At 68.4% G+C, this 56,806-nt stretch carries 53 protein-coding genes and 3 tRNA genes (1 of these 56 running past the window's edge); 40 read left to right on the top strand and 16 right to left on the bottom strand.

The window, feature by feature from the left end; all coding sequences use genetic code 11:
• Positions 1-95: 95 nt before the first annotated feature.
• From AC1DB1_RS07835 to AC1DB1_RS07820, 4 genes are all read left to right on the top strand, one after another.
• Complete coding sequence (locus tag AC1DB1_RS07835) at positions 96-2,633, top strand: GH25 family lysozyme (protein WP_477200343.1); 2,538 nt, start codon at positions 96-98, stop codon at positions 2,631-2,633.
• Positions 2,634-2,704: 71 nt separating this feature from the next.
• Positions 2,705-2,917, top strand: coding sequence for an Rv0909 family putative TA system antitoxin (locus AC1DB1_RS07830; protein ID WP_271178493.1), 213 nt, complete (start codon positions 2,705-2,707; stop codon positions 2,915-2,917).
• 265 nt (positions 2,918-3,182) lie between these two features.
• A complete protein-coding gene (locus AC1DB1_RS07825) occupies positions 3,183-5,900 on the top strand; it encodes an FG-GAP-like repeat-containing protein (protein WP_477200342.1) in 2,718 nt (905 codons plus the stop codon).
• Positions 5,901-6,005: 105 nt separating this feature from the next.
• Positions 6,006-6,317, top strand: coding sequence for a hypothetical protein (locus tag AC1DB1_RS07820; protein WP_271178495.1), 312 nt, complete (start codon positions 6,006-6,008; stop codon positions 6,315-6,317).
• 40 nt (positions 6,318-6,357) lie between these two features.
• Here the strand turns inward: AC1DB1_RS07820 and AC1DB1_RS07815 are convergent.
• A tRNA-Gly gene (locus tag AC1DB1_RS07815) sits at positions 6,358-6,428 on the bottom strand.
• A gap of 170 nt (positions 6,429-6,598) precedes the next feature.
• Here AC1DB1_RS07815 and AC1DB1_RS07810 point away from each other — a divergent pair.
• From AC1DB1_RS07810 to clpX, 7 genes are all read left to right on the top strand, one after another.
• Positions 6,599-6,676 (top strand) — tRNA-Pro (locus tag AC1DB1_RS07810).
• Between the two features lie 54 nt (positions 6,677-6,730).
• Positions 6,731-8,140, top strand: a complete 1,410-nt coding sequence (tig, locus tag AC1DB1_RS07805) for a trigger factor (protein ID WP_477200341.1) — start codon at positions 6,731-6,733, stop codon at positions 8,138-8,140.
• Positions 8,141-8,251: 111 nt separating this feature from the next.
• Positions 8,252-8,734: a tetratricopeptide repeat protein gene (locus AC1DB1_RS07800; protein WP_477200340.1), complete on the top strand. Its 483-nt coding sequence runs from the start codon at positions 8,252-8,254 to the stop codon at positions 8,732-8,734.
• A gap of 100 nt (positions 8,735-8,834) precedes the next feature.
• A complete protein-coding gene (locus tag AC1DB1_RS07795; RefSeq protein WP_271178498.1) occupies positions 8,835-9,431 on the top strand; it encodes an ATP-dependent Clp protease proteolytic subunit in 597 nt (198 codons plus the stop codon).
• A 24-nt stretch (positions 9,432-9,455) separates the two neighbouring features.
• Positions 9,456-10,124, top strand: a complete 669-nt coding sequence (locus AC1DB1_RS07790; protein ID WP_271178499.1) for an ATP-dependent Clp protease proteolytic subunit — start codon at positions 9,456-9,458, stop codon at positions 10,122-10,124.
• Positions 10,125-10,134: 10 nt separating this feature from the next.
• On the top strand, positions 10,135-10,881 hold the full coding sequence (locus tag AC1DB1_RS07785; protein ID WP_477200339.1) for an AAA family ATPase: 747 nt from the start codon (positions 10,135-10,137) through the stop codon (positions 10,879-10,881).
• Positions 10,882-11,015: 134 nt separating this feature from the next.
• Positions 11,016-12,290, top strand: a complete 1,275-nt coding sequence (clpX, locus tag AC1DB1_RS07780) for an ATP-dependent Clp protease ATP-binding subunit ClpX (protein ID WP_271178501.1) — start codon at positions 11,016-11,018, stop codon at positions 12,288-12,290.
• Between the two features lie 35 nt (positions 12,291-12,325).
• Here clpX and AC1DB1_RS07775 read toward each other — a convergent pair whose 3' ends face one another.
• The gene (locus AC1DB1_RS07775) at positions 12,326-13,657 is read right to left on the bottom strand and encodes an ion channel protein (protein WP_271178502.1); all 1,332 of its coding nucleotides are present in this window, start codon (positions 13,655-13,657) and stop codon (positions 12,326-12,328) included.
• Positions 13,658-13,718: 61 nt separating this feature from the next.
• Positions 13,719-15,758, bottom strand: a complete 2,040-nt coding sequence (locus AC1DB1_RS07770; protein ID WP_477200338.1) for a M3 family metallopeptidase — start codon at positions 15,756-15,758, stop codon at positions 13,719-13,721.
• 111 nt (positions 15,759-15,869) lie between these two features.
• Here AC1DB1_RS07770 and AC1DB1_RS07765 point away from each other — a divergent pair, with 111 nt between their 5' ends.
• Genes AC1DB1_RS07765 through AC1DB1_RS07755 form a run of 3 tightly spaced genes read left to right on the top strand, consistent with a single transcriptional unit; the run spans position 15,870 to position 18,018 of the window.
• Complete coding sequence (locus tag AC1DB1_RS07765; protein WP_271178504.1) at positions 15,870-16,553, top strand: helix-turn-helix domain-containing protein; 684 nt, start codon at positions 15,870-15,872, stop codon at positions 16,551-16,553.
• The gene (locus AC1DB1_RS07760; RefSeq protein WP_271178505.1) at positions 16,550-17,830 is read left to right on the top strand and encodes an MFS transporter; all 1,281 of its coding nucleotides are present in this window, start codon (positions 16,550-16,552) and stop codon (positions 17,828-17,830) included. The genes AC1DB1_RS07765 and AC1DB1_RS07760 overlap by 4 nt, the downstream gene beginning before the upstream one ends.
• On the top strand, positions 17,827-18,018 hold the full coding sequence (locus AC1DB1_RS07755) for a hypothetical protein (RefSeq protein WP_271178506.1): 192 nt from the start codon (positions 17,827-17,829) through the stop codon (positions 18,016-18,018). The genes AC1DB1_RS07760 and AC1DB1_RS07755 overlap by 4 nt, the downstream gene beginning before the upstream one ends.
• Before the next feature lie 36 nt (positions 18,019-18,054).
• On the opposite strand, the gene AC1DB1_RS07750 is transcribed toward AC1DB1_RS07755, so the two are convergent.
• From AC1DB1_RS07750 to AC1DB1_RS07730, 5 genes are all read right to left on the bottom strand, one after another.
• On the bottom strand, positions 18,055-18,324 hold the full coding sequence (locus AC1DB1_RS07750; RefSeq protein WP_271178507.1) for a hypothetical protein: 270 nt from the start codon (positions 18,322-18,324) through the stop codon (positions 18,055-18,057).
• Positions 18,324-18,782, bottom strand: coding sequence for a GNAT family N-acetyltransferase (locus tag AC1DB1_RS07745; RefSeq protein ID WP_271178508.1), 459 nt, complete (start codon positions 18,780-18,782; stop codon positions 18,324-18,326). The genes AC1DB1_RS07750 and AC1DB1_RS07745 overlap by 1 nt, the downstream gene beginning before the upstream one ends.
• A 112-nt stretch (positions 18,783-18,894) precedes the next feature.
• Positions 18,895-19,341 (bottom strand): GNAT family N-acetyltransferase, encoded by a 447-nt coding sequence (locus AC1DB1_RS07740; RefSeq protein ID WP_271178509.1) that lies wholly within the window; start codon positions 19,339-19,341, stop codon positions 18,895-18,897.
• Positions 19,338-21,947: a valine--tRNA ligase gene (gene valS, locus AC1DB1_RS07735; protein ID WP_477200337.1), complete on the bottom strand. Its 2,610-nt coding sequence runs from the start codon at positions 21,945-21,947 to the stop codon at positions 19,338-19,340. The genes AC1DB1_RS07740 and valS overlap by 4 nt, the downstream gene beginning before the upstream one ends.
• Before the next feature lie 79 nt (positions 21,948-22,026).
• On the bottom strand, positions 22,027-23,361 hold the full coding sequence (locus AC1DB1_RS07730; RefSeq protein ID WP_477200336.1) for an MFS transporter: 1,335 nt from the start codon (positions 23,359-23,361) through the stop codon (positions 22,027-22,029).
• A 77-nt stretch (positions 23,362-23,438) separates the two neighbouring features.
• On the opposite strand from AC1DB1_RS07730, the gene AC1DB1_RS07725 reads away from it, so the two are divergent.
• From AC1DB1_RS07725 to ndk, 5 genes are all read left to right on the top strand, one after another.
• Positions 23,439-24,071 (top strand): TetR/AcrR family transcriptional regulator, encoded by a 633-nt coding sequence (locus AC1DB1_RS07725; protein ID WP_477200335.1) that lies wholly within the window; start codon positions 23,439-23,441, stop codon positions 24,069-24,071.
• Positions 24,072-24,287: 216 nt separating this feature from the next.
• Positions 24,288-27,647 carry an isoleucine--tRNA ligase gene (ileS, locus tag AC1DB1_RS07720; RefSeq protein WP_477200334.1) on the top strand — a complete coding sequence of 1,120 codons (3,360 nt, stop codon included), beginning with the start codon at positions 24,288-24,290 and terminating at the stop codon, positions 27,645-27,647.
• Complete coding sequence (locus AC1DB1_RS07715) at positions 27,644-29,005, top strand: bifunctional folylpolyglutamate synthase/dihydrofolate synthase (RefSeq protein WP_477200333.1); 1,362 nt, start codon at positions 27,644-27,646, stop codon at positions 29,003-29,005. The genes ileS and AC1DB1_RS07715 overlap by 4 nt, the downstream gene beginning before the upstream one ends.
• Positions 29,002-29,445 carry a DUF4233 domain-containing protein gene (locus tag AC1DB1_RS07710; RefSeq protein ID WP_271178515.1) on the top strand — a complete coding sequence of 148 codons (444 nt, stop codon included), beginning with the start codon at positions 29,002-29,004 and terminating at the stop codon, positions 29,443-29,445. Before AC1DB1_RS07715 ends, AC1DB1_RS07710 begins: the two co-directional genes overlap by 4 nt.
• The gene (gene ndk / locus AC1DB1_RS07705; RefSeq protein ID WP_271178516.1) at positions 29,442-29,861 is read left to right on the top strand and encodes a nucleoside-diphosphate kinase; all 420 of its coding nucleotides are present in this window, start codon (positions 29,442-29,444) and stop codon (positions 29,859-29,861) included. Before AC1DB1_RS07710 ends, ndk begins: the two co-directional genes overlap by 4 nt.
• Positions 29,862-29,953: 92 nt before the next feature.
• On the opposite strand, the gene AC1DB1_RS07700 is transcribed toward ndk, so the two are convergent.
• A complete protein-coding gene (locus tag AC1DB1_RS07700; protein ID WP_271178517.1) occupies positions 29,954-30,559 on the bottom strand; it encodes a vitamin K epoxide reductase family protein in 606 nt (201 codons plus the stop codon).
• A 312-nt stretch (positions 30,560-30,871) separates the two neighbouring features.
• On the opposite strand from AC1DB1_RS07700, the gene AC1DB1_RS07695 reads away from it, so the two are divergent.
• The gene (locus AC1DB1_RS07695) at positions 30,872-33,550 is read left to right on the top strand and encodes an Rne/Rng family ribonuclease (protein ID WP_477200332.1); all 2,679 of its coding nucleotides are present in this window, start codon (positions 30,872-30,874) and stop codon (positions 33,548-33,550) included.
• A 33-nt stretch (positions 33,551-33,583) separates the two neighbouring features.
• On the opposite strand, the gene AC1DB1_RS07690 is transcribed toward AC1DB1_RS07695, so the two are convergent.
• Positions 33,584-33,859: a DUF4031 domain-containing protein gene (locus tag AC1DB1_RS07690; RefSeq protein ID WP_271178519.1), complete on the bottom strand. Its 276-nt coding sequence runs from the start codon at positions 33,857-33,859 to the stop codon at positions 33,584-33,586.
• Between the two features lie 281 nt (positions 33,860-34,140).
• Here AC1DB1_RS07690 and rplU point away from each other — a divergent pair, with 281 nt between their 5' ends.
• The 11 genes from rplU to AC1DB1_RS07635 all read left to right on the top strand — a co-directional run bounded on the left by rplU (position 34,141) and on the right by AC1DB1_RS07635 (position 41,795).
• Positions 34,141-34,449: a 50S ribosomal protein L21 gene (gene rplU, locus AC1DB1_RS07685; protein ID WP_271178520.1), complete on the top strand. Its 309-nt coding sequence runs from the start codon at positions 34,141-34,143 to the stop codon at positions 34,447-34,449.
• 31 nt (positions 34,450-34,480) lie between these two features.
• On the top strand, positions 34,481-34,738 hold the full coding sequence (gene rpmA / locus AC1DB1_RS07680; protein WP_271178521.1) for a 50S ribosomal protein L27: 258 nt from the start codon (positions 34,481-34,483) through the stop codon (positions 34,736-34,738).
• Between the two features lie 77 nt (positions 34,739-34,815).
• Positions 34,816-36,351 carry a GTPase ObgE gene (gene obgE / locus AC1DB1_RS07675; protein ID WP_477200331.1) on the top strand — a complete coding sequence of 512 codons (1,536 nt, stop codon included), beginning with the start codon at positions 34,816-34,818 and terminating at the stop codon, positions 36,349-36,351.
• Positions 36,348-37,148 (top strand): glutamate 5-kinase, encoded by an 801-nt coding sequence (gene proB, locus AC1DB1_RS07670; RefSeq protein WP_271178523.1) that lies wholly within the window; start codon positions 36,348-36,350, stop codon positions 37,146-37,148. The genes obgE and proB overlap by 4 nt, the downstream gene beginning before the upstream one ends.
• Before the next feature lie 9 nt (positions 37,149-37,157).
• On the top strand, positions 37,158-38,426 hold the full coding sequence (locus AC1DB1_RS07665) for a glutamate-5-semialdehyde dehydrogenase (protein WP_271178524.1): 1,269 nt from the start codon (positions 37,158-37,160) through the stop codon (positions 38,424-38,426).
• Between the two features lie 54 nt (positions 38,427-38,480).
• Positions 38,481-38,717, top strand: coding sequence for a hypothetical protein (locus tag AC1DB1_RS07660; protein WP_271178525.1), 237 nt, complete (start codon positions 38,481-38,483; stop codon positions 38,715-38,717).
• A gap of 13 nt (positions 38,718-38,730) precedes the next feature.
• A complete protein-coding gene (gene nadD, locus AC1DB1_RS07655) occupies positions 38,731-39,333 on the top strand; it encodes a nicotinate-nucleotide adenylyltransferase (protein ID WP_271178526.1) in 603 nt (200 codons plus the stop codon).
• A gap of 137 nt (positions 39,334-39,470) precedes the next feature.
• Positions 39,471-40,754, top strand: coding sequence for a hypothetical protein (locus AC1DB1_RS07650; RefSeq protein WP_477200330.1), 1,284 nt, complete (start codon positions 39,471-39,473; stop codon positions 40,752-40,754).
• A gap of 52 nt (positions 40,755-40,806) precedes the next feature.
• Complete coding sequence (rsfS, locus tag AC1DB1_RS07645; protein ID WP_271178528.1) at positions 40,807-41,178, top strand: ribosome silencing factor; 372 nt, start codon at positions 40,807-40,809, stop codon at positions 41,176-41,178.
• 149 nt (positions 41,179-41,327) lie between these two features.
• Positions 41,328-41,621: a TFIIB-type zinc ribbon-containing protein gene (locus AC1DB1_RS07640; protein ID WP_477200329.1), complete on the top strand. Its 294-nt coding sequence runs from the start codon at positions 41,328-41,330 to the stop codon at positions 41,619-41,621.
• Between the two features lie 98 nt (positions 41,622-41,719).
• Positions 41,720-41,795, top strand: a tRNA-Ala gene (locus AC1DB1_RS07635).
• Between the two features lie 48 nt (positions 41,796-41,843).
• On the opposite strand, the gene AC1DB1_RS07630 is transcribed toward AC1DB1_RS07635, so the two are convergent.
• Positions 41,844-42,071 (bottom strand): RNA-binding S4 domain-containing protein, encoded by a 228-nt coding sequence (locus AC1DB1_RS07630; RefSeq protein ID WP_477200328.1) that lies wholly within the window; start codon positions 42,069-42,071, stop codon positions 41,844-41,846.
• A 160-nt stretch (positions 42,072-42,231) separates the two neighbouring features.
• On the opposite strand from AC1DB1_RS07630, the gene AC1DB1_RS07625 reads away from it, so the two are divergent.
• Positions 42,232-43,551: an LCP family protein gene (locus tag AC1DB1_RS07625; protein WP_477200327.1), complete on the top strand. Its 1,320-nt coding sequence runs from the start codon at positions 42,232-42,234 to the stop codon at positions 43,549-43,551.
• A gap of 28 nt (positions 43,552-43,579) precedes the next feature.
• Here the strand turns inward: AC1DB1_RS07625 and AC1DB1_RS07620 are convergent, their stop codons facing one another.
• Positions 43,580-43,786, bottom strand: a complete 207-nt coding sequence (locus AC1DB1_RS07620; protein ID WP_477200326.1) for a DUF6186 family protein — start codon at positions 43,784-43,786, stop codon at positions 43,580-43,582.
• On the bottom strand, positions 43,783-44,442 hold the full coding sequence (locus AC1DB1_RS07615) for a hypothetical protein (protein ID WP_477200325.1): 660 nt from the start codon (positions 44,440-44,442) through the stop codon (positions 43,783-43,785). The genes AC1DB1_RS07620 and AC1DB1_RS07615 overlap by 4 nt, the downstream gene beginning before the upstream one ends.
• A gap of 81 nt (positions 44,443-44,523) precedes the next feature.
• On the opposite strand from AC1DB1_RS07615, the gene AC1DB1_RS07610 reads away from it, so the two are divergent.
• Complete coding sequence (locus AC1DB1_RS07610; RefSeq protein ID WP_477200324.1) at positions 44,524-45,912, top strand: MFS transporter; 1,389 nt, start codon at positions 44,524-44,526, stop codon at positions 45,910-45,912.
• On the opposite strand, the gene AC1DB1_RS07605 is transcribed toward AC1DB1_RS07610, so the two are convergent.
• Positions 45,894-46,727, bottom strand: coding sequence for a UbiA family prenyltransferase (locus AC1DB1_RS07605; RefSeq protein ID WP_477200323.1), 834 nt, complete (start codon positions 46,725-46,727; stop codon positions 45,894-45,896). The genes AC1DB1_RS07610 and AC1DB1_RS07605 overlap by 19 nt on opposite strands.
• Before the next feature lie 115 nt (positions 46,728-46,842).
• Here AC1DB1_RS07605 and AC1DB1_RS07600 point away from each other — a divergent pair, with 115 nt between their 5' ends.
• From AC1DB1_RS07600 to AC1DB1_RS07570, 7 genes are all read left to right on the top strand, one after another.
• Positions 46,843-47,853 (top strand): LacI family DNA-binding transcriptional regulator, encoded by a 1,011-nt coding sequence (locus tag AC1DB1_RS07600; RefSeq protein WP_271178536.1) that lies wholly within the window; start codon positions 46,843-46,845, stop codon positions 47,851-47,853.
• A 333-nt stretch (positions 47,854-48,186) separates the two neighbouring features.
• A complete protein-coding gene (locus AC1DB1_RS07595) occupies positions 48,187-49,803 on the top strand; it encodes a glycoside hydrolase family 13 protein (protein ID WP_477200554.1) in 1,617 nt (538 codons plus the stop codon).
• A 78-nt stretch (positions 49,804-49,881) separates the two neighbouring features.
• Positions 49,882-51,261, top strand: a complete 1,380-nt coding sequence (locus AC1DB1_RS07590; RefSeq protein WP_271178537.1) for an extracellular solute-binding protein — start codon at positions 49,882-49,884, stop codon at positions 51,259-51,261.
• 126 nt (positions 51,262-51,387) lie between these two features.
• Positions 51,388-52,329: a carbohydrate ABC transporter permease gene (locus AC1DB1_RS07585; protein WP_477200322.1), complete on the top strand. Its 942-nt coding sequence runs from the start codon at positions 51,388-51,390 to the stop codon at positions 52,327-52,329.
• Positions 52,326-53,339 carry a carbohydrate ABC transporter permease gene (locus tag AC1DB1_RS07580; protein ID WP_477200321.1) on the top strand — a complete coding sequence of 338 codons (1,014 nt, stop codon included), beginning with the start codon at positions 52,326-52,328 and terminating at the stop codon, positions 53,337-53,339. The genes AC1DB1_RS07585 and AC1DB1_RS07580 overlap by 4 nt, the downstream gene beginning before the upstream one ends.
• Before the next feature lie 44 nt (positions 53,340-53,383).
• Entirely contained in the window at positions 53,384-54,592 is a 1,209-nt protein-coding gene (locus tag AC1DB1_RS07575; protein WP_477200320.1) for a glycoside hydrolase family 3 N-terminal domain-containing protein, read from the top strand.
• 118 nt (positions 54,593-54,710) lie between these two features.
• Entirely contained in the window at positions 54,711-55,268 is a 558-nt protein-coding gene (locus AC1DB1_RS07570; RefSeq protein ID WP_271178540.1) for a YceI family protein, read from the top strand.
• Positions 55,269-55,369: 101 nt separating this feature from the next.
• Here the strand turns inward: AC1DB1_RS07570 and AC1DB1_RS07565 are convergent, their stop codons facing one another.
• Positions 55,370-56,413: an FUSC family protein gene (locus AC1DB1_RS07565; RefSeq protein WP_477200553.1), complete on the bottom strand. Its 1,044-nt coding sequence runs from the start codon at positions 56,411-56,413 to the stop codon at positions 55,370-55,372.
• Between the two features lie 15 nt (positions 56,414-56,428).
• Positions 56,429-56,806: the 3' end of a winged helix DNA-binding domain-containing protein gene (locus AC1DB1_RS07560; protein ID WP_477200319.1), read on the bottom strand. It continues 759 nt past the right edge of the window; 378 of the gene's 1,137 nt are visible here — the last part of the coding sequence; its start codon lies beyond the right edge, outside the window — the gene reads right to left on this strand; it ends in the stop codon at positions 56,429-56,431.

Below are 56,806 nucleotides of genomic sequence, written 5' to 3'. Positions count from 1 at the left end.
GTTCGGGGCACGCGAGCGCAAGGGCAGACATCTCGCCGGTTCGGGGTTAGGCTGCGGGCACCGCCCACCGACCACCGACCCGCGAAGGGGCGCCCATGTCTGTTCTGCTGCGCACGCTCACGACGATGACCGTCACTGCCGCGCTTGTCGCGACCGGCGCACTGGCCGCGACGGCCGATACTCCGACCGTCCCCGCCGGCACCGACGCGCAACCGACTCTGGCGCAGATGAACGCTGCTGGGGATCACACGATGGGTTCGACCGTGCCGGGGGACGACCCGGCGTCGACCGCCCCGCGAGCCTTCTCCGGCGCGGCCGTGCAGCCGCTCGCGGCCACGCAGCCGCCCGGGGTCCAGGGGCTCGACGTGAGCGGGTGGCAGAAGCTCGCGATGGCCGACTGGACGCGGGTCTGGGCCAACGGCGGCCGCTTCGCGTACGTGAAGGCCACGGAGAGCACGGACTTCACGAGCAGCCAGTTCACCGAGCAGTACAACGACTCGTATCGCGCGGGCCTGGTGCGGGGCGCGTACCACTTCGCGACGCCGAACACGTCGTCCGGCGCCGCGCAGGCGAACTTCTTCGTCGCCCACGGCGGCGGCTGGGTCAACGACGGCCGCACGCTGCCGCCGCTGCTCGACATCGAGTACAACCCGTACGGTGCGACGTGCTACGGCAAGACCGCCGCTCAGATGGTCGCGTGGATCCGGGACTTCTCGAACACGGTCCGAGCCCGCACCGGCCGGCTCCCCGCGATCTACTCGACCACCGACTGGTGGACGCGATGCACGGGCAACAACGGCGGCTTCGGCGGAAACCCGCTCGTCATCGCCCGCTATCCGAACAACATCGCATCCGGTGCGGGCACACTGCCCGCCGGCTGGAGCCGCTACACCATGTGGCAGTACGCCAACCACGGAGTCTTCCCGGGAGACCAGGACGTCTTCAACGGGACCGTCGCGCAGCTGCTCGCCCTTACCAGGAGCGGTTCGACCGCGATCGCTCTGGACTCCCCGATCGTCGGCGTCGGCGACTTCAACGGCGATCGCAAGCCCGACCTCATCGCGCGCCGCGGTGATGGGAGCCTCTGGTTCTACGCGGGGACGGGCACGGTCACGTCGACGAGTGGCGGCTACGCTCCCGGGCGCCAGATCGGCACGGGATGGAACGTCTACGACGCCATCATCGGTGCCGGGGACTACAACGGCGACCGACGGGCCGATCTGCTCGGCCGGCGTCCGGACGGTTCGCTCTGGTTCTACCCGGGCACGGGCACAGTCGGATCGGGTTCCCCCGGCTACGGGGCGGGCGTGCGCATCGATGCGGGCTGGGGCGCGTTCACGCAGATCACCGCACCCGGCGACTTCAACGCCGACGGACGGGCCGACCTGCTCGCCCGCAAGTCCGACGGCACCCTGTGGTTCTTCGCCGGTACCGGGATCGCCGACACCTCCCACTCCGGACATGCCGCCCCGGTGCAGATCGGCACCGGCTGGCAGGTCTACTCCCAGCTGCTGGGCATCGGCGACCAGAACAGGGACGGGAAGCCGGATCTTGCGGGCTTCCGCAGCGACGGCTCGCTGTACCTGTACGCGGGGGGACGCGGCGGCGCGGGTACCCCGTGGTACGGGACGGCCCAGAAGATGCCGGTATCCGGACTCAGCCGTTCGGACACGCTCAGCGCGCCTGGCGACTTCAACGGCGACGGGATCACCGATCTGCTGGCCCGCGGATTCGACGGGGCCCTGCGCCTCATCCCCGGATACCCCGTCGGCGCGAGCGGATACCAGGCGGCGGTCGCGGCCGGCACGGGATGGACGACCGACAGCGTGGCACTGGACGCGGGTGACTTCAATCTCGACGGCTGGAGCGATATCGTGACGAAGCGCACAGACGGGTCCCTCGTGCTGCATCCGGGCTCGGGGCCGGCGCGCTACGGCACCGCGCTCCGGATCGGCACCGGCTGGAACGTCTACTCCACGCTCATCGCTCCGGGCGACCTCAACCACGACGGCAAGGTCGACCTGCTCGGAGTGCGCTCATCGGGCACGCTCTGGTATTACGCGGGAACCGCGTCGTTCGGCGGGGGAGCGACCGGATACCGTCCGGCCGTGCAGCTGGGGCCGGGCTGGAACGCCTACACCCGGATCGTCGCCGGGGACTTCAACGGAGACGGCCGACCCGATCTGGTCGGCGTCAGGTCGAACGGCACGCTCTGGTTCCACGCCGGTACCGCTCAGGCCGCGTCGGCCGCCCCGGTGTTCCGGGCCGGTGTGCAGGTGGGGACGGGATGGGCCGCGTTCAACACGCTCGTCAGCACAGGCGACCTCGACAGGGACGGCAAGCCGGATCTGGTCGGGCGGCGCGCGGACGGATCGCTCTGGTTCTATCACGGCACCGGCAGGATGGGCTCGTCCAGCGGATACTCCGCCGCCGTTCGGATCGGCACCGGATGGAACGTCTACCGCTCGATCCTCGGCGCCCACGACGCCAACCGCGACGGCCGCACCGACCTGCTCGGCGTGCGTTCCAACGGCACCGTCTGGTTCTACGCGGGCACGGGAGGCACGGGCGTTCCGCGGTTCGGGTACGGCTCGTCCGTGCGCATCGGAGCCTCGTGGAACGTGTACCAGTGACCCTTGCCACTCGCGCGGGTGCGCGGGCAGACTGAGGAAACCACGCTCGCTGACGGAAAGCAGGTGCTCAGATGGCCGGACTGGACGACATCACCAACAAGGCGAAGGAATTCCTCGACAGTGGTGCGGTGAAAGACGCGCTCTCGAGCGAACAGGCCGAAGGCGTGAGCGACAAGCTCCTCGACGGCGTCGCCGACGCGGCGAAGAAGGTCAGCGGCGGCAAGTTCGACGAGCAGATCGAGGGCGCCCGCGACGCCGCCGACAAGAAAGTCGGCAACGAATAGCGGGCTTACACGTAATCCCGAACGGCCGGTTTCCTCGTGGGACCGGCCGTTTTTCTCTGCCTCGATGTGGGACCCCCCGAACGGGTAGGGTTCCTTGCTGAACGAATCCCGTTAAACTTCCACCGAAGCCTTAAGCTTCGAACCATCGCTCCGACCGACCCCGAAGCGGTGGACCCGACCGACCATACTGCAATCCCGCTCGTCGACGGTGGACTCCGTTGCGTTCTTTCCCGAGGGATCCGTCCACAGCTGAGGAGCGCCTCCGATGCCCACCGTTTCCCAATTCGCCACGACGGCAGCCGTTGCTGCGGCGCTGGTCGCGAGCTGCGTGCTCGCGTCGCCGGCGAACGCCACGACGGCGACGCCTGTGCCGTCTCCCTCCGTGACGGCGAGCCGGCCGGATGCCGCGTCGCCGACGGCGAGCCCGGCGCCCACCGCCGCCCCCGCGCCCACGTCGACTCCGTCGCCGTCGGTCCCCGCGTCCCCGGCGCCGACAGCCACTCCGGCTCCCGCGGTCGGAGACGACCCGTCGCTGGCCACGATGAATGCCGCCCGCAACCATGCGATGGGGTCGACGATCCCGGTCGAGGCGTCCGAAGGGTCCGGCTCGAAGTTCCGTTCCCTCGCAGCCGCTCGCCCCGCCGGTGTGCAGGGTCTTGACGTGAGCGGCTGGCAGGTGCTGAACCTCGCCAATTGGCGCACGATCTACGCGAACGGCGGACGCTTCGCCTACGTGAAGGCCACCGAGAGCACCGACTACCGGAGCAGCCAGTTCGCTGAGCAGTACAGCGACTCGTACACAGCCGGTCTCGCCCACGGCGCCTACCACTTCGCGACGCCGAACACGTCGTCGGGAGCCACCCAGGCGAACTTCTTCGTCAACAACGGCGGCGGCTGGACCAACGACGGTCGCACACTGCCGCCGCTGCTGGACATCGAGTACAACCCGTACGGCGCGACCTGTTACGGCCTGAGCGCGGCGCAGATGGTGTCGTGGATCCGGGACTTCTCGAACACGATCCTCGCCCGCACCGGCCGCCTCCCCGCGATCTACTCGACAACCGACTGGTGGACACGGTGCACCGGCAACACCTCGTCGTTCGGTGCCAACCCGCTCTTCATCGCGCGGTACCCGAGCAACATCGCGTCCGGCGCGGGCACACTGCCCGCAGGGTGGAGCCGGTACACCATGTGGCAGTACGCCGATGCAGGCGTGTTCCCGGGTGACCAGGACGTCTTCAACGGCACCGAGGCCCAGCTCGCGGCGTTCGCCAGGGGAACGAGCACGGGTGGAGGCGGAGCGACACCGATTCCGCCCGCACCGACACCGCTCACGGCTCCCGTGATCGGGACCGGGGATCTCAACGGCGACGGGAAACCGGACTTCATCGCGCGGCGTCCCGATGGCACCCTCTGGTTCTACGCCGGCACCGGCACGGTGAGCTCGACGGACAGCGGGTACGCCGCGGCCGTCCAGATCGGTGTCGGCTGGAACGCCTTCGACACCATCCTGGGCGTCGGCGACTTCACCGGCGACGGCAAGCCCGACCTGGTCGCCCGCAAGACCGACGGCACCCTCTGGCTGTACGCCTCGAACAACGCCGCGAAGAGCAAGCCCACTTTCGCATCCGGCCGACAGATCGGAACCGGCTGGAGCGTCTACACCGAGATCTCGGCCGCCGGCGACTTCGACGGCGACGGCAAGGCCGACCTGCTCGCCCGGCGTCCGGATGGCACGCTGTGGTTCTACGCAGGCACGGGTGTCGTCGGAGGGAACGCGCAGGGCTACGCTGCCGGCAAGAAGATCGGCACCGGCTGGAACGTGTTCAAGCAGGTGTTGGGCGTCGGCGACCTCAACCGCGACGGAAAAGCGGACCTGATCGGCCTGATGCCGAACGGGAGCGCCTACTACTACGCGGGAACGCGCCGCACCTCGGGCACGAACGCCTGGTACCTGCCTGCCCGCCCGGTGACGCTGTCCGGCGTGACGGGCACCTCGACGCTGGTGGCCCCCGGCGACCTCAACCGTGACGGTACGCCCGACCTGCTGGCTCGTTCCGCTGCCGGTGCGCTGACCTACCTCCCCGGGAGCGTGGTGAAGGATGAGGGCTATTCCGCCGCGAAGACGTCTGCGGGCGGTTGGAACGTGAACACGAACGAACTCGGCGTCGGCGACTTCACCGGCGATGGCAAGGCGGATGTGCTGGCCACCCGGGCCGACGGCAGCCTGTGGCTCTACCCCGGGCTGGGCTCGATGACCTCGACCGGCGCCCTCTACGTGACCCCGAGCAGGATCGGCACCAGCTGGCAGGTCTACTCCAAGCTGGTCGCGCCCGGCGACTTCAACGGCGACGGCAAGCCCGACCTGCTGGGGATCCGTGCCGACGGCACCTTCTGGTTCTACGCCGGAACCGGCAAGGTCGCGGGCGCAGACACCGGCTACAAGCCCGGCGTGAAGGTCGGGCACGGGTGGGGTGTCTACGACACGGTGGTGGGCGTCGGCGACTTCAACGCTGACGGTCGTTCCGACCTGATCGCGCGGCGACCGGATGGCTCGCTGTGGTTCTACGCGGGCACCGCTGTCGTCGACAGTACGCACGAGGGTTACAAGCCCGCGGTCAAGCTGGCCACGAACTGGCAGATCTTCGACACGATCCTGGGCGTCGGCGACGTCAACAGCGACGGGCGCCCCGACATCGTGGCGCGCCGCACCGACGGCACCCTGTCGTTCTTCGCCGGGACAGGCAAACCCAGCGCGACCAACTCCGGTTTCGCGCCCGAGGTGCAGATCGGCCACGGCTGGAACACGTTCCAGACCCTCGTGGGCGGGCAGGACGCCAACGGCGACCGCATCAACGACATCATCGGCATCCGGGCCGACGGCTCCGCCCTGTTCTACGCAGGGACGGGCACGGCCGGAAGTACCACCGGTTCGTTCTCCTCGACGATGGCGATCGGCACCGGCTGGCAGATCTACGGATGATCCCGAGCTGAGAAGAGGAAGAGCCGGCAGACCAACGCCCGCCGGCTCTTCCTTTTCCATGTTCGGATGCTGGACGTAGCGCGACAGCGGCGCTACGGTGACACCGTGTCCGCCGAATCAGGCAAGCCCCAGAGCGCCCACCTCGGCGACGTCGTCGTGACGGTGCTGCTCATCGTCGGCTCGATCGGGCTGGCCATCGGACTCTTCTTCGGCGTCTTCCTCTGGGACACGGACGGCGCCACGCACGCACTCGGCTTCTTCCTGGGCGTGTTCCTGCCGCCGGTGCTCACGCTCGCCGGCGTGATCGGGGGGATCGTCGCCCTCACGCGGCGCCGCCTGGCGTTCTTCTACCCGCTCGCCGGCATCGTGCTCAGCCTGCTCTCCTGGTGGATCGCGCAGGCACTCGCCACGTCATAGCGGCTCGAGTCCCGGTCGACGCGTACAGCGCCGGTTACAGAGGGGATGACGGGAATCGAACCCGCGTAATCAGTTTGGAAGACTGAGGCTCTACCATTGAGCTACATCCCCGGAGTCACGCGTGAGCGAGGCACCCAGGACATCGTAGTACAGGTTTCGTACGTGCCCCGACCGGCGCACCGTCGTCGTCACGGGTGCAGTAGACTTGCGCGTGGTCTTTCGCCCCCGACGGGTTCGTTCGCGTCGCGGTACGGACCGGGCGGGTTTGAGGTCGCTGAACCCGGGGCGTAGCTCAGCTTGGCTAGAGCGCCCGCTTTGGGAGCGGGAGGTCGCAGGTTCGAATCCTGTCGCCCCGACCAGACCTCGAGCCACACGACGAAGACCACCGTTCAACTACAGGAGAACCCAACAACGTGAAGACCACGGTCGAAAAGCTGAGCCCCACTCGCGCCAAGCTCACCATCTCGGTGACGCCGGAGGAGCTGAAGCCGTCCATCAAGCACGCGTACGAGCACATCGCCGAGCAGGTCAGCATCCCCGGCTTCCGCAAGGGCAAGGTGCCGCCGGCGATCATCGACCAGCGCGTCGGCAAGGCCGCCGTCCTCGAGCACGCGGTCAACGAGGGGCTCGACGGGTTCTACCGTCAGGCCGTCGACGAGAGCGACGTGCGTCCGCTCGGCCGTCCGGAAGCCGACATCACCGAGTGGCCGAACGAGAAGGACTTCTCGGGCGACCTGCTGCTCACCATCGAGGTGGATGTGCGCCCCGAGATCGAGCTGCCCACGTACGACGACGTGAAGATCACGGTCGACGCGGCCGAGGTCACCGACGCCGACATCGAGTCGGAGCTCGACACCCTGCGCAGCCGCTTCGGCACGCTGGTCACCGTCGACCGCCCGGCCAAGACCGGCGACTTCGCTCAGATCGACCTGGTCGCGACCATCGGCGACGACGAGGTCGACACGGCCAACAGCATCTCCTACGAGATCGGCTCCGGCGAGCTGATCGAGGGCATCGACGAGGCGCTCGAAACGCTGACCGCCGGCGAGACCACCACGTTCGAGGCGCCCCTCATGGGCGGCGACCACGAGGGTGAGAGCGCCCAGATCACCGTGACCCTCCTGGCGGTCAAGGAGCGCGAGCTCCCCGACGCCGACGACGACTTCGCGCAGATCGCGAGCGAGTTCGACACGATCGACGAGCTCAAGGACAGCCTGCGCGGCCAGGTCGAGCGTGCCAAGACCTTCGGTCAGGGCACCAGCGCCCGCGACCAGCTCGTCGAGAAGCTCCTCGAGCTCGTCGAGATCCCGGTTCCGGCCGCGCTCGTCGAAGACGAGGTGCACCGCCACCTGGAGCAGGAGAACCGCCTCGAAGACGACGTGCACCGCGCAGAGGTCACCGAGTCGAGCGAGAAGACCTTCCGCACGCAGATCCTGCTCGACGAGGTCGCCCAGGCCGAAGACGTCAAGGTCAGCCAGGACGAGCTCACCCAGTACCTGGTGCAGGGCGCAGCCCAGTACGGCATGGACCCGAACGAGTTCGTGAAGATCCTCAGCGAGAACGGCCAGATCCCGTCGATGGTCGGCGAGGTCGCCCGTAACAAGGCGCTCGCGATCGTGCTCGGCAAGGCGACCGTCACCGACTCGAACGGCAATGCCGTCGACCTGTCCGAGTTCACGGCACTGCCCGAGGACGAGGAAGACGGCGCCGACGTCGTCGACGAGGTCGTCGAGACCGCGGAGGCCGAAGAGGCGGCGGAGGCCGCCGAGGCTCCGGCCGAAGAGGAGAAGCCCAAGAAGAAGGCCGCTTCCAAGAAGAAGTAGTCGACACGCCTGAAGGCCGGGAGCACATCGCTCCCGGCCTTCTGCGTATCCGGGCGACCAGCGCGCCCGGCGCGACGACACGACGAGCGACGAAACGACGAGGGGATGCACATGGACTGGGACGCACGGGTCGCCGCGGTGTGGACGGCGGCGGGCACCATGAGCGACGACGCGGTCGTGCAGGCGATCGACGCCCTCATGGCCGAACGCCAGGAGGACGACCCCCGTGCGCTGTTCGAAGCCGCCGGCGCCCGTGACTACGCGGGCCTCGAGGCCGAGGCCGAGCCGCTCTACCGCCGGGCCCTGCAGGGCGGCCTGGCCGAGCCGGAGCGCGCTCAGGCCGTCATCCAGCTGGCGAGCACCCTCCGCAACCTCGGCCGGGCGGGGGAGAGCGCCGCGCTGCTGCGAGGCGAACTGGCCGAGCATCCTGGCCATCCGCTGGCGGATGCCGCACGCGCGTTCCTGGCGCTCGCCCTGCACGACGCTGGCGAACCCTCGGCGGCCGTCCAGGTGTCGCTCAGCGCACTCGCACCGCACCTTCCGCAGTACGGCCGGGCCGTCGCGGCCTACGGGGACGACCTCGTCGGGCGCTGAGCCGGAGCGCCGCGCCGATCTGCCCAGGGCGAACAGGCCGGAAATGCTGTTGCGGCTCCGATAGATTCGTTCACGAAGCGACAAGGAAATGGAGCGACACATGGCCGACATGGGCATGCAACCCAGTGTTTTTGACCGACTGCTGAAGGACCGCATCATCTGGCTCGGCTCCGAGGTGCGGGATGACAACGCGAACGAGATCGCCGCGAAGCTGTTGCTCCTCGCCGCGGAGGACGCCAAGCGCGACATCTACCTCTACATCAACTCACCCGGTGGCTCGATCACCGCGGGTATGGCCATCTACGACACGATGCAGTTCGTCCCGAACGACATCGTCACCGTGGGAATCGGCATGGCGGCCTCGATGGGCCAGCTCCTGCTGACCGCGGGCACGAAGGGCAAGCGGTACATCACCCCCAACGCCCGCGTGCTGCTGCACCAGCCGCACGGCGGCTTCGGCGGAACGGCCAGCGACATCCAGACGCAGGCGCAGCTCATCCTCGACATGAAGAAGCGCCTCGCGGAGATCACGGCGGCGCAGACCGGCAAGTCGGTCGAGCAGATCAACGCCGACGGTGACCGCGACCGCTGGTTCACCGCCCAGGAGGCCCTCGAGTACGGCTTCGTCGACCACATCCGCGAGACGGCCTCCGACGTCGTCGGCGGTGGCGGCACCGACGCGGACGCCGTCAAGTAGAGACCACGGAAGGAATACGACGAAATGAACATCCCCAACTTCGGTGGTCAGGCGTTCAACGGGGTCCAGGCCCCGGGTGCGCGCTACATCCTGCCGAGCTTCGAAGAGCGCACGGCCTACGGCTACAAGCGCCAGGACCCGTACGCGAAGCTCTTCGAGGACCGCATCATCTTCCTCGGCGTGCAGGTCGACGACGCTTCGGCCGATGACATCATGGCCCAGCTCCTCGTGCTCGAGAGCCAGGACCCCGACCGCGACATCGTCATGTACATCAACTCGCCCGGTGGCTCGTTCACCGCGATGACGGCGATCTACGACACGATGCAGTACATCCGCCCGCAGATCCAGACGGTCGTGCTCGGTCAGGCCGCCTCGGCCGCAGCCGTGCTCACCGCCGCCGGCACGCCCGGCAAGCGTCTCGCGCTGCCGAACGCCCGCATCCTGATCCACCAGCCCGCAGTCGGCGAGGCCGGTCAGGGCCAGGCGTCCGACATCGAGATCCAGGCCAACGAGATCATGCGCATGCGCACCTGGCTCGAGGAGACGCTCGCGCACCACTCGAACCGCTCGCAGGAGCAGGTCAACAAGGACATCGACCGCGACAAGATCCTCTCGGCCGCTGAGGCGCTCGAGTACGGTCTCATCGACCAGGTGCTCACCAGCCGCAAGGCGCTTCCGGCACTCGTCAAGTAGAGTCCTCGGCATGACCGAACGGGGCGATCGTCTTCACGACGATCGCCCCGTTCGGCGTGTCAGGGTCTTCAACGACGCGATGTACGACCCGGACGTGTGGCCGGCGAACATCCCGGCCGTCGCGCAGGTACTGCGCGAGGGCCTCGAGCTGCCTGCCGGAGTGACGTTCCTGGTCGGCGAGAACGGCAGCGGCAAGTCGACCCTGGTCGAGGGGATCGCCACGGCGTACGGGCTTCCCCCGGAGGGTGGGAGCAACCAGGGCTGGCACGAGACCCGGCCGTCGGAGTCGCCGCTCGGCGAATGGCTGCTCGCCGAGCGCAGCCCCTCGGCCCCGCGCTGGGGGTTCTTTCTGCGCGCCGAGACGATGCACGGCTACTACACGTACCTCGAGAGCCTGGGCGGACCGGATGCCGTGCTCCATGCCCTGAGCCACGGCGAGTCGTTCAACGAGCTCCTCGAGACCAAGCTCAACCATCCGCAGTTCGTCGCGGGGCTGGTAGTGCTCGACGAGCCCGAAGCCGCGCTGTCGTTCGGGTCGAGCCTGCGCTGGCTCGCCAACCTGAATGAGATGGCGAAGCGCGGCACCCAGGTGATCTGCGCGACGCATTCGCCGATCCTCGCGTCGCTGCCCGGAGCGCATCTGCTCGAGACAGGGGAGTGGGGCATCCGGGAGAGCACCTGGGAGGACCTGGAGATCGTGGGCCACTGGCGCTCCTATCTCGACGACCCCGAGCGGTACCTGCGGCATCTGCTGTGACGAACCGTGACCGCCGTTTGCGGCGCAATCGCTGAGGGCGAACGCGCCGGAGATCATTTGCGGGCGGGGTGCGCACCTTTGTCGCCCGCACAGGTTAGGCTCGTCAGAAGATACCCGAAGGAGGAGGGTGACGGATGGCTCGTATCGGGGAAAGCGCCGATCTGCTCAAGTGTTCCTTCTGTGGCAAAAGCCAGAAGCAGGTTCAGCAACTCATCGCCGGTCCGGGCGTGTACATCTGCGACGAATGCGTCGAGCTGTGCAATGAGATCATCGAGGAGCGCCTCGCGGAAGCGGGCGAGGAGACGTCGAGCGAGTTCGACCTCCCCAAGCCGAAAGAGATCTTCGGCTTCCTCGAGGAGTACGTCATCGGACAGGAAGCGGCGAAGCGCGCACTCGCGGTCGCCGTCTACAACCACTACAAGCGGGTTCGCGCCCGTTCGACGATCACCGCGGCCGACGCGATGGACGACGTCGAGATCGCCAAGAGCAACATCCTGCTGATCGGCCCGACGGGCTGTGGCAAGACGTACCTGGCGCAGACGCTCGCCAAGCGGCTGAACGTTCCGTTCGCGGTCGCGGACGCCACGGCGCTCACCGAGGCCGGCTATGTCGGCGAAGACGTCGAGAACATCCTGCTCAAGCTCATCCAGGCCGCTGACTACGACGTGAAGCGGGCCGAGACGGGCATCATCTACATCGACGAGGTCGACAAGATCGCCCGCAAGGCCGAGAACCCGTCGATCACCCGCGATGTCTCGGGCGAGGGCGTGCAGCAGGCCCTGCTCAAGATCCTCGAGGGCACGGTCGCCTCCGTTCCGCCGCAGGGCGGTCGCAAGCACCCGCATCAGGAGTTCATCCAGATCGACACGACGAACGTGCTGTTCATCGTCGCCGGCGCCTTCGCCGGGCTCGAAGACATCATCTCCCAGCGTGCGGGCAAGAAGGGCATCGGCTTCGGCGCCCCGCTGCACAGCAAGGGCGACGACGTGAACCTCTTCAGCGAGGTGCTGCCGGAAGACCTGCACAAGTTCGGTCTGATCCCCGAGTTCATCGGTCGCCTCCCGGTCGTGACGACCGTGACGCAGCTCGACCAGGAAGCGCTCATGCAGATCCTGACCGAGCCGAAGAACGCACTCGTGCGTCAGTACCAGCGCATGTTCGAACTCGACGGCGTGCAGCTCGACTTCGAGCCGCCGGCGCTCGAGGCGATCGCCGATCTCGCGGTTCTCCGCAAGACCGGCGCCCGCGGGCTGCGCGCGATCATGGAAGAGGTCCTCGGGCCGATCATGTTCGAGGTGCCGTCGAGCTCCGAGGTCGCCCGCGTGGTCGTGACCCGCGAGGCGGTGCTCGAGAACGCCGCTCCGACGATCGTCCCTCACCGTCCGCGACGCGAAGAGAAGTCGGCTTAACCGCCGAACAGGTGTGCAGACGGCGCCCGCAGCGATCAGCTGCCGGGCGCCGTCTGCTGCGTGGGGGAGTCGGGCGGCCCCGTCGGCCCGGCCGGTGCGGGAGCGACCGTCACGGGCGGCTTGATGAGCATCTCCGGCGCCCGTGACACCATCAGCCACGTCGGCAGGATCACCAGGCAGAGCAGCGGAAGCATGGCGGGTGAGTTGGTCACCGCCGCGGCGATGAACAGCGCGATCCAGCCGTCGCGCGCGATCGCGAGTGTCAGCCCCAGTACACCGCACCCGACGGCGACGGGCAGCGGAACGGCGGGGACGAGCGCGTTCGCGAGCACACCGACGGCGGCGCCGATGAAGACGGCGGGGAAGATCCGGCCGCCGCGGAAGCCGGCTGCGGCGGCGATCACGAGGGCGACGACCTTGACGCCCACGATGCCAGCGAGCTGCCAGGTCGTGTAGTCGCCGCGGGTCTGGACGAGCTCGTTCATCTGGGTGAGGCCCTTGAAGAGCGTGATCGGACCGCCGAGCGCGCCCAGGCCGCCGAGCACGAGACCGCCGAGGGTGATGTAGATGAGCGGATGCCCGATGCGGTGGAACGTGCGGTGCACGAGCGGGAAGACGTAGACGATCACCAGCCCGAGAAGCGTCGCGACGATGCCGATCACGATTCCACCCGCGAGATCGACGATCTTCGGCGCATCGTAGGTCGGCATCGCGATGGCGAACGACGGATGCGCCAGCAGGGTCATCGTGATCGACCCGGCAGTCGCGGAGGCGAGCGGCAGGAAGAGGCGGTCCCAGAGCGCCCCGCCCGTCTTCAAGGCGGCGACGACGCCGGTGAACACCAGCGCGGCCGCCACCGGCGTGCCGAACAGGGCGCCGATCGTGCCCGCTGCCGTGATCAGGACGACGAGCTGCGGAGGGATAGCGGGCCACAGCCGGGCGATCACGGCGACGAGAAGGCCCGTGTTGATCGCGATGATGGGGTTCTCGGGGCCGAGGCTGACGCCGCCCGCCAGGGCCAGTACGGTCGCGAGGATGAGCGACGGCAGCACGGCGAGGCGCAGGGGAGGCGTCATCAGCTCCGTCGTGGCCGAGTCCGGACCCGCGTGACCGGGGACCAGCCACACCACGAGCCCGATCGCGACGCCCGTGGCGGTGAGAACGGCGAAGATCCACCAGCCCGACGATGGGTCGATGCCGAGCGCTCCGGGCAGTCCCTTCCACAGTCCGTCCTCGAGCAGGCCGGCCACCTCGTCGAGGCACCACAGGACGAGTGCCGAGACGACGCCGATGATGACCGCGGGCACGGAGAGCCGCACGAGCATCCGGATGCTCGGGACTCCGGCATCACCGGTCGTGGATGTCATCGGACCCTCCTGCTCATCGGCCTCAGCGTAGGGCGCGACGCGGGGAGCGGTCCAGTGCCAACTAGCTGTCGAGGCCCCTGCGCGCGAGCAGCGGTTCGATCACGGCGTCCCTGCCGCGGAAGTCGCGGTAGGCCTCCAGCGGGTCCTTCGAGCCGCCGACGCCGAGAAGACGACTGCGGAAACGGTCGCCGTTCTCACGGAGCAGTCCGCCGTTCTCCTTGAACCACTCGACCGTGTCGGCGTCGAGCACCTCGCTCCAGATGTACGAGTAGTACCCGGCGTCATAACCGCCGGAGAACGTGTGGGCGAAGTAGGTGCTCGCGTACCGCGTAGGAACGGCGGGGTTGTCGAGGCTGACCGCCCGCAGCGCCTCCGCCTCGAACGCAGCGACATCGGTCACGGTGTCGTCGGCGGTGATCGCGTGCCATGCCTGGTCGAGGAGGGCTGCAGCCAGGTACTCGCTGGTGAGGAAGCCCTCGTTGAAGGCCTCCGACGCGTGCAGCCGGTCGACGAGTTCCTGCGGCATGCGCTCGCCCGACTGATAGTGCACGGCGTAGTTCGCGAGGACCTCCGGCCAGAGCATCCACATCTCGTTGACTTGGCTGGGGAACTCGACGAAGTCGCGGAAGACGTTGGTGCCGGCGAACTTCGGGTAGGTCACCCGGGCGAACAGGCCGTGCAGGGCGTGTCCGAACTCGTGGAAGAGCGTGTTCGTCTCGTCGTAGGTGAGCAGCGTCGGCTCGTCGGCGGCGGGCTTGGGCACGTTGAGGTTGTTGACCACGACGGTCGGGGTGTCGAGCAGCTCGGACTGAGAGATGAGCGGGTTCATCCACGCTCCGCCGCGCTTGGAGTCGCGGGTGTAGAGGTCGAGGATGTAGAGGCCGAGCGGCGAGCCGTCCTCGTTGCTGACCTCGAAGACCCGGGCATCCGGGTGGTAGGCCACGAGATCGGGACGCTCGGCGAAGGTGACGCCGTACAGGCGGGTCGCCGCGTAGAACACGCCGTCGCGCAGCACACGCTCCGCCTCGAAGTACGGGCGCATCGCGGCGACATCCACGTCGTACTTCGCCTGCCGCACCTTCTCGGTGTAGAACGACCAGTCCCAGCTCGCCAGGGCGAACGCGTCACCGATCTGCTCCTGCAGGTCGGCCTGCTCGGCCAGGGCGTTGCGCGCCGCCGGCGGGGCGAGCCTGCCGAGCATGTCGGCGACGGCCCGCGGGTTCTTGGCGGTTTGATCGGCGGTGACGTACGCGGCGTGCGTCTCGAAGCCGAGCAGGCGCGCGCGTTCCGCCCGCAGCCGAGTGATGTCGAGCACGAGCTGCTGGTTGTCGTTGTCGCCGCCGTGGATGCCACGCGAACGCGAAGCGGTCATGATGCGCTCACGCACGGAGCGATCGGTCAGGGCGGCGAGGGAGGGATGCCCGGTCGGCAGCACGAGCGTGATCACGTACTTGCCGTCGAGACCGCGCTCCTTCGCCGCCTCGGATGCCGCGGAGAGCTCACCCTCGCCGAGCCCGTCCAGTTCGGACGCGTCGTCGAAGACGACGGCGAGCTCGTTGGTGTCGGCCAGGAGGTTCTTCTCGAACCGCGTCGTGAGGGTGGAGAGGCGCTGGTTGTAGTCCTTCAGTGTCTCCTTGTCGTCGTCGGTCAGCCCGGCGCCCGCGAGAGTGAATTCGGCGTAGTAGCGCTCGACGAGATAGCGCGACTCGGCATCGAGACCGAGGCTGTCGAGCTGGTCGTGGAGTTCCTTGATGCGCGAGTACAGCTGGGGATCGAGCCGAATCGCGTCCTCATGGGAGGAGAGGAGGGGGGCGATCTCCTCTTCGAGGGCGTTGGTGAAATCGGTGCTGTCGGACGAGCTTTTGTTGAAGAACACCTCGGCGACGCGCATCAGCGTTCGACCGGACAGCTCGAGGGGGATCATCGTGTTCTCGAAGGTGGGCGTATCGCGCTCCGCGGTGATCGCGCGGACCTCCGCCAGCTGCTCCTCGAACCCGCGCTCGAAGGCGGGTCGGTAGTGCTCGTCGCGGATCTCGGCGAACGGAGGCAACTGATACGGAAGGGTGCTGGGAGCGAAGAACGGATTCGAGGATTCAGCCATCTGCCCAGCCTAGAACCAGCGGTACGCGCTTCGCATGCAAACGTATGATTGCAAAGAAGCAATTGCAAAGAGACTGTTGCAAAGAGAACTTTGCATTGCTACTCTGTCGGTATGGCCGCTGAGAAGACCCCCGAAGAGTCACCCGCCGAGACGCCCGCTGAGGTGTCTGCTGAGGCCTCCGCCGAGAAGCCTCCCGCGATCTCCCACCCGTATGACGACGCCCTGAGCCTGGAGTCGCTCCGGGCGCTGGCGCACCCGATGCGCGTGCGGATCATGAACGAGCTCAGCGACTTCGGCCCGATGACGGCCAGTGGTCTGGCGGAGCGCCTGGGGGAGTCGAGCGGCGCCACCAGCTACCACCTTCGTCAGCTCGCCAAGCACAACATCATCGTGGAGGTCGAAGATAAGGGCTCGGCTCGTGAGCGCTGGTGGCGGATGGCTCCGGGCGGCGTGACCATCGGCTCGCCCGAGACACTCGTCACCCCGGCCGGCCGCGAAGCGACCGAGCTCATCTCGCGCGAATGGGCGCAGAACAACGATCGCCGTCTCGTCGCGTATCTGCGCTACGGCCTCGACGTACTCGGCGAGGAATGGTCGCAGGCGGCGACACTGTCGACGTCGCACATGGCGCTCACCAAAGACCAGCTCGCCGAGTTCGGGCGCGAGTACTACGCGCTGCACGATCGGCTCCGGGCGAAATGGGGCTACGTGCCCGACGCCGAGCCCGCCGACGGCGCACGGCGCGTGCAGATCCAGCTCAATGCCTTCCCGCTCGTCGAAGGCGAAGACCGATGAGTACCGCGACCCGACCCACCCTCGAGCGCGCCCCGCTCAGCGCCGGGTTCAACCGGCTCTGGACCGCCGCGATCACCAGCAACCTGGCCGACGGCATCGGGCGCACCGCGGTGCCGCTGATCGCGACGACCCTCACCCGTGACCCCGCTCTGATCGCCGGTCTGTCCGCCGTGACGTTCCTGCCGTGGCTGCTGTTCGGCATCCCCGCCGGCATCCTCCTCGACCGGGTGGACCGCCGGATCGCGATGGCGGTGGCCAACAGCCTGCGCTTCGCCGTCGCGGCGCTGCTCGCGGTGATGATCGCGACCTCGACGCTCACGATCTGGTGGCTGTACGCGATTGTGCTGCTGTTCGGCCTCGGCGAGACGGTGTTCGACAACGCGACCACCACGGTCGTGCCGAGTCTCGTCACCCGCAATCAGCTCGACCGGGCGAACGGGCGCATGCAGTCGGCCGAGATCGTGGTGCAGAACTTCATCGCGACGCCCGTCGCCGGCTTCCTGTTCGCCGCGGCGATCGTCATCCCGGTCTGGTTCACCGGCGCGGGCTTCCTGGTGGCAGGACTTCTCGCTCTGACGATCCCGGCCGCAGCGGCACGGGGGTTGCGTGCGGAGGCCGCCGCGAATCCGGATGCCGCCGCGGAGCCTCGGCCGTCCTTCGGCGCCGTGGTCCGGTTCCTGACGCACCAGCGGCTGCTGCGCGCCCTGATCGTGCTGACCTCGCTCACGGCATCCGCGATGGCGTTCGCACAGGGGAGCGTCGTTCTCCTGCTGCTGCAGACCTTCTCCGTTCCCGCCGCTCTGATCGGCGTGGTCACCGCCGGCGTCGGCCTCGGTGCCCTGATCGGTGCCCTGATCGCCAGTCGGCTCGTGGAGCGCTGGGGCCGGGGCGTGGTGATGTTCTGGTCGATGCTGGTCGGCGGGATCGGGCTGTTGGGCGTGGGCGTGACGGGCAACGTCTTCATCGCCATCTCGGCGTACGCGGTCGGCGCGTTCGGCGTCGCCGTCTGGAACGTGCCCTGGGGCGCCCTGCGTCAGTCGATCATCCCGAGCGACATGCTCGGCCGTGCAATGGGGATCATCCGCACGATCGGCTGGGGACTCACACCCATCGCGACCGTCATCGGCGGGTTCGTCGCCCGCATCGACCTCAGGCTCCCCTTCGTCATCGGAGGCGCCATCGTCGTCGCACTGTGCCTCGTGGCCGTGCGGCTGCTGCTCTCGGCCGGCTCGTACGAGCCCGCCGCCGAAACACACCCGGAAGGAATCGGATCATGACTGCACTCAGTATCGACCGCCGCGCCGGCTGGATCGACCGCACCGCTGTCAGCCTCGGACAGGCGCTCACGAACTGGGGGACGCGCCACGCGGTGCTCCGCTCGGCTCCGCGTTACGACGAGCAGGATGCCCGCATCACGGCCTCGCGCGACAACGCTGCTCGCATCCTGCCGCAGCTCCCGCGCTGACGACGAGCTCGCCGGCGTGCAGCCCGCGACGACGGCCTACGGCTCGAGATCGAACTCGTCGGGCTCCTGCGTTGACGGCTGGGTGATCGTGGCCGAGTCCTCGGAGGGGTTGTAGTGGATGACCGTGCCGTCGTCGAGTTCGATGACCGGCTTACCTTCGAGCCAGGTGAGCGTCCAGCGCCAGTCCGTGGTCTCGACCTCGGTGGCGACGAGCTCCTCCTCGACGGTCTGCACGGCATAGCCGACGACCTCGGGCAGGGACGATGGGGCTGCGGCTCCGACCGCCCAGCGGGTGCCGAGCTGCATCAGGCGCGCGCCTTGGGAAGGTCGATCTCGTAGGTGACCCAGGACGTGCGGCTGGCGACGGAGTCGTACACCTGCTGGGCCTCCTGGTTGTCGTGCGCGGTGATCCACTGCACGACGCCGAGCTCACGCGCCGCGGCACGTTCGCGCACCGCGTCGATCAGGGTGTGGCCGACGCCGTTGCCACGGCTGTCCTCCGCCACGTAGAGGTCGTCGAGGAACATCCCGCGGTCGCCCTCGAGGGGACGCGGGAACTCACGGAAGTGCGCCAGCCCGACGATCCGCTCGCCGTCGACGGCGATGAGGCCCTCTTCAGGGTGGTCGGGCGCGGTCAGCCACGACCAGAGCAGCAGTGCCTTCTGGTCGGTCAGCGTGGTCTCGTAGAACTCCGCGTACTTCTCGTAGAGATCGAGCCAGGCGAAGAAATCGCCGTCAGCGACCGATCGGACGTCAATCGACATGTGTTGCCTCCGTTTGCCATACCCCGCACGGCTGAGAGTTGATGCTTGTTCGACCCTATCGCGCGCATCCCCGCCGGTCGATGCCGTCGGAGGGATGCGGCCGGGCCCGACCTCAGGGGACGAGGTCGTAGGTGACCCATTTCGTCTTCTCGGCGACCCGGTCGTAGACCCGGCGAGCCGTCTCGTTGTCTTTGGCCGTGATCCAGCGGACGACCGAGAAGCCCTCGGCGCGGGCGCGGTCGCGCAGGGACTCGAGAAGGGCTGTCGCGGCGCCTTCGCCCCGTGCATCCGGCGACACGAAGAGGTCGTCGAGATAGAGCCCGCGGCTGCCGTCGAGCGGCCGCGCGAATTCGCGCACGTGCGCCAGACCGATCGGCTCGCCCGCTTCGTTGACGGCGAAGTACGCGGTCAGCTCGGGCGAGGAGTCGGTCAGCCAGCTCCACACGAGCAGCGCCTTCTCGTCGGTGAGCGGCGTCTCGTAGAACTCGCCGTAGCCCGCGTAGAGGTCGAGCCAGGTGAAGAACTCGTTGTCGTCCACGCGCCGGACCGTTGCAGTCATCGTTCCTCCTCGCTCGGGGCCTGGGCAAGCAGAATATCGGTCACCGTGAGCTCCTCGCCGGATTCGAACCGCAGGTCGGCGATTCTGCCCACCGAGCGGAGGTCGCCCGCTGCCAGCTTCACGGCGGAGATCTCCGCCTCCGGGCCGCCGATCGTGGCGGAGTCGACGAGCGCCTTCTGCGAGGCCTTCGCCGTGGTCTTGGCGCCGCGGATGCTCGTCAGCGCCCGGCCGACGACGCCGAGCACTCCGGCGCGGTCGTTCCAGGACGAGTCGGTCAGGCCGTCGACTGTCGGCCAGGCCGCCACGTGCACCGAGCCCTCGTTGAACCACGACCAGGACTCCTCGGTGGCGAACGGGACGACGGGCGCGAACAGCCGCAGCAGCGTCGACAGCGCGAGCCGGAGGGCGACCACGGCGGACGTCTGCTCGGGGGAGACGTCGCCGTAGGCGCGCTCCTTCACGAGCTCCAGGTAGTCGTCGCAGAACGTCCAGAAGAACGTCTCGGTGAGTTCGAGGGCTCGCGCGTGGTCGTAGCCGTCGAGCGCAGCGGTGGCGTCGGAGACGACGGCCGCGAGGTTCTGCAGCATGCTCTGATCGAGGGCTTCGGTCACCAGGGCGAGGTCGTCCGACGCGGGCGCTTCGAATCCCAGGATGAACTTGGCCGCGTTCAGAATCTTGATCGCGAGGCGACGTCCGATCTTGATCTGGGTCGGGTTCTGCGGGTCGAAGGCAGCGTCGGTGCCGAGGCGCGACGACGCCGCCCAGTAGCGCACCGCATCCGAGCCGTGCTTCTCGAGGATGTCGGCCGGAGTAACGACATTGCCCTTGGACTTGGACATCTTCTTGCGGTCGGGGTCGACGATGAAGCCGGAGAGTGCCGTGTTCGTCCACGGTGCGACACCGTGCTCGAGCTGCGAACGGAGCACGGTCGAGAACAGCCAGGTGCGGATGATGTCCTGGCCCTGCGGACGCAGGTCGAAGGGAAACACAGCGTTGAAGAGCTCGTCGTCGCGCTGCCAGCCGCCGGCCAGCTGCGGGGTGAGCGACGAGGTCATCCAAGTGTCCATCACGTCGTGCTCGCCGACGAAGCCGTTCGGCTGATTGCGCTGGGCCTCCTCGAAGCCGGGTGCGGCATCCGACGACGGGTCGACGGGCAGCTGGGCCGCGTCGGGCAGGATCGGCTCGTCGAAGCGCGGGTTGCCGTCGCCGTCGAGCGGGTACCAGATCGGGATCGGCACGCCGAAGAAGCGCTGGCGCGAGATCAGCCAGTCGCCGGTCAGGCCGCCGACCCAGTTCTCGTAGCGGACGCGCATGAACTCGGGGTGCCAGTCGAGCTCACGGCCGAGCTCGATCAGGCGCGAGCGCAGCGCCTCGTCGCGGGCGCCGTTCTTGACGTACCACTGGCGGGTGGAGACGATCTCGAGGGGCTTGTCGCCCTTCTCGAAGAATTTGACGGGGTGCTGGATGGGCTTCGGGTCGCCGACGATGTCCCCGGTGGCGCGCAGCTGCTCGACGACCGTCTGCTTGGCCGAGAACACCGTCTTGCCGGCGAGTTCCGCGTACGCGGCCTTGCCCGCCTCGCTCGTGATGGCGAGCGGCGGCTCGCTGACCAGGCGTCCGTCGAAGCCGAGGATGGCGCGGTTGGGCAGGTCGAGCTCGCGCCACCACACCACGTCGGTGATGTCGCCGAAAGTGCAGATCATCGCGATGCCGCTGCCCTTGTCCGGCTGCGCCAGGTGGTGGGCGAGCACCGGGACCTCGACGCCGAAGACCGGGGTGGTCACGGTCGTGCCGAAGAGCGCCTTGTAGCGCTCGTCATCCGGATGCGCGACCAGGGCCACGCACGCGGGGAGCAGCTCCGGGCGGGTGGTCTCGATGTAGATCGGGCCGTCGGCACCGTGGAAGGCGACGCGGTGGTAGGCGCCGGGCTGCTCGCGATCCTCGAGCTCCGCCTGGGCCACCGCGGTGCGGAACGTGATGTCCCAGAGCGTCGGCGCCATGGCCTGGTACGCCTCGCCGCGCTCGATGTTGCGCAGGAAGGCGAGCTGCGACGTGTGCAGCGCCTCGTCGCCGATGGTCCGGTATGTCTGGCTCCAGTCGACGGAGAGACCGAGCGAGCGCCAGAGCGCCTCGAACTGCTTCTCGTCTTCGACCGTCAGCCGCTCGCAGAGCTCGATGAAGTTGCGGCGCGAGATCGGCTTCTGGTCGGCCGCCTTGCTGCTCTTGTTGTCGCCGCCCTCGAACGGCGGGGTGAAGTCGGCGTCGTACGGCAGCGACGGGTCGCAACGCACTCCGTAGTAGTTCTGCACACGGCGCTCGGTCGGCAGGCCGTTGTCGTCCCAGCCCATCGGGTAGAACACGTGCTTGCCGAGCATGCGCTGGTACCGCGCGATGACGTCGGTGTGGGTGTAGCTGAACACGTGACCGATGTGCAGCGAGCCGCTGGCCGTCGGCGGCGGGGTGTCGATGGAGTAGAGGCACCGGCGCTCGGCCGCGAGGGCGGCGGCGCGGTCGAAGAGGAACGTACCGTCGGACTGCCAGCGGCCGCCCCACTTCTCTTCCAGCCCCTCGAGGGCGGGCTTATCGGGCACAATGGCGGCGCTCATGACTCTCCGAATCGATATGTGCGGCACCGTGTCAATGGAAAGGTGCCTGAGTGTGCAGTCCTTCCAGGGTAGCGGAGGCTCAGGCCGCGAGTTCGACGTCGTCGATGATCGGTCGCCGGCGGGCGGCCAGCCATGCGGACACGAGGGTGATGACGCTCATCAGTCCGAGCACGATTCCGGGGTACCACCAGACGTTCCCCGTCGCGTTGCCGAGCAGCGCGGTCAGGAACGGGACGAACGCGGTGAGGAGCGCGGCGATGCTGTACGCCACCGAGAGGCCGCTGTAGCGCACCTCGCTCGGGAACAGGTCGGACATGAGCCCGCCGAGCCCTGCCCAGGAGAGGGTGGGCAGGATCCCGCCGATGATCATGCTGCCGACGAGGATCGGGAACGTGGCGTACTGCAGCAGGAAGTACATCGGGAAGGCGATGATCAGGGTTCCGACGGCGCCGATCGCGACGACCCTGGCGGAACCGATCCGGGTGGCCCACACGCCGAACAGCGGGATGGTGACGAGCTGCAGCAGACCGCCGATGGTCGTGGCGATCAGCAGGTCGTTGAAGCTGAAGCCGAGCGTCGCCGTTCCGTACTGGACCATGTAGGTGTTCATCAGGGAGTACGAGCCGATGCCGAGCACCGCCGCACCGATCGCGATGAAGAAGGCGGACGGCGCCTTGCGGAACACGTCGAGCACCGGGAACCGGTCGCGCTTACCCGTCGCCAGAAGCTCCTTGAACACCGGCGTCTCGTCGATCGACCAGCGGAGGTAGAGCGAGACCAGCAGCAGCGGGATGGCCGTGAGGAACGGGATGCGCCAGCCCCACGCGGCGATCTGCTCGGCGGGCAGTGCGAACGAGATGACGATGAAGACAACGGCGCTCAGGATGCTGCCGACCGGCGATCCGAGCTGGGGGAGCGACGCGTAGAAGCCGCGCCGCTTCGGGTTCGCATACTCGGTGGCGAGCAGGATCGAGCCGCCCCATTCGCCGCCGAGCGAGAGCCCCTGCACCAGGCGGAGCAGGACGAGCGCGATCGCTCCGAACCACCCGGCTTGGGCGTACGTGGGCAGCACGCCGACGAGCCCGGTGCCGATGCCCATCATGAGGATCGTGATGAGGAGAGTCGGCCGGCGGCCGATGCGGTCGCCCAGGTGACCGAACACGATGGCGCCGATCGGCCGGATGACGAAGCCGGCCGCGATGGTCAGGAACCCGGCGAGCACACCCCCGAAGACGCCGAGCGGCTCGAAGAACAGCGGTCCGACGAAGAAGGCGCTGAAATACGCGAAGAGGTAGAAGTCGTACGACTCGAGGGAGGTGCCGACGAACGACGCGATGGTGACCCGGCGCGCGGTCCCCGGCGTGATGCCGGGGCGGTCGGTGGTGCTGTATGTGATGGTGTCTGTGGAACTCACGACGGTCCTTGTCATTCGATGCTCGGGCGGGACGCGATAATTGGATCGGGTCCAATAATAGGCAGGAGAAGGAACGCATGACGCCGCCGATCCATTCCACGGGTTCCGGGCGACCGCGCGCCTCGTCGCGCGGCACCCTCGCCGAGGCGGCTGCAGAGCTCTTCCTCGAGCGCACCTACGCCGGCACCACCATCGAGGACATCACCCGTAGAGCGGGCGTGAGCCGTGCGACCTTCTTCAACTACTTCGATGCGAAGAGCGACCTGCTCTGGGTCGAGGTGCACGAGAGCCTGGCGCAGTTCGGGGAGGTGCTCGAACGAGCATCCGCCCAGGGACCCACCATGCACGCCGTGCAGGAGTCCGTCGTCGCGCTGGCCGCGGAGTTCGGTCCCGCCCGTCTGCCGCTCGCGGTCACCCAGTTCGAGGTGATGGGCACCAACGCCGAGCTCGAGTCGTCGGCGCTGTCCCGCTTCCTGACACTCGTGCGGCTGCTCGGCGCCTTCGTCGCGCGGCGGACGGACGCGGATCCCGACGCTCTCCTGCCCCGGAGCATCGCTACCGCGGTCATCGGAGCGGCCGTCGCCGCCGCGGCCGTCTGGGCGGCTGCGGGCGTCGCACGCGGCCCGCTCGCCCCGTACGTCGAGGCGGCGATCGCGCCGGTCTGCGCCGGGTATCAGGCCGTCCTCGATGATCGCGCCGCGACCAGGTAGAATCGTCGTACAGACATCGACCCGGCCATCACCGGTGAGTCTTCGGAAGAAAAGCGGTTCCGGCCGCCGAGTAGAACCGAACGGGGCTGGCCCGTCATAGCCAAAGAGAGAGCGGTCGTATCCTCGAGTGGGCGGATGCGGCAAGCGGGGTGGTACCGCGGCGAACGCGTCAGCGTCCGGCGTCCTCGTGCAGACGAACGACCTGCCAGGAGAGAGATGCCGTACCCCCACACGCCGGACAACGCCTCGCCGGACGACCAGCCGAACGGCGTCGCCCCCAGCCCGAGCTTCCCGGACATCGAGACAGAGGTTCTCGGCTTCTGGAAGAAGGACGGCACCTTCCGCGCGTCCATCGAGAACCGCGAGGGCGCTCCGGAATGGGTGTTCTACGACGGCCCGCCGTTCGCCAACGGCCTGCCGCACTACGGTCACCTCCTCACCGGCTACGCCAAGGACGTCTTCCCGCGCTTCCAGACGATGCGCGGCAAGAAGGTCGAGCGTCGCTTCGGATGGGACACGCACGGTCTTCCTGCCGAGCTCGAGGCCGAGCGGCAGCTGGGCATCACCGACAAGAGCCAGATCGAGGAGATGGGCATCGCGGCCTTCAACACCGCGGCCCGCGACTCCGTGCTCCACTACACCCGCGAGTGGCAGGAGTACGTCACCCGCCAGGCGCGCTGGGTCGACTTCGACAACGACTACAAGACGCTCGACGTCACCTTCATGGAGTCCGTCATCTGGGCGTTCTCGCAGCTGCACGAGAAGGGACTCGCCTACGAGGGCTACCGCGTCCTCCCGTACTGCTGGCGCGACCAGACGCCGCTGTCGAACCACGAACTCCGGATGGACGACGACGTCTACAAGATGCGTCAGGACCAGACGGTCACGGTGACCTTCCCGCTGACCGGCGCCAAGGCCGAGTCGCTCGGTCTCACCGCGGTGCGGGCACTCGCCTGGACGACGACGCCGTGGACCCTGCCGACGAACCTCGCGCTCGTCGTCGGACCCGACATCGAATACGCCGTCGTGCCGTCCGGCCCGAACGGCGCGGCCGACGCGCACGGCGTCCCCGACGACGAGGTGCTGAGCGGCGAGTACCTGCTCGCGATCGACCTCGTCGGCAACTACGCGAAAGAGCTGGGCTACGAGACGGCCGCCGACGCACTGGCCGCCGTCACGCGTCGCATCCGCGGCGCCGAGCTCGAGGGCGTGACGTACGACCGGCTGTGGGACTACTACGCCGACACCGAGACCTACGGCACCGAGAACGCGTGGCGCATCCTGGTCGACGACTACGTCACGACCGAGGACGGCACCGGCATCGTGCACCAGGCGCCCGCCTATGGTGAAGACGACCAGCGCGTCTGCGAGGCCGCCGGCATCCCGGTCATCATCTCCGTCGACGACGGTGCGCGCTTCCTCCCTGTGATCGAGGACGTCGCCGGCCTGCAGGTCTTCGAGGCGAACAAGCCGCTCACCAAGCTGCTGCGCGAGAACGGCCGGCTGCTGCGCCAGGCGAGCTACGAGCACTCGTACCCGCACTGCTGGCGCTGCCGCAACCCGCTCATCTACAAGGCGGTCTCGAGCTGGTTCGTGCGCGTCACCGAGTTCCGCGACCGCATGGTCGAGCTCAACCAGCAGATCGAGTGGGTGCCGGAGAACGTCAAGGACGGCCAGTTCGGCAAGTGGCTGAGCAACGCCCGTGACTGGTCGATCTCGCGCAACCGCTACTTCGGGTCGCCCATCCCGGTGTGGAAGAGCGACGACCCGGCGTACCCGCGCATCGACGTCTACGGTTCGCTGGCCGACCTGGAGGCGGACTTCGGACGTCTCCCGCTGAACGGCGACGGCGAGCCCGATCTGCACCGTCCGTACATCGACGAGCTGACCCGCCCGAACCCGGACGACCCCACCGGCCGCTCGACGATGCGCCGCATCCCGGATGTGCTCGACGTGTGGTTCGACTCCGGCTCGATGCCGTTCGCGCAGGTGCACTACCCGTTCGAGAACCGCGAGTGGTTCGATAGCCACAATCCGGCCGACTTCATCGTGGAGTACATCGGGCAGACGCGTGGCTGGTTCTACATGCTGCACGTGCTCTCGACCGCGCTCTTCGACCGCCCCGCGTTCAAGAACGTCATCAGCCACGGCATCGTGCTCGGCAGCGACGGGCAGAAGATGTCGAAATCGCTGCGCAACTACCCCGACGTCAACGAGGTCTTCGACCGCGACGGCTCGGACGCGATGCGCTGGTTCCTGATGTCGAGCCCGGTGCTCCGCGGCGGCAACCTGATCGTGACCGAGGAGGGGATCCGCGAGGGCGTGCGACAGGTGCTGCTGCCGCTCTGGAACACCTGGTACTTCTTCTCGCTGTATGCGAACGCGACGGGTTATGACGCACGCCGTCGCGTCGACTCGACGGACGTGCTCGACCGCTACCTCCTGGCCAAGACCCGCGACCTGATCGCCGACGTGACGGCCGACCTCGAGGCGCTCGACAGCACACTCGCCGCAGCGAAGCTGCGCGACTTCGCCGACCTCCTCACCAACTGGTACGTCCGCCGGTCGCGGGACCGCTTCTGGGAGGGTGTGTCGGAAGACGGCGCCGGCAGCGAGGCGTTCGACACGCTGTTCACGGTGCTCGAGACGGTCACGCGCGTCGCCGCACCGCTGCTCCCGCTCGTGACCGAGCGCATCTGGCAGGGGCTCACCGGTGGCCGGAGCGTGCACCTCACGGACTGGCCCGCGGCGGACGAGTTCCCGGCGGACGACGCGCTCGTCGAGGCGATGGACGGCATCCGGGCGATCAGCTCGACGGTGCTCTCGCTGCGCAAGCAGGCGGGTCTGCGCGTACGGCTGCCGCTCGCCCGGCTCACGGTGGTCGCCGCGCACGCGGCGGCGCTGGCCCCGTTCGAGTCCATCCTGCGCGACGAGCTCAACGTCAAGGCGGTCGAGCTGGTCGAACTCCACGATGACAGCGCCTCGCTCTACGGCATCACGAGCAGGCTGACGGTCAACGCCCGTGCGGCCGGTCCGCGCCTTGGTAAAGAGGTGCAGACGGTGATCAAGGCCGCGAGGGCGGGGGACTGGTCCGAAGCGGACGGCGTCGTGACCGCGGGCGGCATCGAGCTGGCCGAAGGCGAATACGACCTCGTGCTCGAGACCGCGCAGGCCGACGGCGAATCCACCTCGGCCCTCGCGCTGCTGCCGGGCGGCGGCTTCGTGCTGCTCGAAACGGTCACCACGCCGGAGCTCGAGGCCGAAGGACTGGCCCGGGACGTCATCCGCGCGGTGCAGGACACGCGCAAGGCGGCCGGACTCGACGTGAGCGACCGCATCCGGCTCTCGCTGGAGTTCGCCCACGACGACGATTCCCGCGCGCTCGGCCTCGCCGACACTGTGGACATCGCGGCCGAGACCCTGGCGCTGGTGGTGGAGTTCGCTGCGGCGGAGGCCGCGTACCGGAAGACGTTCGAGGCGGGGCAGTTCGCCAACGCCGGAGCGTTCACGGTCGGCGTGACCCGGGTCGCCGATGCGAACGGGCAGGATGCGGAACGGCGGGAGGGGACCCGATGAGCGACGAGGACTTCCGCGAGGCGGCAGAGGGCGTCTACCAGGCGCTGCTCGCGCGGGTCGGCGAAGGCGCCCCCGAGCACCGGCTGACCGCGACGCGCCGGGCGGTGGAACTGCTGGGCGACCCGCAGCGCGCATACCCGATCATCCACATCACGGGGACGAACGGCAAGACGAGCACGAGCCGCATCGCGGAGAGCATCCTGCGGGCGTACGGCCTGCGCACCGGGCTGCTGACGAGCCCGCACCTCGTGCGCTTCAACGAACGCATCGTGATCGACGGCGTGCCGATCAGCGATGAGGACCTGGTGCGCAACTGGGAGGACGTGCAGCCGTACCTCGAGATCGTCGACAGCGAGCTGGTCGAAGCCGGCTCCGCGCCGCTGACCTTCTTCGAGGCCCTGACCGCCTTGGCCTTCGCGGCGTTCGCCGACGCACCCGTCGACGTCGCTGTGATCGAGGTCGGGATGGGCGGGGAGTGGGACTCCACGAACGTCGGCGACGGACAGGTGGCGGTGTTCACACCGATCTCGCTCGACCACACCAAGGCGCTCGGCGACACGGTCGCCGCGATCGCGCGGACCAAGTCGGGGATCATCAAGCCGTCGGCCGACGTCGTGAGCGCCGTTCAGCCGGCCGAGGCCCTCGCGGAGCTGACGACCGCGGCCGAGCTGACGGAGTCGAGCCTCGCCGTGCAGCCGGAGGCGTTCGACGTCGCGTCGACGGCGGTCGCCGTCGGGGGACAGCTGGTGAGCATCCGGGGCAGGGCGGGCACCTACGACGATCTGTTCCTCCCGCTCTACGGAGACCACCAGGCGCAGAACGCCGCCGTCGCCGTCGCGGCGGTCGAGACCTTCCTCGGGCGCGGCACGCAGCCGCTCAACCGCGACCTGCTCGAGGAGGGCTTCGCCATCTCGACCTCGCCGGGCCGCCTGCAGCTGATCGGCATCGAGCCGAGCATCATCGTCGACGCCGCCCACAACCCGGCCGGCGCCGAGACGCTCGCGAAGGCGCTGCGCACCTACTTCGACTTCGACGAGATCACCGTGGTCTTCGCCGCGTTGTCCGACAAGGACGTGCGCGGCATCATCCGGGAGCTCGCGCCGGTGACCGACCAGTTCTACGTGACGCAGGTGCGCTCCGACCGCGCGATCGACTACGCCGAGCTCGGCGAGATCGTGCTCGAGGAGACCCACGAAGACGCGACCTTCGTCTACCCCGACCTGGAGGAGGCGCTCGTCGCCGCACGCGACTGGGCGGCCGAAGGGCCGAAGCGGGCCGTCGTGGTGACCGGCTCGATCGTGCTCGTCGGCGAAGCGATGACGATCGCAGAGGCCGCCGGCTGGAAGGAGACGTCGTGACCGATCCCGGTCCCGCCGAGCCCGGTCCTGCCGACTCCGCGCCCGCCGACTCCGCGCCCGCTGGACGCGTGCGCCGCACCAGGAGTGTCGTCGAGCTCCTCGGCTCGATCGTGCTCGGCTTCGAGCTCATCGTCGTCTTCCTGGGCGCACTCGTGCTCTTCGGGCTCAAGGCCCTCCCGCCCGCGATCGCGCTCGGCGGGGGAGCGGTCGTCGTCGTCGTGATCATCGCGGCCGTCGGGCTGCTGCGCTACCCGGTCGGCATCTGGCTCGGCTGGCTGGTTCAGCTCGTCGTCGTCGCCGCCGGCTTCCTCGTCCCCGCCTTCTTCATCGTGGGCGCCATCTTCACGGCCATGTGGACCTACTGCATGATCGCGGGCGCCCGCATCGACCGAAACAACAAGGCCGCACGTGCGGCCGCCACCGGAACGGAGAATCCATGACCACCGCTGTCGAAGAGACCCTCGTCCTCGTCAAGCCCGACGGAGTCGCCAGAAACCTCACGGGCGAGATCCTTCGCCGCATCGAGGCGAAGGGCTACTCGCTCGTCGACCTCCGGATGCTGCAGGCCGACCGCGAGCTGCTGGCCAAGCACTACGCCGAGCACGAGGGCAAGCCGTTCTACGAGCCGCTGGTCGAGTTCATGGAGAGCGGTCCGATCGTCGCCATCCGCGTCGCCGGCAACCGGGTGATCGAGGGATTCCGGTCGCTCGCCGGAACGACCGACCCGACGACGGCCGCGCCCGGCACCATCCGTGGCGACCTGGCGCGCGACTGGGGACTCAAGGTTCAGCAGAACCTCGTGCACGGCTCCGACTCGCCCGAGTCGGCTGCGCGCGAGCTGGCGCTGTGGTTCTAGCCGCGGCCCATCCCGCTCGCTGAGACGAAGACGAGGGCGCCGGTTGCCGATGCAACCGGCGCCCTCGTCGTTTCCGTCGGGCGTTCAGCGGGTCAGACGAACACGTTGTGGATCCAGTCGAGGCGCACCTGGGCCCAGATGGCGACGATCGCGTAGCAGACGATCGTGATCAGCGGCACCCAGCCGTACAGGGTGCCGAAGAAGCGGCGAGCGGATGCCGGAACGGGAATGTTGCCCTCTTTGAGGTTGTAGAGCGTGACGGCCCAGAACGTCGGGATGGTGACGACCCAGGTGACCATGCACCAGGGGCAGAGCACGTTGAGTACCGTGACCGACTGGGCGATGAGGTAGCCGACGAGGACGATGGCCCCGACGACGCCGAGGTTGAAGAGCATCCAGTACCACTTGGCGAAGCGGGCGCCGGCGAGGATGCCGACGCCGACCGAGATGACGGCGGTCCAGCAGGCGATGCCGATCAGGGGGTTCGGGAAGCCGAAGATCGCGCCCTGGGCGGAGTTGAGGTTCTTGGAGCACCCGACCAGGAGGCTGAAGTTGCACGACAGGTTCGCGTTCGGGTTGGCGAGCACGGCGAGCTTGTCGAGGGTGAGCTGGAACGCGGCCCAGAATCCGATCGCTCCGGCGACGATGAGGAAGATGGCGAGCGCTGTCGGACGGCGCGACGTCGTAGAGGGAGGCACAGTCGGATTATGGCATGCGCTCTCGCGTGTCGACCGGGGGCCGACCGCGTTTGCGCCGTGACCATGCGATAATGGCTTGTGAAGTCTCATCGGCCATGTGGCCGACGAGACGCCAAAGAAGGCTTGAGGGCGTGAGACGCCCAGAACGGGTCGGCCGAAGTGGCCGACCGAAGACATCGAGACCGTGCGAGCCGAGCCACGAGCCGTTCGCACAGACCAAGGATTGCGGAGTCGGCGCGGGAGTGCTGGCTCCGCCTACGGAGAGTACCCGGTGTGCGGGGAACCGCGCTCCGGTCGAGGAGTGCACCAGCGATGGTGGAAAACGACAACACTGAGAACACGCAGGTCAACGGAACGGAAGGCACGGAGAGCGGGGGGAGGAAGCGTTCGCGCCTCTTCGGGTCCCGCAAGAATGCCAAGAAGGCCGCGGCTGCCGCCGCGCCTCAGCCGCCCGTGACCGAAGCGGCGCCGGATGCGTCTGCGACCCCGAGCGCCCAGCAGGCGCCGTCGGGTCCCACCGCCCCCGAGCCCCATGAGCCCCCGGCGGCCGAGGCGTCGCCGGAAGAGGAGACACCCGTGGCCGACGAGCCCCGCGCGGCAGGGGACGCCCCCGCCGCCGAAAGCACCGAGAGCACTGACAGCACTGAGAGCACCGAGTCGACGGCGGCCGGCACGCCCGTCGTTCCCGGGCTTCCCCCCACGACGCTGCTCTTCCAGGCGCCCGACATCCTGCCGCTCCCGCCCCTGCCGCGCGACGACGACGGAGACGACGAGCCGAGCACCATCCGCCGTCGGTCGCGTCGCCGTGCCGGCGAGGAGAACAGGGGCGGCTCGAACGACCCCGCCAACACCGTCGTCAAGGTGCGCGCTCCGCGCGAGCCCGAGCTGATCACGGAGCCGCAGAAGGTCAAGGGCTCGACGCGCCTCGAGGCCAAGAAGCAGCGCCGTCGCGACGGCCGTGACGCCGGGCGCCGCCGCCCCGTCATCACCGAGGCGGAGTTCCTCGCGCGCCGCGAGTCCGTCGACCGCCAGATGATCGTCCGCTCCAAGAGCGGCCGCATCCAGATCGGCGTGCTCGAAGACAAGGTGCTGGTCGAGCACTACGTGGCGAAGTCCCAGGAGGCGTCGCTGATCGGCAACGTCTACCTCGGACGCGTGCAGAACGTGCTCCCCAGCATGGAAGCCGCCTTCGTCGACATCGGCCGCGGCCGCAACGCCGTGCTCTACTCGGGCGAGGTCGATTGGGACGCCGCCGAGACGGGCAACCAGCCCCGCCGCATCGAGCTCGCGCTGAAGCCGGGCGACCGCGTGCTCGTCCAGGTCACCAAGGATCCGATCGGCCACAAGGGCGCGCGCCTCACCAGCCAGGTCTCGCTGCCCGGACGCTACCTCGTCTACGTGCCCAACGGTTCGATGAACGGGATCAGCCGCAAGCTGCCCGACACCGAGCGCGCGCGCCTCAAGAAGATCCTCAAAGAGGTGCTGCCGGAGAACGTCGGCGTCATCGTCCGCACGGCGGCCGAGGGCGCGACCGAGGAGCAGCTGACGCTCGACGTCACGCGCCTCACCGCGCAGTGGGCGGACATCAGCAAGCAGGTCGAGTCCGTTCAGGCTCCGGCGCTGCTGCACAGCGAGCCCGATCTGCTGATCAAGATCGTGCGCGACGTCTTCAACGAGGACTTCCAGAAGCTGATCATCTCGGGCGACGACGCCAAGCAGACCATCGAGACCTACCTGCGCCAGGTCGCTCCCGATCTGCTCGACCGCGTCGAGCCGTACACCGGCGACCGCGACGCGTTCGACGAGCACCGCATCACGGAGCAGATCGAGAAGGCGCTCGACCGCAAGGTCTGGCTCCCGTCGGGCGGTTCGCTCGTGATCGACCGCACCGAGGCCATGACGGTGGTCGACGTCAACACCGGCAAGTTCGTCGGCTCCGGCGGCAACCTCGAAGAGACGGTCACCAAGAACAACCTCGAGGCGGCGGAAGAGATCGTGCGCCAGCTCCGGCTGCGCGACATCGGTGGCATCATCGTCGTCGACTTCATCGACATGGTGCTCGAGTCGAACCGCGACCTCGTGCTGCGCCGGCTGATCGAATGCCTCAGCCGCGACCGCACGAAGCACCAGGTCGCCGAGGTCACCTCGCTCGGACTCGTTCAGATGACGCGCAAGAAGCTGGGACTCGGCCTGCTCGAGACCTTCAGCGAGGCGTGCGAGGTCTGCGCCGGACGCGGCGTCGTCGTGCACCACGAGCCTGTCGTGAAGCACCGTCAGCCGCAACAGCAGCAGCAGGGAGAGCGCCGGCGAGGCCGCGGCGGCCAGCAGCCTCAGGGCTCGAACGGCAACGGCGGCAACGGATCGTCGAACAACGGCGCCGGCGGCGCCTCGAACGGCAACGGCAACGGCCACGCTCCCGGCGTGACGCACGCCATCACCGACGACGCCAAGAACGCGCTCGCGCAGATCGCCGCGAGCACGCTCGCCGCGCACGGTCACGAGGGTGAGCATCCGGTCGATGGCGAAACGGCAGCCCCGGCTGCGGTCGCCGACGACACGAACGCCGCCGCCGCAGCCGACAGCGGTCACGGCAAGCACGTCGCCGACGCGGACGCCGCGGCCGAGGTCGCCCCCGCCGCCACCGACGCGCCGAAGAAGAGCCGCAGGAAGTCCTCGAAGAAGGCAGCAGCGCCGTCGACCGACGACGCCGCGGAGGCTCAGGATGCGGCCGCGGCTTCCGACCGCCCCGTCCAGGCCGACGCATCCGAGGCTGCGGTCACGCTGCTCGACATCCCCGTGGCCGTCGCGACCGCGCCGTCGCGTCGCGCCCCCTCCAAGGAGACGGAGCAGCTGCTCGACTCGGTGCTCGACGCGCTCCCGCAGCCCAAGCAGCCCGGACAGGGACGCGGCCGGAGCCGGCGGGTCAGCACCGCGGCCATCGCAGGCGGCTCGGTGGCTCCCGAGATCACCAGGACCGACTCCGCCGAGTAGTCCTCGTCGGCACCACGCACTCGAGGCGCGGGATCAGTGCTTGCGCACGCGGTCCCGCGCCTTGATGCGGAGACCGCTGGCGCGCAGCCGCACGACGAGCTCTTTGCCGCTGACCGGCTCCGCGCCGGCGGCGACGAGCTGATCGTAACGACGGTCGGGGACGTCATAGTGGTCGAGGTCGAACGCGCGTCGGCCGATGTCGTTGGCATCGGCGAAGGCGTGCAGCTCGGCGAGAGAGCTGTCGCTCACGAGATGCGACCACAACATGCCGTGGGCGGGCCATGCCGGGGGATCGATCAGGACCGTCATACAATGATTGTAGGAAGCGGCGCCACCGAGGGGCCGCGCCCCGACGCCCCCACACCGATCCGCGTGACGCGAATTGACCGTGGAAGCGGCATCGGGTAAAGTTGACCGTTGGTGTGTGTCGGGCGTTGTCCGCTGACCACCATGGTTTTTCTGAGAGCCGGAACGTCGCGGAGCGACGGGCAGGACTCGCCAGTAACTTCCTGAAGATACAGAGATTAGGACCAGGTCCGCCGCTCGACTGAGCCGGGGGGAGCTGATCCCCAGAGAAAAGGTACGTAAAAGTGGTTTACGCAGTTGTGCGCGCCGGTGGCCGGCAGGAAAAGGTCGAGGTCGGCACCATCGTGACGATGGACCGTATCAAGGCCGACAAGGATGGCAACGTCGAGCTCGCTGCTGTGCTGCTTGTTGACGGTGACACGATCACCTCCGACGCGAAGTCGCTCGCCAAGGTGAAGGTCACCGCCGAGGTCCTCGGCGACCTCCGCGGCCCGAAGATCGTGATCCAGAAGTTCAAGAACAAGACCGGCTACAAGAAGCGTCAGGGGCACCGCCAGGAGCTCACGCGCGTCAAGGTCACCGGCATCAAGTAGCCGACGAGCACAGGGCTGAGGAGAAGAAGCAATGGCACACAAAAAGGGAGCGAGCTCCACTCGCAACGGTCGTGACTCGAACGCGCAGCGCCTCGGCGTGAAGCGCTTCGGCGGTCAGGTCGTCGGCGCGGGCGAGATCATCGTCCGTCAGCGCGGCACCCACTTCCACCCGGGCGTGAACGTCGGCCGTGGTGGCGACGACACCCTGTTCGCACTCGCGGCCGGTTCGGTCGAGTTCGGCAGCAAGGGCGGCCGCAAGGTCGTCAACATCGTGGCGGCCCAGGCGTAAGCCTCCTCCACGAGCACACTTCCGGATGGGCGGGCTTCGGCCCGCCCATCCCCGTTTTACCCGATAGAAGGAGCACCATGGCGACGTTCGTGGATCACGTGACGTTGCATCTGCGCGCCGGCAACGGCGGCAACGGGTGCGTTTCCGTCAAGCGCGAGAAGTTCAAGCCGCTCGCCGGCCCCGACGGCGGCAACGGCGGTAACGGCGGCGACATCGTCCTCGTCTCCGACCCCCAGGTCACCACGCTGCTCGGCTATCACCGTCACCCGCACCGTTCCTCCGACAACGGCGGCTTCGGGATGGGCGACCACCGCAGCGGCTACGCCGGCGAAGAGCTCGAGCTCGCCGTTCCGGTCGGGACCGTCGTCAAGGACCCGGCGGGCAACGAGCTCATCGACATGAACGAGCCGGGCATGCGCTACGTCGTCGCGCCCGGCGGCATCGGCGGCCTCGGCAACGCCGCCCTCGCCAACCCCAAGCGCAAGGCCCCTGGCTTCGCGCTGCTGGGGACCCCGGGCTTCGAGGGCGATGTGCTCCTCGAGCTCAAGACCGTCGCCGATGTCGCCCTGGTCGGGTACCCCTCGGCCGGCAAGTCGAGCCTGATCGCCGCGCTGTCGGCGGCCAAGCCGAAGATCGCCGACTACCCCTTCACCACGCTGCACCCGAACCTCGGTGTCGTCCAGGCGGGCGACGTGCGCTACACGGTCGCCGACGTCCCCGGCCTCATCGAGGGCGCGAGCGAGGGCAAGGGGCTCGGACTCGAGTTCCTGCGCCACGTCGAACGCTGCAGCGCGCTGCTCCACGTTCTCGACTGCGCCACCCTGGAGCCCGGACGCGACCCCATCAGCGATCTCGACGTCATCCTGGGCGAGCTGGCCGCGTATCCGGTACCGGAGGGTCAGACGCCGCTGCTCGAGCGTCCTCAGTTGATCGCGCTCAACAAGATCGATGTCCCGGATGCCCACGAGCTCGCCGACTTCGTGCGCAGCGACCTCGAGGCCCGCGGCTACCGCGTGTTCGAGATCTCTGCCGTGAGCCATGAGGGACTGCGGCCCCTGTCCTTCGCCCTCGCCGAGTTGGTCGAAGCGGCACGGCGCGAGCAGGTGGCCGCGGAGGCCGCGCGCCCCCGCATCGTCATCCGGCCGCAGGCCGTGGACGACTCCAAGTTCGTCGTCAAGGTCGAGGGCGGCTCCGACGGCAACGTCTACCGCATCCTCGGCGCCAAGCCGGAGCGCTGGGTGGCTCAGACCGACTTCAACAACGACGAGGCCGTCGGCTTCCTCGCCGACCGGCTCGCCAAGCTCGGCGTCGAAGACCAGCTGTTCAAGGCCGGGGCCGTCGCCGGCTCGACCGTGGTCATCGGCCGCGACAACGGCGTGGTGTTCGATTGGGAGCCGACGCTGACCTCGACGGCTGAACTGCTGACCTCGCCGCGTGGTTCCGACCCCCGCCTCGACGCGCTCAACCGCCCGACCCGCAACCAGCGCCGCGAGGAGTACTTCGAGCGCATGGACGCCAAGGCGGAGGCTCGGGCCGAACTCGTGCGCGAGCGCGAGGCCGGCCTCTGGGCGGACGACGACTACAACGACAACAAGGAGACCGACGGGGAATGACGATCGACGACCGCAGCCAGGTCCCCGCAGCGCGACGTGTGGTCGTCAAGGTGGGATCGTCGTCCATCAGTGGAGACAATGCGGGCCAGATCGCCCCGCTCGTCGACGCCCTCGCCGAGGCTCACGGCCGTGACACCCAGGTGATCCTGGTGTCGTCGGGCGCGATCGCCACGGGCATCCCGTACCTCGCGCTCGACGGGCGGCCGACCGACCTCGCCACGCAGCAGGCCGCCGCCGCGGTCGGGCAGAACGTGCTCATCTACCGTTATCAGGACAGCCTCGACCGGTACGGGATCGTCGCCGGACAGGTGCTGCTGACGGCCGGCGACATGGAGAACCCGACCCACCGGAGCAATGCCAAGCGGGCCATGGAGCGCCTGCTCGACCTGCGCATCCTGCCGATCGTGAACGAGAACGACACCGTCGCCACCCACGAGATCCGGTTCGGCGACAACGACCGGCTCGCCGCGCTGGTGGCGCTGCTCGTCGACGCCGACCTGCTGGTGCTGCTGTCCGACGTGGACGCCCTCTATACGAAGCCCCCGCAGGAGCCGGGAGCGGCGAAGATCGACGAGGTCGCGTACGACGACGACCTCGCCGGCGTCGAGATCGGCTCCACGGGTCTCTCCGGCGTGGGGACCGGGGGAGCGCTGACCAAGGTGTCCGCCGCCAGGCAGGCCGCGGAGCAGGGCACCGCAGTCATCCTGACTGCGACCACGTTGGTCGCCGAGGCACTGCGCGGCGAGCGGGTCGGCACCTGGTTCGCCCCCGCCCAGGATGCGGCGCGCACCGCCTAAACTTGAGCCATGTCTCAGACCACGCTCGGCGCCGTCACGCTCGCCGACAAGCTCGCGGCGGCGAAGAACGCCTCGTTCGCCCTGGCCACGGCGACCACCGACCAGAAGAACGCGGCGCTGCGGGCGATCGCGACCCGGCTGGGTGACGCGTCCGGCCGCATCCTCGAAGCGAATGAGCTCGACCTCGCCAATGGGCGCGAGAACGGCCTCTCCACCGGGCTGCTCGATCGGCTCACGCTGAGTGACGCACGGCTCGCCGGCCTCGCCGACGCCGTGCTGCAGATCGTCGCGCTCACCGACCCCGTCGGCGAGGCCGTGCGCGGGAGCGCGCTGCCGAACGGCATCAAGATCACCCAGGTGCGTGTGCCGTTCGGCGTGGTCGGCGCGATCTACGAGGCCCGTCCCAACGTCACCGTCGACATCGCCGCCCTCGCGCTCAAGAGCGGCAACGCCGCCGTGCTCCGCGGCGGCAGCGCGGCGATCAACACCAACCGTGTGCTCGTGGAGGTCATCCGCGAAGCGCTCGGAGAGACGGGACTGCCCGAGGAGTCGGTGCAGACCATCGACGAGTTCGGCCGCGTCGGCGCGACGGAGCTGATGAAGGCGCGCGGCTACATCGACGTGCTCATCCCGCGGGGGAGCGCGGAGCTGATCCGCACGGTGGTGACGGAGTCGACGGTCCCCGTGATCGAGACGGGCGCCGGTGTGGTGCACATCGTGCTCGACGAGAGTGCCCGTGAGGACTGGGCCGCCGACATCGTGCGCAACGCCAAGGTCCAGCGGCCCAGCGTCTGCAACGCGGTCGAGACGCTGCTGGTGCACCGTTCGGCGGCCGAGCGCGTGCTGCCGTCGGTCGTCACCGCGCTCACGGAGGCCGGGGTCACCATCCACGCCGACGAGCGCGCGAGCGCTTTCGCGCCCGGTGCCGTCCCGGTCACCGAGGAGGACTGGGCGACCGAGCACATGAGTCTCGACATCTCCGTGAAGGTCGTCGACTCGCTCGACGAGGCGATCGACCACATCCGTCGCTACTCGACCCAGCACACCGAGGCGATCATCACGAACGATCTGGCGAATGCCGAGCGCTTCCTCGCCGAGGTCGATTCGGCGGTCGTCATGGTGAATGCGTCGACACGGTTCACGGACGGCGGCGAGTTCGGCTTCGGGGCCGAGGTGGGGATCTCCACGCAGAAGCTGCACGCCCGAGGTCCGATGGGGCTGCCCGAATTGACGAGCACGAAATGGATCGTCCGCGGGTCAGGACAGATCCGCGCCTGACCGGCCACTAGACTGGTCGGCGGGCGTTCGCGCTGACGGAAAGGAATGAATTCGATGTCACACCTGACGGCTCTGCTGGCCGCGACCGAAACTCACGTGGAGCTTCCGATGCCGACGTGGGCATTCGGCGCGATCGCACTGGCGGTGTTCGCTGTGCTCGGATTCGTGATCTGGACCTACCGCGATGTCGCCAACCGGCACAGCCACAAGGCGGGCCCCGGTGCCGCAGAGCACGCGGCCGCTCCCGGCGCGACGCACCACGGAACCGGCCACCCCACTCAGGGCCACTGACCGCGCCGGTCGTATGGAGCTCACGGAGAAGCGCCGGCCGCGTGTCGGTGTGATGGGCGGAACGTTCGATCCGATCCATCACGGCCACTTGGTGGCCGCCAGCGAGGTCGCGCAGTCATTCGACCTCGACGAGGTCGTCTTCGTACCGACCGGACACCCTTGGCAGAAGGGCGACGTGTCGCCGGGGGAGCACCGCTACCTCATGACCGTCATCGCGACGGCATCGAATCCGCGGTTCACCGTGAGTCGTGTCGACATCGACCGCGAAGGTCCGACGTACACGATCGACACACTGCGAGATCTCCACGAGTCGCGCCCCGAGGCCGAACTCTTCTTCATCACCGGTGCCGACGCCATCGCTCAGATCCTGAACTGGCGCGACGTCAACGAGCTCTGGAGCCTCGCGCATTTCGTTGCTGTGAGTCGTCCGGGACATGACTTGACTATTTCTGGATTGCCGACGCAAGACGTAAGCTTGTTGGAAGTTCCGGCCCTGGCTATCTCGTCAACCGACTGCCGGGACCGGGTGAGCAGGGGATTTCCCGTCTGGTATCTGGTACCGGACGGCGTTGTTCAGTACATCTCCAAACACCATCTGTATCGGAGTGTGGCATGACTTTGTGGCAAGACCCGCCGCCACAGACACGGCGACAAGCGCGCGAGAACGAGCGTTCGCAGGCTGAAAAGGCCGCCGGTCAGGCGTCACGACGAGCCGGCACGGCAGAGCCGACGCCCGCCGGTGAGATCCCGACGATGACGACGCCATACACGTTCACCGCCGGTCGCACCGACGACGACCAAGAACCGGAGAAGCCGGCCATCCCGGCGACGGCGTTCGCCGAGCCCGGGGTCACCGCTCCGTCCCGTCCGAACCTGCCGAGCTACGGATCGTCCTTCGACGCCCTGCTCTCGCCGGAGTCCGACTCCGACTCCTCGTCGGCGTCCGACGACTCCACCGAGCCGGATGCCGGGCTGTACCGTCAGCCGCCCGTCGCTTCGGTGCAGGAACCGGTCACCACTCCGGTGGCGCTGGTGCCCGACGCCGTGCGTCCCGCCGACGCCGCGTCGACGCCGTCGCCCGCGACGCCTACGTCAGTGACGCCGGGCCCGGCGTCACCCGCCGCTCCCGTCGATCAGGAGCGCACCCTGACGCGTCGCGAGCTGCGGGCGATGCTGCAGGCTCAGGAGGCCAACCAGCAGGCCGGCCACATCGAGCCGACCATCCCGGTCACGTTCACCCCGCCGGCCGCGGCCGACGAGACCGCAACCGCTGCGGCTGCTCCTGCTGCTTCGCCTGATTCAACGCCCGACACGTCCACGCCCAGCGCGTGGCCCTTCGGATCGCTGACGCCGTCGTCCGCGACGCCTGCGGCGAGCCCCGCTGCAGAAGCTCCGTCGACGCCTGCCCCGCCGGTCTTCACTCCGCCGACGTTCGCGCCGGTGACGCCGGCCGAGCCGCCGGTCGCCGCACCTGCTGCGCCTGCCGCCGCGACGCCCGAGGCGCCCGCCGCTGTGCCCGAGGCGGTCGACCCGAGCGAGGAACGTCAGCCGTACACGCCGCCCGTCGGTCACTGGTCGACGGCCGCCGAGCTCGACGACAAGAACCAGCCGTTCGACCAGATCATCTCGCGTAATGTCGGCCAGTCCGGCTCCGCGACGACGACGAACGCGCTCATCCTGCCCGTCCTCCCCACGCCGGACGCCACCGGTCCGCTCACCAGCACCGGCGAGATCCTCGTGACGGGCTCGATCGACCTGCCGCGCGGGCTCGGTGCAACGGGAGCGCATCCCAACCGCATCGACTCGTCCGACCTCGACCGTCTGCTCGAGGGCGACGAGAACGAGTTCAACACGTCCGAGGTCGCGCCGATCCGCGCGTCGCGAGCCGTGAGCACGCACACCTCCACCCGCGGAGTGATCACACCCCCGAAGAAGCGCGGCGGCCGACTGCCGGTCGTGCTGTCGATCACCGCAGCGGTGCTCGGTGTCGGTGTGATCGGTCTCCTCATCGCCGCCTACGTCCTGAATGTGTTCTGATCATCCGTACCCGTCAGAACGCCAGTATCCGAACCCTCCGGGAGTCCCACCTGTGACCGCATCCGAGCACGCCCGCGAGATCCTTCAGATCGCCGCGAAGGCCGCCGATTCCAAATCGGGCGAAGATCTCGTCGCCCTCGATGTCTCCGGGCCGCTTCCGCTCACGGACGTGTTCCTCCTCGTGTCGGGGCGCGTCGAACGCAATGTCATCGCCATCGCAGGCGAGATCGAGGACCAGCTGAACGACGCGGGCGTCAAGACGCTCCGTCGCGAAGGCAAGGCCGAGGGCCGCTGGATCCTGCTCGACTTCGGCGACCTGGTCGTGCACGTCTTCCATGAGGAGGACCGGATGTACTACGCGCTCGAACGCCTCTGGAAGGACTGCCCCGTCGTTCCCCTCGAGCTGCCCGTCCACGCCGACTAGCAGGTCGACACGCGTTCGTCACCCGCCTTGCGCACATCTCGGGGCTTTCCCGGGCGCAACGGGGTGTTCTCTCATCCGCGGCTGATTCACTGAGTTCGATCCCGCCGGCGTGCGTCCGTTTCGCCGGCCCGACCGAAACGGAGCTGCCGATGAAGTGTCCCACCGACAACGCCACCCTCGTCATGAGTGAACGCAGTGGCATCGAGATCGACTACTGTCCGGAATGCCGCGGAGTCTGGCTCGACCGCGGAGAGCTCGACAAGATCATCGATCGCTCGCAGGGCACCGCGCCTGCCGCCGCCCCGTCAGCACCCGGTTACCCACCGCAGCCCACCTACGCTCAGCCGACGCAGCAGGAGTACCGGCAGCAGCCTGCGTCCGGGCAGCCCGCCTACCCGTACCGCAAGAAGAAGGAGAACTGGCTCAGCGAGCTGTTCGACTGATCCGCGTGACGGCCGACTCGAGGCTCGCTCGTTTTTTTCTGTGCGCGTTCATGTAGTAGGCTGAACGAGTTGTTTCGGAGAGATCGGAAACAGCTTCTGGGTCTGTGGCGCAGCTGGTAGCGCACCTGCATGGCATGCAGGGGGTCAGGGGTTCGAGTCCCCTCAGATCCACCAAAGCCCCTGATGAACGCACAGTTCTCAGGGGCTCTTCTCTTTTGCGGCTCACCCACCGACGCGCACGGTGTGCCCTTCAACGCTGACGATGTCGCCACGCTGCAGCTGCCGTCCGCGACGGCGATCGACCTCGCCGTTCACCGTCACGTCGCCGTTCACGATGGCTTCTTTCACATCTCCGCCGGAGTCGAGGAGCCCTGCGAACTTCACGAACTGACCGAGGCGGATGGTCTCATCGCCAACGGGGACGTCGTCGATCGGAGTTTCGTTCGTCATCCTGGAAGGCTAACCGACCATGTGCCGCCTGCGATCCAGTTGTAGGAGCAAAGGCCGAGTGTGTGAACTTCCGTGGGCGCTTCGCAGAAGTCGCATAGCCCGAGTGGAATAGGATTCGAGACGACCCAGCACACGTGCCCGACCCAGGGGGATCCACGAGATGACCGACGCGCCGCGCCATCATGAGCGTGACCAGCGCACGTCCGCCGTGCGCCACGGCCGTCTGCCTCAGCGTCGCGCCATCGGAGCGATCGCGAAGATCCTCGTCGCGATCGTCGCGGTCGTCGCGGTGAGCGCCGGGTCGGTCGCCGCATACGCCTTCTGGGATGTGACCCGTTCGATCAAGAAGGGCGTCGAGCTCGTCGCCCTGCCCGGGCACACCGCCCAGCAATCCATCCCGAGCGTCGGCGCGATCAGCGGCGGTGTGAATCTGCTCCTCGCCGGCACGGACACGCGCAGCAACCAGGGCGGCATCTACGATCTGCAGCAGGAGCAGGACGCCAGCACCGGAGCGGGCAACAACGATGTGACGATGCTGCTGCACATCGCGCAGGACCACAAGAGCGCGATGGTGATCAGCTTCCCGCGCGATCTGATGGTCCCCATCCCGGACTGTCCCGACCCGAACGGCAACGGAACGATCAGCGGCTCCGACCTCGACATGTTCAACACGGCGCTGTCGCGCGGCGGGCTGGCCTGCGTCGTGCTGACCGTCGAGAAGCTGACCGGTGCGCAGATCCCCTTCGCAGCTGCCGTCGACTTCAACGGCGTGAGCGCCATGTCGAACGCGATCGGCGGGGTGACCGTGTGTCTCGCGACGCCCGTGACCGACGAGTACACCAATCCGCCGCTCGACCTTCCCGCCGGGGAGAACACGCTCGTCGGCGACCAGGCGCTCTCCTTCCTCCGCTCGCGCCACGGTGTCGGCGACGGCAGCGACCTGGGCCGCATCAGCAACCAGCAGGTGTTCCTCTCCGCGCTGGCTCGCAAGGTGGTCAGCGGCGGCGTGCTGTCGAATCCGGTGCAGCTTTACGGGCTTGCGAAGGCGGCGGTGAAGAACATCACGCCGTCCCAGTCGCTCGCGAATCCGACGACGCTGGTGCAGATCGGTCTCGCGATGAAGGAGACAGGCCTCGGCAACATGGTGTTCATGCAATACCCCGTCTACTCCGATCCGGACAACGCCAATCGCGTGGTCGTGAATCAGGACGCCGCGGACACGCTGAACAACGCCCTGGTGAAAGACCTCCCCGTTCAGCTGACGGGCACGACGGGCCGTGCGGCGGAGACCGCGCCGACGCCGACTCTGAGCCCGGCGCCGACGACCACCCCGGCGCCCACCGCACCGTCGGCGCCGACCTCGCCCGCGACGCCAGCGCCCACGGTCACCCCGACTCCCGGACAGACCTCTGTGCCGCTTCCTGCCGACATCACCGGCCAGACGGCGGCGCAGCAGACCTGTACCAAGGGCAACAACTAGCCGGAGCGGGGCGCGAGTCCGGCGCGTGCTACGGCGATGGCGGCGTGACCAGGAAGTGCCAGCCGAGCCACCACCAGAAGAGCAGGATGGTGAACCGCGCAGCGCGATCCGCTATGACGACGTCGAGCAGGCTGCCGAACGGGGCCAGCCGTGAGCCGTCCCGCCGCGATCGGAGGACGAGTGCTGCCATCAGGATGCCGCACACGGTGAAACCCGCGATCGTCACGATCCTCATCGACGTCGTCCTCTCCGGATGAGCGCGTAGCCGCCGACCAGCCAGAGCGCGACCAGCGCGGCCCGACCGAACGGGTCGGCCAGGAGGGGGTCGACCAGGTCGGAGAGCGCCGGGAACTGCGTCGAGCCGCCGGGGGAGTTGCGTCCGAGGAGGAAGGCCGTGATCTCCCACGCGCAGCCGGCCGCGATGATCACGGACCAGACGATCGCCGCGCGTTTGATCCGTGCCGTTTCCGGACTCGCCGTCGTCGACGAGGGCGCGGACGAGGGCGGGGAGCTCGGCGGGGCCGCCCACGCGATCGGGAGCAGCACGAGCCCGAGGCCGACGACGATCGCGGTGTCGGCGCCTCCGTAGAGCGGCGAGAGGGCGAGCGCCGCGACGAGGGTGGCGATCAGCGCGCCCGCGACCGCCATCGGCCGCCCGCGCGCGGTGCGATCCGCTGGTGCGCGCAGCGGCACACGGAGCCAGCCGAGCGACTCGAGGGTCACCAGGATGGCGGCGCCGAAGAAGATCCAGGCGTCGACGGGCGCGCCTCGCAACACGTGGAAGGCGCCGGTGAACAGCAGCACCGCGACCCACCAGGCGCGCGTGGTGGCGGCGATCCGGGCTGCACGGCGGCCGGGTCGATCAGCGAGCGTGTGCTGCTCATCCGACATGGCGCACAACAGGCTACTCTCCATCGCAGCTGGGAGCGCCCTGTAGTTGCCTTTCCGATCGCCTCCCCGTTAACTGAGAGCATGACGACCCTGAGCATGACCTCGGTACAGCGTCGGGTGCTGATCATCGCGATCCTCGCGAGCTTCGTGGCGTTCCTCGACGGCGCGGTGATCAACGTGGCCCTTCCTGCGATCTCCAAAGACCTCGGCGGCGGGCTCCCGCTTCAGCAATGGGTGGTCGATGCGTACCTCGTGACCCTCGGGTCGCTCATCCTGATCGCCGGTTCGCTCTCGGACGTCTTCGGACGCAAGCGCATCCTGTATGTCGGGCTGATCGGCTTCGGCATCACATCGCTGCTGTGCGCGTTCGCCCCGACCGGCGTGTTCCTGGTGGTCGCACGTGCTCTGCAGGGCGTTGCCGGGGCGCTCCTGGTGCCCAGTTCGCTGGCGATCATCATCTCGACCTTCGAGGGAGCCGCCCAAGCGAAGGCGATCGGCCGGTGGACGGCGTGGACGGGCGTCGCGATGATAGCGGGGCCGGTGATCGGCGGGATCTTCGTCGACACGCTGTCGTGGCGATGGGTGTTCGTGATCAACGTCATCCCGATCGCGATCACCCTCGTGCTGATGTTGACGCTGAAGCAGGAGGATCACGGGATGGGCGGCCGCGTCGACGTGCTCGGCGCCGTCCTCGGGTCCGTCGGACTCGCCGGCACGGTCTACGCCCTGATCGAGCAGGGCCCGTACGGCTGGAGCAGCCCGCGGGTGTTCATCCCGCTGATCATCGGGCTGCTGATGCTGGCCGGCTTCTTCTTCTGGGAGACGCGTGCGAAGCAGCCCATGCTGCCGCTCGGCCTGTTCCGGGTGCACAACTTCTGGGTGGGCAACATCTCCACGGCGCTCGTCTACGGTGCGCTGGCGTTCGGCCCGCTCGTCGTGACCCTGTTCCTGCAGCAGGTCGCCGGATTCTCCGCGACGGCGGCCGGCTTCGTCTTCATCCCGTCGACGCTGTGCATGCTGCTCCTCTCCGGCTTCTTCGGAGGGCTTGCCGGAAAGTACGGCCCGCGTCTGTTCATGGCTGTCGGGCCGATCATCGCATCGAGCGGTTTCCTCTGGCTGCTGATGATGGACTCGCACGTGAACTACTGGACCAACCTGCTGCCGGCGGTGCTGCTGTTCGGCGTCGGACTCTCGATGACGGTCGCCCCGCTCACCTCGGCGATCCTCGGCTCGATCCACCCGCAGCAGGCAGGCATCGGGTCCGCCGTAAACAATGCGATCTCGCGCATCGCCGGGCTCATCGTGGTGGCGATGGCGGGACTGATCGTGGGCGAGCAACTCGACAGGGCCGGGTTCGACAGGGCGCTCCTCTGCACGGCGTTCCTGATGCTGCTCGGCGGGATCGTCTCGGCGATCGGCATCCGCAACCACGAGCCGGCGGCCGACCCGATTCAGACGGCGACGGACTGACCCGCCAGCGCGAGCATCACGACATCGACGATGGCGCACGTCATGATGAGCTGCATCAGGCGCCGCGTCGGATCTCCACGCAGCAGGAGCACGACGCCGGTGATCGCGACCGCGAGTCCGATCGCGAAGCCGACGAGGAGGAGCGGTCGCGGCGGCCATCCGGGCCCGAGGGTGATCGTGACCGTCGCGGCGGCGAGACAGGCGAACGCAAGCAGCCCGCTCGGCACCGCCCCGAGGCGGTGCGGCATGCCCCGGATGCCCGTGCTGTCGTCGTCCGCGAGGTCGGGGAGCACGTTGGTGATGTGGGCGGCGACGCCGAGCAGGGCTCCGGCGGCGAGCACCCAGGGGGCCGGGAAGCGCGGCGGAAGGCCGCCGAGGGTCGCGATCGCCGGCAGCAGGGCGAAACTGACCGCGAACGGAACGAACGAGAACACGGTCGCCTTGAGTCCGAGGTTGTAGGCCCAACCGCCGCCGATCGCGACCGCGTGTGCGATCGCGGCGAGCGGCCCGAGCAGCAGCGTGAGGGCGATGGCGGCGACCAGAGCGATGAACGCGGCAGCGCGCACCGTGCCGACGCCGATGGCCCCGCGAGCAGCCGGTTTGTCCGCGCGGTTCACGGAGGCGTCCCGCGCGGCATCGAGCCAGTCGTTCGACCAGCCGATCGAGAGCTGGCCGAGCAAGATGCAGGCGGCCAGCAGGGCGAGGCGGCCGGGGGAGTATCCGAGGCCGATGCCGAGCACCACCGCGATCACGGTGACGACGGCGGTCGGCCCGGGGTGGCTGGCCAGCAGCAGCGCCGTCACCTTGTTCGCCATGATCGACATGGTATGTGGTGTGCCGGCATCCGGTCTGCAGCGCCGCGTTGGCATCTGAGGCCGACTTGTGTAAAAGACTTGCGTCCGGTTGCAAGGAATTGCGTAAACTATGCGCATGTCGAAACGTCTCGCAGAGGTGGCCCGCAAGGTCGGAGTGAGCGAAGCAACGGTCAGCCGCGTGCTCAATGAGAAACCCGGCGTCTCGGAGGCGACCAGACAGGCGGTGCTCACCGCTCTCGACGTGCTCGGCTACGAGCGTCCCAGCAAGCTGCGGGGCGAGCGTGCTCGGCTGGTCGGCCTGGTGCTGCCCGAACTGCAGAACCCGATCTTCCCGGCGTTCGCCGAGGTGATCGGGGGAGCGCTCGCCCAGAACGGCTACACGCCGGTGCTCTGCACCCAGACCGCCGGGGGCATCTCCGAGGCGGACTACGTCGAACTGCTCCTCCAGCAGCAGGTCTCGGGCGTGGTGTTCGTCGGGGGCGCGTATGCCCAGCAGGATGCATCGCACGACCACTACTCGCGGCTCACCGACCTCAATCTGCCGACGGTTCTCGTGAACGCGCCGGTCGACGAACTCGACTTCGCGACCGTCTCCTGTGACGACACCGTCGCCACCGCTCAGGCGCTCAACCACCTGCGTTCCCTGGGCCACGAGCGGATCGGCCTCCTCCTCGGCCCCCGCGACCATGTGCCCTCCCAGCGCAAGCTCGCCGCGGCCAAGCGCATCGTGGAGAGCTGGGGCGCCCCCTTCGACGAGGAGCTCGTGGTGCACTCCCTGTACTCCCTCGAGGCCGGCCAGGCCGCCGCGACCCGTCTACTGAACGCCGGGGTCACGGCGATCGTGTGCGCGAGCGATCCCATGGCGCTCGGCGCGATCCGGGCGGTGCGGAGGGCCGGAATGAGCGTGCCCCAGGACATCTCCATCGTCGGGTACGACGACTCGGCCCTGATGAACTGCACCGAGCCGCCGCTGACGACGGTGCGGCAGCCGATCGAGCCGATGGGCCGCACGGTGATCGAACTGCTGCTGCGCCAGATCTCCAGCGATTCTGCCATCTCCGACGAGCTCTTCTTCGAGCCAGAGCTCGTCGTCCGGGGCTCGACCGGACCGGCGCGCGTGTCGTAACTGTTATGCAATTCAGCGCAAATGTGCGCAAACGAATTACTCATTGTTGAGTTCTTGCGTTAATCTGTCGCCATAGCTACATTTGGGTCGACGACGATGGTGCCGATGGTTTGGTGCCGCCGCGCGCCGACGACCGAACCGTCGACCCGAACGCAAGGCTGAGCGAGAACGACCGCGGAGCTACGAGCAGGGTCGCCCGACTGAAGGGCTCCTTCCGTGGATCTCCCCGTGCTCGCCGCCCAGCCGAAAGAGGGCGACTCCGCCCCCGACGCCCAGGCCGCTCCGGACCAGGCGAACACGCCGTCGCAGCTCACGCCGTCGCAGAGCGACCCGCTGTGGTGGCGCAGCGCGGTCATCTACCAGATCTACATCCGCAGCTTCGCCGACGGCAACGGCGACGGGATCGGCGACATCGCCGGAGTACGGCAGCACCTCGGGTACCTGCGCGAACTCGGCGTCGACGCGATCTGGTTCACCCCGTGGTACGAGTCCCCGCTGGCCGACGGCGGCTACGACGTCGCCGACTACCGCACGATCAACCCGGCGTTCGGCGACCTGACCGAAGCGGAAGCGCTCATCCAGGAGGCTCTCGCCCTGGGCATCCGGACGATCATCGACGTCGTCCCGAACCACATCTCCGATCAGCACCCCTGGTTCCAGGCGGCCCTCGCGGCCGGGCCGGGGTCGCCGGAGCGCGAGCGCTTCTGGTTCCGTCCCGGACGCGGGGAGCACGGCGACGAGATGCCGACCAACTGGGTCTCCAACTTCTCGGGCGAGACCTGGACGCGCACCACGAATCCTGACGGCACGCCCGGCGAGTGGTACCTGCATCTGTTCACCCCGCAGCAGCCCGACCTCAATTGGAACCATCCGGATGTGCGGGCCGAGCACGAGGCCATCCTGAAGTTCTGGTTCGACCGCGGCGTCGCCGGCGTGCGCATCGACTCGGCCGCCCTGCTCATCAAGGACCCCGAGCTCCCGGAGGTGCCGGAGGACCCGGCGCCCGGCGAGCATCCCAACGAGGACCGCGACGAGCTCCACGAGGTGTACCGGGGCTGGCGCGCGATCGCCGACTCGTACCCGGGGACCCGCGTGCTCGTCGGCGAGATCTGGCTGCCCGACATCGAGCGCTTCGCGATGTACCTGCGCGCCGATGAGCTGCACACCGCTTTCAACTTCGATTTCCTCGCACGGCCGTGGGATGCGCGGGAACTGCGCACCTCGATCGACGCGACCCTGGCGGCTCACGCCCCGGTCGGCGCCCCGAGCACCTGGGTGCTCTCGAATCACGACGTGACCCGCCCGGTCACGCGCTACGGCCGGGAGGACTCGTCGTTCGCCTTCGCGAAGAAGCGGGTCGGCACGCCGACGGATCTGGGCGTCGGCCTGCGCCGCGCCCGTGCCGCCGCCCTCCTCACCGCGGCGTTGCCCGGATCCCTGTACATCTACCAGGGCGACGAGCTCGGCCTGCCCGAGGTCGAGGACCTGCCGGCCGACCGGCTCGAAGACCCGATGCACTTCCGCTCCGGCGGAGTCGACCCCGGTCGCGACGGCTGCCGGGTCCCGCTGCCGTGGCGCGGCGTCGAGCCGCCGTTCGGGTTCAGCCCGCGCGGCTCCGCCGAGGAGCCCTGGCTGCCCCAGCCGCGCGTCTGGTCGCGCTTCACGGTGGAGGCGGAGCAGAGCGACGCGACGTCGATGCTCTGGCTCTACCGGCAGGCGCTGCGCATCCGGCGGTCGGAGGCGGACCTCGGCGACGGGCCGCTCGAGTGGCGCGACGGCGAGGAGGGAACGCTCGTCTTCGCACGCGGCTCCCGCTTCCTGAACGTCACCAATCTCTCCCACCAGGCGGTGGCTCTTCCCGAGCACGTCGCCATCCTGCTCAGCAGCAGCCCGCTCGACCACGGACTGCTGCCCCCGGACTCCACGGCGTGGCTACGAACACAGCACTAGCCGCCGGAGGTCACGCGTGGTCCTGCCTCACGTGACACAGCACGACCCGCACCTCACCACCATCGAAAGGAACCGACAATGAGGTCACCAAGAACGGTTGCTGCAGTCGCAGCGATCACGATCGCCGGTGTCGGCCTGCTCGCCGGATGCTCCAGCTCCGGCAGCGGCTCGGACAGCAGCGACGGCAAGGTGAGCATCACCGTAGCCAGCCTGATCCCCGGAAGCGACAAGGCCGCGTTCAAGGCATTCGACGACCGCGTCAAGGAGTTCGAGAAGGCGAACCCGAACATCTCCGTCAAGTCGGAGGAGTACCAGTGGACGGGCCCGACCTTCGCGACGCAGCTCGCGGGCGGCACCCTGCCCGACGTGTTCAACGTGCCGTTCACCGACTCGCAGTCGCTGCTGCAGGCCGGCCAGCTCGCCGACATCACGGCCGAGGTCAAGGCGCTGTCGTACGCCGGCAAGTTCAACGAGAACGTGCTCGCTGTCGCCAAGTCCGGCGACAAGATCTACGGCATCCCGTACGGCCCGTACGCCATGGGTCTCTCGTACAACCGCGAGATCTTCACCAAGGCCGGTCTCGACCCGGACAAGCCGCCGACCACGTGGGACGAAGTGCGCGCCGACGCCAAGACGATCTCGGAGAAGGTTCCGGGTGTCGCGGGCTACATGCAGATGACCAAGGGCAACACCGGTGGCTGGGAGCTCACGACCACGGTGTACGCACGCGGTGGCCGGATGGAGACCACCGACGGCGGCAAGACGAAGGTCACGACCAATAACCCGGTCACCAAGGAGGCTCTGCAGTTCCTGCACGACGTGCGCTGGGAGGACAACGCCGCCGGAAGCAACTTCCTGCTCGACTGGAGCGGCATCAACCAGGCGTTCGGCGCCGGCCAGGTCGCGATGTACCCGAGCGGCTCGGATGTGCTCACCGCTCTCGTGCAGCAGAACAACGTGGACCCGAAGAACTACGGTCTGACGGCGCTCCCGCTGTCCGACTCGTCGGATGCCGGTGTTCTGGTCGGCGGCAACGTCGCGGCGGTCAGCCCGAAGTCGACGGCGGCCCAGCGGACGGCGGCGGTCAAGTGGATCGACTTCTACTACATGCAGAAGCTGCTCGACAAGACGCAGGCCATCGCCGACGCCAAGGTGCTCGCCAAGTCGAACCAGCCGGTCGGCGTCCCCACGCTCCCGGTCTTCGACAAGGCCACCTACGACCAGACGCTGTCCTGGATCAAGCCGGAGGTGAACATCCCGCTCGAGAACGTCGCGCCGTTCACCGACAAGATCTTCGACGCGAACCTCGTGCCCGAGCCGAACAAGCACACGCAGGAGCTCTACGGTGCCCTCGACTCGGTGGTGCAGGCGGTGCTGACGCAGAAGAACGCCAACGTCGATCAGCTGCTGACCACGGTCGACACGAACATCCAGAAGCTCGTCGACGCCGACAAGTAGTGAACACCCGGTGACGGTGGCCGACCACCGCACCACCCGGCTGGCGGGGCGTCACGCGCCCCGCCGGCCGTCGGCCGTATGCGGCCCTACGCACTCGCACCACCCGAAGAGAAAGCACAGCAGCCCATGACAGCGATCGACCGGCCGAGAACGACCTCGCGCAGAGTCGTCAGACGCACACCGTTGACCTGGCTCCGTGGGGGAGGACTCAGCAATCTCGTCTTCCTCCTGCCGATGCTGGTCATCTTCGGTGTCTTCTCCTGGTGGCCCATCGTGCGCGCCGTCGTGATGAGTTTCCAGCACACCAACCTGATCGCGCCGCCGACGTTCGTCGGCTGGGACAACTTCGTGCAGGTCGTCAACGACCCCCTGTTCTGGACCTCGGTGGGGAACACCGGATGGTTCGCCCTCCTGGCCCTGATCCTCGGCTATCCGATCCCGCTGATCGCGGCGGTGCTGATGAGCGAGGTCAAGCGGGCGAAGGGGCTCTACAGCGCGCTCGCGTACCTCCCGGTCGTCGTCCCGCCCGTCGTCGCCGTCCTCCTCTGGAAGTTCTTCTACGACGCGAGCCCGACCGGCGTCTTCAACACGGTCCTCGGCTGGGTGGGCATCCCGCCTCAGCCCTGGATCCAGGATGCGACGCAGGCGATGCCGTCGCTCGTCGTCGAGGCCACCTGGGCGGCGGCCGGCGGCACCATCATCATCTACCTGGCCGCCATCACCGGTGTCGCGCCGGAGCTCTACGACGCGGCCGAGGTCGACGGCGCGAACATCTGGCAGAAGATCTGGCATGTGACGATGCCGCAGCTGCGGGGCATCCTGCTGATCACCCTCATCCTCCAGATCATCGGGACCGCGCAGGTGTTCCTCGAGCCGTTCCTCTTCACCGGCGGCGGCCCGGTCAATGCGACCGTCACGGTGCTGCTGCTGATCTACCGCTACGCATTCGAGAACAGCCTCGGCGGCGACTACGGAGCGGCGACCGCGCTGAGCCTGATGCTCGCGGCGTTCCTCGCCATCCTCTCCCTCGTGTACTTCCGCCTCACCAAGTCCTGGAGCCAGAATTGACCACGTCCACTGATTTCACGCCCGAGGTCATGAATGTCATGACCGACGAGCTCGAGGACTCCGGCCTCACTCCGCAGGACCCGCGCGGACGTCGCCGTCGTCGTAAGGCGCGGGCGAAGGCGAGCGCCGACACGTCCGACCGCGGCATCCTCTCGCCGTCGGACTGGCACCGGCCGGGCATCCGGTGGGGGACCAGGATCACGCACGTCGTGCTGCTGCTGGTGCTGATCGTCGTCGGCCTCGGACCGCTGCTCTGGCTGGCGAAGTCGGCGATCACGCCGACGCAGGACACCCTGCGCACGCCGATGGCGCTGTTCCCCAACGGCGTCGACTGGGCGAACCTGTCGACTGCGTGGTCGACGGTGCACATCGACGTGCAGTTCATGAACACCATCTGGGTGGCCCTCGGTTCATGGATCATGCAGATCGTCGTAGCGACCACCGCCGGCTACGCCCTCAGCGTGCTGCGCCCCAAGTACGGCAAGGTGATCTACGGACTCGTGCTCGGCACCCTGTTCGTGCCCTCCGTCGTGCTGCTGGTACCGCTCTACCTCACGATCCTCAACCCGCCGCTGCTCGGCACCTCGCTGATCAACACGTTCTGGGCGGTCTGGCTGCCCGCCGGAGCGAGCGCGTTCAACGTGGTGCTGATCAAGCGCTTCTTCGACAACCTGCCGCGCGAGGTGTTCGAGGCGGCGCGCACCGACGGAGCCGGGCCTTTCCGGCTGTTCTGGTCGATCGTGCTGCCGATGTCGAAGCCGATCCTCGGCGTCGTCTCCGTGTTCGCGATCATCGCCGCTTGGAAGGACTACCTGTGGCCGCTGCTCGTGCTGCGCGACCCGGCGATCCAGCCCCTGTCGGTGCGGCTGCCGACGCTGCAGGCGGCGATCCAGCTCGACGTCTACCTGGCCGCTCTGGCGATCTCGACGCTCATCCCGATCGTGCTGTTCCTGATCTTCCAGGGGCTGTTCCTGCGCAGCGCCGGGCTGGGAGGAGCGGTCAAGGGCTGACCCGACCGGCGTCCCGGCGCGCGCCCGGCGATTACCATCGAAGGATGATGCGGCAGCCGGGAACGCGGGTTCGAACGCGCGCGACGACGATCGTCGCGATCGCCGCGGCCGTGCTCGTCGCGGTGTCCGGATGCGCGGCGGGGGCCGGGCGCTCAGCCGGGCCGACGTCGGCCTCCGCCACCGCGACGGCCACCCCGACACCGACGCCGACCGTCGATCCGGTCACCGCCTTCGCCCAGGAGCGCCTGCGCACCATGACGCTGCGGCAGAAGGTGGCGAGCCTCCTGATGCTCCATCAGCCCGGACTCGACGGTGCCGCGCTGCGCAGCTTCGTCGCCCGCTACGGCGTCGGCGGGATGATCCTGATGGGCGACAACATCCCACCCACACCCGCGGCGTTGAAGGCACTCACGACCGCCATGGTCCCGGATGCGGCGCTGCCGCCCCTGATCGCCACCGACGAGGAGGGCGGCGATGTCACCCGGCTGCCGTGGGACACCGGTCCAGGAGCCGACACCCTCAAGTCGGCACCGGTCGCGGCCACCCAGGCGGCCTTCGCCCGGCGCGCGACGCTGTTGCGCCAGACCGGGATCACCGTGAACTTCGGAACGGTCGCCGACGTCACGGCCGACCCGTCGTCCTTCATCTTCGACCGGGTCCTGGGTACGACGCCGCAGGACGCGGCGGCCCGGGTGAGCGCCTCCGTCGGCGCCGAGCACGGGGCGGTGCTCTCGACCCTCAAGCACTTCCCCGGACACGGGGAGACCGACGCCGATTCCCACCTGACCGTGCCGACCACTCCGATCACGCAGGCGAAGTGGCGGGGCCGGGATGCGCCGTCGTTCGTCGCCGGAATCTCCGCCGGCGCCGAGCTCGTGATGTTCGGGCATCTCGTCTACAGCGCCGTCGATGCCGCACCCGCCTCGCTCTCGCCGACCTGGCACCGCATCCTGCGCGACCAGCTGGGGTACTCGGGTGTGACGATCACCGATGACATGCGGATGCTGCAGGACACCGGATTGCGGGCGTATCAGGATCCTGCCGAGAACGCGGTGCGCGCCCTGGCCGCCGGCAACACCATGCTCCTCTTCGTGCTCCCGGCTGATCCGGCCGCACAGAGGATGGATCCGGACGCCCTGATCGACGCGATCGTCGCCGCGGTCGGCAGCGGCCGTATCTCCGCGGCCCAGATCGATTCCGATGCGTTGAAACTCCTCGAACTCCGGCGTTCGCTGGTGGCTCCCGTCCGCTGAATCGGTGACGCGTCAACTTTTTTTCGGATCTCCGGAATAGATCGATGGTCTATGCGCTTGCATGTACCTGTGAGGCGGGTGGACCGCCTCGACCATTTGACTCTCGAGGAGCACACGAATGACCACGACGATCGACATCCCCGGCTACAAGGCAGGCACCTGGACCATCGACCCCTCGCACAGCGAGGTCGGCTTCAGCATCCGCCACCTGATGATCAGCAAGGTGAAGGGCGTGTTCGAGAACTTCGACGCCACCTTCGTCACGGCGGAGAACCCGCTCGACTCGAAGGTCACCGCCAAGGCCGAGGTCGCCTCGGTGAACACCAAGGACAAGAACCGCGACGCGCACCTGCGCACCGGTGACTTCTTCCTCGCCGAGGAGCACCCGCACATCGAGTTCGTCTCCACCGGCGCACGCGTCGACGGCGGCGACTTCCTCGTCGACGGCGACCTCACGATCAAGGGCGTGACCAAGCCGGTCACGTTCGAGTTCGACTTCGGCGGCTTCGGCCAGGACCCGTACGGCAACTACAAGGCCGGCGCGACCGCGAAGACCAAGATCAACCGCGAGGACTTCGGCCTCACCTACAACGCCGCCCTCGAGACCGGTGGCATGCTGCTGGGCGACGAGGTCACCATCACGCTCGAGCTGCAGGCCGTTCTCAACCAGGCCTGATCGTGCGGGTGCGGTCGGCGCTCGCGCCGATCGCCTGACGTGTCATGAGGAAAGGGGCTCCGCTTCGGCGGGGCCCTTTTTCGCGTCGCCCAGTTTCCCCGTCAGGAGCTGTCGCCGGTGATCTCGTCGTGGATGCGCCGCAGGTCTTCCACCAGGGAGCCGATCAGCACCCAGTGCCGTGGGTCCGGCGTCGAGATCACCAGGGGCGCGGTGAGCACGGGGATGCCGGCCGTCTCCGTCGACGGCTCGTCGACCGGCGCGTCCGGATCACGGGCCAGGAGGCGCAGGTCGTGGGCCGAGCGGCGCAGCTCTTCGGCGATCGCCTCCAGGGTCGGCTCGCCGGCCAGGCTGTCGTCGTAGTGGTCGTGGAACGCGCGCGTCATGCCGAGTGCGCGGGTGATCAACGGCCGGAAGCGCGTGAAGAGCTCGTCGTCGTGCTCCAGCACGCGTCGGTGCTTGGTCTGGCGCGGGTTCAGCGTCAGGCTCTCCCTGCCCTGGGTGAGGGCAGTGTCGGCCTTGGTCTCCATCGGGCGCAGCAGGCGTGCCTGGAGCAGCAGCTCGTTGAGCTGCTGCGGCGTCTGTGTGCGGCCGAGCGCGTCGGCGAGACGGTCGAGCGTCGCGGCGATCTCGTTGCCCAGCCGGTGGACCGAGGTGTGGGCGGGAGCGAGGAGCACCGGAGGCACGATCGTGATGTTGACGACGACGCCGATGGCCGCGCCGATCACCGTCTCGATGACCCGGGCGAACGCGTAGTCGGGCGTCGAGGCGCCGACGGCGAGCACCAGCATCGCCGTGATCGGAACCTGGTTGGCCGTGCCCGGGGTGAGCTTGAGCGCCCAGGACACGAACAGCGACACCACGACGGCGACGAGCACGATCCATGCGTTCGTGCCGAAGGCGAGGCCGATCGCGTACGCCACCAGCACGCCGACGATCACGCCGAGGCTGCGTTCGATCGCGCGCCCGACGGACTGGTTCACACTCGGCTGCACCACGAGCAGGGCCGCGATCGTCGCGAAGATCGGCAGTTCGTTCGGGAGGAAGAGGCCGGCGATCACCCACGCCAAGACCATCGCGATCGCGGTCTTCGTGACCTGCAGCAGGGGGACCCGTGACGCCGCTCTGATGCTTGCAGGGAGTCGCAGTGCCACCCCTCCAGGTTAGCGGGGCGCGCCGACGGCCACGTCGACTCCGAGGAAACGTGCGTAGTCGCGCGCTCCGCGTTCGACGCCGGATTCCTCGACACGGGTCAGGCGATCGAACGGCTGCGGATGCACGGTCACGCGTTTCGCGGTCGCCGTGCGCTTCCAGATGCCGACGATGCGGCCACGGGAGACGATCACGGGCGCGAAGACGCCGTTGCCTCCCGGGACGACGATCGAGGCATGGGCGGGATCGAGCACGGGGTCGCGGTTCTGATAGCCGAGGAGGTACTCGTCGAACGCGGGGACGAGCTTCACCGACGACGCTGTGGTTCGTGCGGGTGCGGCGGGCATGCCGGCGAGCTCGGATGTGAGCCAGTACTCCGTTCCGTCGAC

The sequence above is a fragment of the Leifsonia sp. 10N434 genome (assembly GCF_056394405.1).
This window is presented reverse-complemented; position numbering and strand designations above follow the sequence as displayed.

Bases quoted from the DNA above. Each gene is read 5' to 3' on its own strand.
- AC1DB1_RS07795 (WP_271178498.1), top strand. From the start codon at position 8,835: ATGGCCGACATGGGCATGCAACCCAGTGTTTTTGACCGACTGCTGAAG.
- AC1DB1_RS07830 (WP_271178493.1), top strand. From the start codon at position 2,705: ATGGCCGGACTGGACGACATCACCAACAAGGCGAAGGAATTCCTCGAC.
- AC1DB1_RS07785 (WP_477200339.1), top strand. From the start codon at position 10,135: ATGACCGAACGGGGCGATCGTCTTCACGACGATCGCCCCGTTCGGCGT.
- AC1DB1_RS07770 (WP_477200338.1), bottom strand. From the start codon at position 15,758: ATGGCTGAATCCTCGAATCCGTTCTTCGCTCCCAGCACCCTTCCGTAT.
- AC1DB1_RS07750 (WP_271178507.1), bottom strand. From the start codon at position 18,324: ATGCAGCTCGGCACCCGCTGGGCGGTCGGAGCCGCAGCCCCATCGTCC.
- AC1DB1_RS07715 (WP_477200333.1), top strand. From the start codon at position 27,644: ATGAGCGACGAGGACTTCCGCGAGGCGGCAGAGGGCGTCTACCAGGCG.
- AC1DB1_RS07755 (WP_271178506.1), top strand. From the start codon at position 17,827: ATGACTGCACTCAGTATCGACCGCCGCGCCGGCTGGATCGACCGCACC.
- AC1DB1_RS07835 (WP_477200343.1), top strand. From the start codon at position 96: ATGTCTGTTCTGCTGCGCACGCTCACGACGATGACCGTCACTGCCGCG.
- AC1DB1_RS07575 (WP_477200320.1), top strand. From the start codon at position 53,384: ATGATGCGGCAGCCGGGAACGCGGGTTCGAACGCGCGCGACGACGATC.
- AC1DB1_RS07745 (WP_271178508.1), bottom strand. From the start codon at position 18,782: ATGTCGATTGACGTCCGATCGGTCGCTGACGGCGATTTCTTCGCCTGG.
- valS (WP_477200337.1), bottom strand. From the start codon at position 21,947: ATGAGCGCCGCCATTGTGCCCGATAAGCCCGCCCTCGAGGGGCTGGAA.
- AC1DB1_RS07660 (WP_271178525.1), top strand. From the start codon at position 38,481: ATGTCACACCTGACGGCTCTGCTGGCCGCGACCGAAACTCACGTGGAG.
- AC1DB1_RS07725 (WP_477200335.1), top strand. From the start codon at position 23,439: ATGACGCCGCCGATCCATTCCACGGGTTCCGGGCGACCGCGCGCCTCG.
- ndk (WP_271178516.1), top strand. From the start codon at position 29,442: ATGACCACCGCTGTCGAAGAGACCCTCGTCCTCGTCAAGCCCGACGGA.
- AC1DB1_RS07620 (WP_477200326.1), bottom strand. From the start codon at position 43,786: ATGAGGATCGTGACGATCGCGGGTTTCACCGTGTGCGGCATCCTGATG.
- AC1DB1_RS07570 (WP_271178540.1), top strand. From the start codon at position 54,711: ATGACCACGACGATCGACATCCCCGGCTACAAGGCAGGCACCTGGACC.
- AC1DB1_RS07665 (WP_271178524.1), top strand. From the start codon at position 37,158: ATGTCTCAGACCACGCTCGGCGCCGTCACGCTCGCCGACAAGCTCGCG.
- AC1DB1_RS07760 (WP_271178505.1), top strand. From the start codon at position 16,550: ATGAGTACCGCGACCCGACCCACCCTCGAGCGCGCCCCGCTCAGCGCC.
- AC1DB1_RS07740 (WP_271178509.1), bottom strand. From the start codon at position 19,341: ATGACTGCAACGGTCCGGCGCGTGGACGACAACGAGTTCTTCACCTGG.
- AC1DB1_RS07790 (WP_271178499.1), top strand. From the start codon at position 9,456: ATGAACATCCCCAACTTCGGTGGTCAGGCGTTCAACGGGGTCCAGGCC.
- obgE (WP_477200331.1), top strand. From the start codon at position 34,816: ATGGCGACGTTCGTGGATCACGTGACGTTGCATCTGCGCGCCGGCAAC.
- AC1DB1_RS07650 (WP_477200330.1), top strand. From the start codon at position 39,471: ATGACGACGCCATACACGTTCACCGCCGGTCGCACCGACGACGACCAA.
- AC1DB1_RS07625 (WP_477200327.1), top strand. From the start codon at position 42,232: ATGACCGACGCGCCGCGCCATCATGAGCGTGACCAGCGCACGTCCGCC.
- AC1DB1_RS07690 (WP_271178519.1), bottom strand. From the start codon at position 33,859: ATGACGGTCCTGATCGATCCCCCGGCATGGCCCGCCCACGGCATGTTG.
- AC1DB1_RS07590 (WP_271178537.1), top strand. From the start codon at position 49,882: ATGAGGTCACCAAGAACGGTTGCTGCAGTCGCAGCGATCACGATCGCC.
- proB (WP_271178523.1), top strand. From the start codon at position 36,348: ATGACGATCGACGACCGCAGCCAGGTCCCCGCAGCGCGACGTGTGGTC.
- AC1DB1_RS07800 (WP_477200340.1), top strand. From the start codon at position 8,252: ATGGACTGGGACGCACGGGTCGCCGCGGTGTGGACGGCGGCGGGCACC.
- AC1DB1_RS07765 (WP_271178504.1), top strand. From the start codon at position 15,870: ATGGCCGCTGAGAAGACCCCCGAAGAGTCACCCGCCGAGACGCCCGCT.
- AC1DB1_RS07585 (WP_477200322.1), top strand. From the start codon at position 51,388: ATGACAGCGATCGACCGGCCGAGAACGACCTCGCGCAGAGTCGTCAGA.
- AC1DB1_RS07630 (WP_477200328.1), bottom strand. From the start codon at position 42,071: ATGACGAACGAAACTCCGATCGACGACGTCCCCGTTGGCGATGAGACC.
- clpX (WP_271178501.1), top strand. From the start codon at position 11,016: ATGGCTCGTATCGGGGAAAGCGCCGATCTGCTCAAGTGTTCCTTCTGT.
- AC1DB1_RS07640 (WP_477200329.1), top strand. From the start codon at position 41,328: ATGAAGTGTCCCACCGACAACGCCACCCTCGTCATGAGTGAACGCAGT.
- AC1DB1_RS07610 (WP_477200324.1), top strand. From the start codon at position 44,524: ATGACGACCCTGAGCATGACCTCGGTACAGCGTCGGGTGCTGATCATC.
- ileS (WP_477200334.1), top strand. From the start codon at position 24,288: ATGCCGTACCCCCACACGCCGGACAACGCCTCGCCGGACGACCAGCCG.
- AC1DB1_RS07825 (WP_477200342.1), top strand. From the start codon at position 3,183: ATGCCCACCGTTTCCCAATTCGCCACGACGGCAGCCGTTGCTGCGGCG.
- AC1DB1_RS07695 (WP_477200332.1), top strand. From the start codon at position 30,872: ATGGTGGAAAACGACAACACTGAGAACACGCAGGTCAACGGAACGGAA.
- AC1DB1_RS07615 (WP_477200325.1), bottom strand. From the start codon at position 44,442: ATGTCGGATGAGCAGCACACGCTCGCTGATCGACCCGGCCGCCGTGCA.
- AC1DB1_RS07775 (WP_271178502.1), bottom strand. From the start codon at position 13,657: ATGACATCCACGACCGGTGATGCCGGAGTCCCGAGCATCCGGATGCTC.
- AC1DB1_RS07600 (WP_271178536.1), top strand. From the start codon at position 46,843: ATGTCGAAACGTCTCGCAGAGGTGGCCCGCAAGGTCGGAGTGAGCGAA.
- nadD (WP_271178526.1), top strand. From the start codon at position 38,731: ATGGAGCTCACGGAGAAGCGCCGGCCGCGTGTCGGTGTGATGGGCGGA.
- rpmA (WP_271178521.1), top strand. From the start codon at position 34,481: ATGGCACACAAAAAGGGAGCGAGCTCCACTCGCAACGGTCGTGACTCG.
- AC1DB1_RS07605 (WP_477200323.1), bottom strand. From the start codon at position 46,727: ATGGCGAACAAGGTGACGGCGCTGCTGCTGGCCAGCCACCCCGGGCCG.